Origin of the sequence: Neptunicella marina (genome assembly GCF_014270035.1) — a bacterium.
GTDB lineage: Bacteria > Pseudomonadota > Gammaproteobacteria > Enterobacterales > Alteromonadaceae > Neptunicella > Neptunicella marina.
In genome coordinates this window covers 461,372-512,424 of record NZ_JACNEP010000001.1, presented here as the reverse complement: position 1 = coordinate 512,424, position 51,053 = coordinate 461,372, and the positions used below count along the sequence as shown (strand labels likewise).

Genomic DNA, 51,053 nt, shown 5'->3' with positions numbered 1-51,053 from the left:
CTTATCCAAGATGGGTAAAACCGAAAACAAATCGATATCCCCATAAAAAGAAAAATGCCAGTCAGCTTAACTGACTGGCATTAGACTAGTGTCTCCCTTTTTAACTTGTTTTATCAGGCTTAATTATTGGCGAATGCCTTCCAAGACTAGGTTAAAATCAACGGTACCGAAATCCATCTTGGTGCCAAAGTCACCCATTTGAATACTGGTCGTGCCTTCAAAACCTGCACGGTAACCACCCCAGGGATCATCACCTTCACCAATTTTACTCACATCAATCTGAATTTCCTTGGTTACACCCAATAATGTCAGATTACCGGTGACAGTTAATTCACCATCACCCACTTCTTCAACTTTGGTGCTGACAAATTTTGCTGTGGCAAATTTATCCACATTCAAAAAGTCCGGACTGCTGATGTGTTTGTCACGTTTGGCGTGGTTACTATCGACACTGGTGGTATCGATATTAACGGTAATTTTTGACGCTTCAGGTTTGTCTGCATCCCAGCTGAACTGGCCATCAAATTTATTAAAACGACCCATTACATAGGAATAACCTAAGTGGCTGACTTTGAACTGGATAAATGCGTGAGCACCATCCGTATCGATTTTGTAATCAGCAGCAGTGGCTACTTGAGAGGCTGCCAACAACGCACTTGCTAATAAAAGTTTTTTCATTTTCCATCTCCGTTAGTTTCTTTGGCAGGTTTAAGCATTCTGCGCAAGGTTGTGTCTTTGTTTATAAAATGGTGTTTGAGGGCGGCCAGCGCATGTATCACGACCAATCCCATCAGTATATAGGCAGCCCAACGGTGAAAGTCACCACTGGTTGTGCCTTGATGATCAATTAATTCACCCATGGATGGCACAACAAACCAGTTGAAAACCTCAATGCCTCTGCCATCGGCAGTGGGAATAAGGTAACCACTAAAAAATATGCCAAACAACAACAGGTACATTGCTATATGTGCAATCACTGCAGATATTGTTTCCCATTTGGCGCCTGTTGCCGCTGGGGAAGGGTTTAGCTTACGCCAGACTAACCGTGCCACGGTAAGTATCACCAGTAAAATACCTATGCTGGTATGCCACAAGGGGGCGGTTTGGTAATACGGACTGTAATAGGTTAAGTCCACCATCCACCAGCCCAGAATAAACAGGCCAATAATCGCCACTGCACTGACCCAGTGGATTGAAATACTGATCCAACCAAAACTGGATTGAGAGTTACGTAGCATTTTATTTTCCTTATATTCAATCAGGACAAGTTTGTCCGCTAAACCTTGTTGGTAAGAATAAGGGGTTAATTGATTAAATAAAATGGCTATTTTTCGATAATAACAATCTAAATTCTCGACCAATTAATTGGATATTCCGGTTTATCCGGCATAGCAGCTGGGCACTCTAGGACAAACTGCGCCTCGAGAGCAAATCAGGCGTGCCTCTTTTTCAATGCCGCGCTCAATCCAGTTTATGTTTAAAATTTTGGCAACGCGCACAAAATCTTTTTTTAGTGAGGTTGGGATAGCTGCCTGACCTCCGCCCTGAATACACACTGCCTTTAACTCGTTGGCAATTTCTAATGCGGGTTTGCCCTGTGCTTCAAACGCTGGGTTGAGGTCAATGCCTGCACATAACACATGCGACTCACCGGTGGTGTCTTGCACATTAATGGATTCGCAGCAGTAAAGTCTGGCTTCGCCATTGACGTTCATAATCGAAATTTGCGATGAGCTGCCTTTAGCCGGGTTATCAATCATGCGAAACACGGCCCAGTGCTGACAGGGGTCATCCACATTACGCATATTGCCCCAGGGCAGCGGAATACCATTGCCACGGTACACCGCTTTTAATTTGCCTGGCGCATAGGCATCAAAATAGTGCCAGTGAGCATAAGGTGATACTGCCGTCATACGCCGCATGGCCACCGATTCAGACACATCCACCAGTTTATTGACGTTAATTTCATAACCGTTACGATCGAGAATCTGGCGAAATGGCACTTTGGGGCACAGCAGTGCGCCGGCAAAAAAACTGCACTCAAAATCACGCCATGCCTGCAAAATGTCCTGCGATTCCACTACCGAATTATGATGTCGTTCATTTGGCGCGTTATTACGTCCGGCAACCAGAATATTTTTTAAGCCGTCCTTGTCGTGCAACATGCAGTGACCAATATGCACCGCTAAATTGTATTTCAGGCGGGTAGGGTGCTGCTTCATGCATTCGTTAATATACAAATTATTCGGCGGCATAAAAAACGAAGTCACCAGCTGATTGGGTGTGATGTTGGCCTCCAGCAAAATCTCGTCAGGCGTTTTGCGGAACCATTTTATTTGCAACCCTAGCTGGCGGGTAATATCAATAATGTCATCTAACGATAGAGGCAAACGTTTAAGGCCGACTTCTTCGGCAGCCCGTTCCAAATCAGGGAAGTGATTTTGATGATGTTCCTGATGTGCGCGGATCAGTAACTGAGCAAACTGACGGCCACTGGTACCGGTTTGCGAGAGCATTTCCGGGATGGCGATTTGTAAAATTTCATTGGAAAATAAAAAGTTTGGCTCCAGTGCCATGCCACTGATGCCACCACGACTGCCTTTGTCCGGCACAATGTCCGGGCTATCCGGTACATCATCTAAAAACCAGTGAATATCCTTTTGAAACACATCTGCAATCACCTGCAGCATGTCTTCACTTGGCACCCGTTTACCCCGTTCAATCATGGATAAATATGATACAGACGGCGCGTATTCTGCATTGTGTTTAATGCAGCGTGACGACAAATCTTCCATGGTCAGGTTATTACGTTTACGCAAATTACGAATTTTGGTGCCAAGGAAATGGGCTTTGCGCATCAGGCTTTTGTTTATTTTCATTTTGTAAAATTAACATTGTGAAATTTTAATTGTGAAATTCTAGTTAATTTTTCACTAGTATACAAATCGAGCGATGAAAAAATGCTCAATGGAAGAATAAACAACCCAAAGCAGGTATCGATATGACCATTGCCCTACAACAAAAAAGTCTGATTAATGAAAACTTTTACCAGTTTATTAATCAGCAGGTCTTACCCCTGACCTCACTTAATCCGTCGGTATTCTGGGCTGGTCTGCATAATTTGGTGGAAGAGCTGGCACCGCAAAATCGTGCCCTGTTGCATCGACGCGATCAGCTGCAACAGCAAATTGACGACTGGCATCAAAGCCATCGTGATAATAAATGGAACGCCGAGGCCTACAAAGCGTTTTTACAACAGATTGGCTATTTGGTGGAGCAGGGTGAGGATTTTCAGATTGAAACCACCAACGTGGACGATGAAATTGCGCGTTTAAGTGGTCCTCAATTAGTGGTACCACTCAAAAATGCACGTTTTACCCTGAATGCTGCCAATGCACGCTGGGGCAGTTTGTACGATGCATTGTATGCCAGCGATGTTATCCCGCATCAGGATGGATTAAAACCCGGACGTCAGCATAATCCCGCACGGGCACGCCATGTCATTGCTTACGCAAAAACCTTTTTGGATAGCCATTTTGCCCTTGAACATGGTTCGCATCAGGATGTGGTCAGTTATGTGGTGTATTTCCAGCATCTGATGGCATTTTTCGCCGATGGTAGTCACAGCGGACTCAAATCGCCGCAACAGTTTGTGGCTTATCAGGGCGCTAAAGCACAACCTGAAACCTTGTTACTTAAGCATCACGGGCTGCATGTTGAGCTGCAAATAAACCCACAAGGTGACATAGGTAAAACCGATTTAGCCGGCATTGATGATATTCAGTTAGAGGCAGCACTGACCACCATTGCCGATGGAGAAGATTCGGTGGCTGCGATTGATGCCGAAGACAAAATTGAGGTTTATCAAAACTGGCTGGGTTTAATGCAGGGCACGCTAAGTTGTGAGCTGGATAAAAACGGTAAAACCCAGTGGCGCAAACTGAATGCCGACCGCTGTTATACCGCGCAGGATGGCAGTGATTATCGCTTATCTGGCCGCGCCTTACTGTTAGTGCGCAATGTTGGTCATTTGATGGACTGCGATTTAATGCAGGACCAAGCTGGCAATTTTGTACCCGAGGGCATTATGGATGCAGTAGTCACTGCATTGATTGGCTCACTGGATATCAACACGCCTTCCGATAAAGCCAACAGCCGCAGTGGCAGTATTTACATCGTTAAGCCCAAAATGCACGGACCGGAAGAAGTCGCCTTTACCGACCTGTTATTCAGTCGTACCGAAGATTTACTCGAACTGCCACGCAACACCCTCAAGCTTGGCATTATGGATGAAGAGCGTCGTACCAGCCTTAATTTAAAAGCCTGTATTCGTGAAGCTAAACAACGGGTGGTGTTTATCAATACCGGCTTTTTAGACCGTACTGGTGATGAAATTCACACCAGCATGCAGGCCGGCGCTTTTTTACCGAAAGCACTGATTAAGCAACAGCCCTGGTTTGCTGCCTATGAAAATAACAATGTTGATGTGGCGCTGGCCTGTGGTTTTGCCGGTAAAGCGCAAATTGGTAAAGGTATGTGGGCGATGCCGGATGAAATGGCGCGTATGCTGGACGAAAAAATCGGACATCCACAAGCCGGTGCATCTACCGCTTGGGTGCCGTCACCCAGCGCCGCGACCTTGCATGCCATGCATTACCACCAAATCGATGTGCAAGCCGTGCAACAACAACTTGCCAGCCGCGGAGAAGGTGATGGGGCTAAAAATCAGCAGGCATTATTAACCATTCCTTTGCTGCCAGCGGACGCAGAGCTTAGTCCCAGCGAAATAGAAAGTGAACTGGAAAACAATATTCAGGGCATTCTTGGTTACGTGGTGCGCTGGATTGAGCTAGGCATTGGTTGTTCCAAAGTGCCGGATATCCAGCAAACCCAGCTGATGGAAGACCGTGCCACGCTGCGTATTTCCAGTCAGCACATTGCCAACTGGCTGGAACATCAGATTTGCACGCCATTACAGGTTGAGCTGATTTTACAACGCATGGCGCAGGTGGTGGATGAGCAGAATCGTCATACCGCTGGTTATCAGCCAATGAGCACTAATCTGGAGCAAAGTCAGGCGTATCAGGCGGCCAAAGCGCTGATATTTGCTGGTGCCGCGCAGCCCAGTGGTTATACCGAACCCTTATTACACCATTACCGACATCTGGCTAAACAAGCCGACCCTATTTTTTAAAAACAGATTATTAATATAAGAGGACTACCCTATGCAAACTTACAATTCCACTATCGATGACGCCCAGCGCTGTCTGGACAAACAACATAACTGGACTGGCATCAGTGCTGAGTACATCGCACGTATGCGTCTGCAAAACCGCTTTAATACCGGACTGGATATTGCCCGTTATACCGCCGGCATTATGCGCCGTGATATGGCGGCCTATGATAACGACCCGGCTAATTACACCCAGTCGTTAGGCGTATGGCATGGTTTTATCGGCCAGCAAAAAATGATCTCGGTCAAAAAACACTTTGGTGAAACCAAAGGCCGTTATTTGTATTTATCCGGCTGGATGGTGGCAGCAATGCGTTCCGACTTTGGGCCGCTGCCAGATCAATCTATGCACGAGAAAACCTCAGTGCCAGCATTAATTGAAGAGCTATATACCTTCTTAAAACAGGCTGATGCACGTGAATTGCAGCAACTGTTCCGTGATATGGACGCAGCACGCGACAGCGGTGATCAGGTACGTGCCATGGCAATTCAAAACCAGATTGATCAGTTCCAGACCCACGTGGTACCCATTATTGCCGATATCGATGCCGGTTTTGGCAACGAGGAAGCCACCTATTTACTGGCGAAAAAGATGATCGAAGCCGGGGCTTGTTGTATTCAGATTGAAAACCAGGTATCCGATGCCAAACAGTGTGGCCATCAGGACGGTAAAGTGACCGTGCCACACGAAGACTTTTTAGCCAAAATTAAAGCCGTTCGTTACGCCTTTATGGAGCTGGGGGTAGAAGAGGGCGTTATCGTTGCGCGCACCGATTCTCTGGGTGCTGGTTTAACCCAAAAAATCCCGGTATCCATGCAGGCCGGTGATTTAGCCGAGCAATATAATGCCTTTATCGATGGCGAGAAAATTAGCAATCTGTCTGAGCTAAACAGCGGCGATATGTTGATTAAGCAAGGCGACGACTATATTCGTCCTACCCGTTTACCCAATGGTCTGGTGCGCTTTAAAGCCAATACCGGTGAAGATCGTGTGGTGCTGGATTGTATTACGTCCTTGCAACAAGGTGCTGATTTATTGTGGATTGAAACCGAAAAACCGCATATTGGCCAGATTGCCGGCATGGTTAACCGAATCCGTGAAGTGGTGCCGGATGCCAAGCTGGTTTACAACAACAGCCCGTCATTTAACTGGACATTGAACTTCCGTCAGCAGGTGTTTGATAGCTGGCAGGAACAAGGTAAAGATACCAGCGGCTATCAGCGCGATAACCTGATGCAGGCGCAATATGACGAAACCGAACTGGCATTAGAAGCTGACCAAAAGATCCAGCGCTTCCAGCGTGACGCGGCCAAAGAAGCGGGTATTTTCCATCACCTGATTACGTTGCCAACCTACCATACAGCGGCATTATCCACCGATAATCTGGCAAAAGATTATTTTGGTGATATGGGCATGCTGGCTTATGTGGATAAGGTTCAGCGTCAGGAAATTCGCCAGCAACTGGCCTGTGTAAAACACCAGAATATGTCCGGCTCGGATATTGGTGATGAACACAAAGAGTATTTCTCTGGTACCCAGGCACTTAAAGCGGGTGGTAAAGATAACACTATGAACCAGTTTGCTTAAACTGGCACTTGAGGAGAGTAAAAAGGCGCATTAAGCGCCTTTTTTATTGCTGATTTGAGCGAGTATTTTAATTAGGCTCATGTTCATTCTTTATTCAGTAAGGTCGTTGTAATAAGGTAGTGTGTATCATCACTAATCAACTAAAGGACTTCACAATGAAAAAAACAATGACGTTATTTTTACTGATGTTAAGCGCATTGAGTCTGCATGCCAATGCAACACAATGCCCAGAGGGTAAACACAGTATCCAGCAATCTGCGTTGAAAGACTTGCCGCTGGCGCAAAGGTTAATAAATAGTGATGCCTGCTTTGTTAATAGCAATCAAGGTGAATTGGTACCATCCGTGGATGCGGTGAATGATGTGATGAAAGCATATTTTAATGCCGATCATCAGCGTAAACTGACGCCGCAGGCAGCTATGGCGATGTTAGCTACCTTAACTCAGCAATATGATATTGCACTTAGCAACAACTGTTCTGTACCGGGCTACGAGAAAGCTTTTCCTGCTTGTGCTCAACAATTGGCGCTAACGTTTAAATTGCCAAGCGCTATATCCATTGATGGTATATCATATGTTCATATGTCACTGGAGCAGTTTATCCAATTGTAACTCTGCAGTATGAATTAAAACTAAAAAGGCGCGTTAAGCGCCTTTTTTGCTGATGGAAATGAGCAAGCCTTATTGCTTTTTACCCACTATGTCGATAGCCGGTAAGTCTTCGGTCAGCGGCAAGCCTAACACCTGAGAGTAAAAATAAAGCTCAGCGTTAAGCGCGGTGATGATGTTTTCCGATTTTCTGAAACCATGGCCTTCGCCTTCAAACGGAATATAAGCAGTCGGAATGCCTTTGGCTTTTAGCGCATCAAATATCATTTGTGACTGATTAGGTGGCACCACTTTGTCATCCAAACCTTGCAGCAATAACAGCGGCGCGTTAAAGCCATCCAGATGATGAATGGGCGAGCGGTCGATGTATAAATCTTTGCGCTCAGGATAGGGGCCAATTAATTGATCGAGATAACGCGATTCAAATTTATGCGTATCACCCGCCAGCGCTTCGATATCACTGATGCCGTAATAACTGGCACCGGCTTTAAATACATCGCTGGTGGCAAGTGCTGCAAGGGTGGTGTAGCCGCCTGCACTGCCGCCGCGGATGATCAGTTTATCCGGATCTGCTAAGTGCTGTTCGCCCAGCCATTTGGCGCCCGCAATGGCGTCCTGTACATCGGCAATGCCCCATTCACCATATAGAGCCTTACGGTATTCGCGGCCATAACCTGTGCTACCGCGATAATTCACATCCAAAATAGCAAAGCCGCGACTGGTCCAGTAGTATTTGCTCACCGAATAAGTGGGAGATGAGTTGCCCGTTGGGCCACCGTGGATCATCACAATCAGTGGTGGCGCTGAATTTTTAGGTGCTGCTACATCAGGATTAGTGGGTGGGAAATAAGTACCGTAGGCAGTCGCGTTATCATTAACCGGAAAGCTCACCTCGCGGGTAGCGGGGATCCAGCTTGGATCCAGGCTCTTGTCTTTGGTTTTTCTCAGCACACTGATTTTGCGGTTAGCAATATCGGTTACTGCCACCAGTTCGGCCGGACGGGTTTTGGGATCCTGAATAATAAACAGGTCGTTATCGCTATCAACAAAACCACCCAGAGAGGCGCTATCCGGTGTTATGGATTGCATCTTCTTGCTTGTAGGGTTTAGCAAATACAACTGGCTAACTGCACCCTGGGTGATCTCAGCGATAATCGAACCATCATCACGCACATGATAATAATGTTTACCTACCGACCATTCTGGCCCACCCAATTCAGTGTTGTCTGGCTGAGTCACGGCCAAAGTAAAGTCGGAACCGCTAACCTGATACAAAGACCACCAGTTATTGCGATCGCTAATCGCATACAAGTTACCCTGTGCATCCCATTGCGGATCCATGACTGATTCCTGAGTATTCGGATTATGCTCAGTTAACTGGCTAAGCTTGCCATCAGCATCAAAATTAGCAGACCACAGCGTGGTATTGTCCCACGGCATATTCGGATGATTCCAGCTAACAAAAGCAACGGATTTACCATCGGGCGACAATCCGGCTGCTGAGACAAAACTGCTGCCTTCAAATAAGACTTCACCTTCCGACATACTATTGGCAGGCACACTCACTAGGGTATTTTTCGGCTCTTTTAAGGCGCGGTGATCTTCACGAATACAAATCAGGCGATCTCTTGGTACATCCAGTTCACAGGCGCCAAAACGAATTTTATCGTCCGGGGTAATCGCTTTAGGTTCTTCACCAATTGGCATGCGATACAGGCGTTGGTCTTTAAAGTTGGTAAACCAGATCACATCGTTATGCACCAGCATTGAACGCCCGCCATATTCATGTACGCGGGTTCTGGCATTCCATGGTGCGGCTAATACTTCCTCTGCTTTGGAACCTTCCTTCCAACGCATTATGGTATTGCGGCCTTGTTCTTCAGGGCGCGATTCCACCCAATATACATAGCCATTATCATAAGTCAGCGTGGATAAACCACGGCTGCCTTCTACGATGGAAGCGGCAGAAATAGGTGACGGCCAACCGCCGTATTCGATGGTTTTGGTCATAGTTTTGGTGTCCGGGGTTTGTGGCTGGCATGCCGTTATTAGCACAACCAGCGGAATCAACAGATAGCGCATGGAAATATCCCTTTATAATCAATAAATGGAAAGTGAGAATTCAGCTACTGTAGCGCGAATATATGTTGATGGCTATGTATAGCCAAACAGGTAAGGTGACTTATGGTTTGCTTGTTAAATTAACCAGCCTGATGCTGCTGAATACGCTGGATCAAACTTTGGGTATTTTTTCTTATATTGTGCAGATATTCATTCTGCACGCTGGTTATCCAGATGGAATTTTTAAGCATACCTTGTAGCTGCGGCGTGTTGGCAATCAGGCTATCCAGTTGTTGCCATGAGATTTGATCAAGCATGCCAATGCCATATTGGCTATAGGTGTCTATCAGTTTGCTGTACAGGGGATCATGAAACCTGGTTTCGGTCTCCATCCATTGCTGGGCAAGGTTATAGTGTTTTCTGAGCAATTCGGGGAGTTCGGGATCCTGAGTTAAAGTGAAATCACCACCGAAGGTCAATTTTGAGTAGGTGCGTTTTTCCATATCAAAACCGGACACGCGCATCGAAAAATACAGGGCATCAGACGCTACTTTCGGCTCAATCAGCTTAGGTTTGTTGTAGTCAGCATGCTTTTCAAAGTCATCCGGGTATTGGTCAGGTATTTGCCAGTTTATCGCGCGCTTAAGCATCGTGGCATCAGCAGAGTAGCGCATTCTGGTAAAATACAGCACGCTGTCAATTTCTAGCAGGTCGGCGTTTAAATCTTCCACCAGCTCTTGCAGTAACTTTTCTTCGCGTTGCTGTTCCAGTCTGTTTTGGTTCCAGTTTGATACCTGCAAACCAATAAACACACCAATTACTACAATTAAAAAATCCAGAAAAACCGCCAGCCAGTTTTGCTGTTTTATATGGTGAGTAATCCTGAGCAGTCGCATGGGTAAATCCTTTTGCCAATGAGCATAGTGATGATGGGGTGCTAACTGCAAAACAGCATTCCTGTGTTGAACCTACAATGATCATTTTAAACAAGCAAACTTTTTAAAAATTAACCAGATAACACTTAAAGTCATAAAACATTGCGCGTATTCTGAGCAATAATGCGAATACAGCAACATTGAATGAGTGCGATATTCGCTCTGTATGCTGCAAGGATAAGGAATTCATCATGATACTTAGGCGACTTAGCCATCATCTAAAACAACAAAACTGGTTTGCAGTGTTGCTCGACTTCATCATTGTTGTAGCCGGTGTGTTTATTGGTGTGCAAGTATCCCATTGGCAGGAAGTCGATAATCAAAAAGCCCTGTATGAAGATGCCTTTAAACGCGCTACCGCAGAGTTAGTCAGCAATATTGAGCACATTCAAAAAGTGCAAAATTATTACCGTGAACGTCTGCCAAAAGTGCAAACGGCTATTTCAGCATTACGCAGTTGTGGCCAGGAGGGAGGTGATCACACCACGGTGGAAGCAACCTTTCCACTCATCATGAATTACAGCCGAATTTTTCTCTCAGCAAGAGATGTGGATCTTTTGCTAAACAACGACGATTTTCTTGCCTTTCAGCCCAGTGAATTGCGTAAAGGCTTGTTGGATATATCCATGTATCTGCATTTTTATGACAACGAACTGGCGCAAAAAATGGAAGAAGGTTACTCGACTGACTTTTTAAAGGTGCTAAAAACGGGCCCATTGGTAGGTTCGCCTGATGACAATATACAAGCGATAAAAAACGGCACGCCCGGTAGCCCGGAACTTGTCAGAAAACACACCTTAGGGGTGCCAATAACCGAAGCCTGCAAAATGGATGTACTGCTGCGAAAGTATTATTCATGGGAAGAAGCGGTGTATTTTCAAATTGTGGTTAGTCAGCGGGTGGTGGAGTATTTGCGGGAAAGATTGGCGTTTTTGAAAACCTATTCTGAAAAAGGGTAAGTGCAACGTAACGTGTTTCCCAGCTGATTCAAAAACAAACATCCCCGCACATCGTTATTACAAGTGTAATGCGCGGGGAAGATAAAACTATTAGGTAGCTAACTATGCTTCTACCATGCAGAAGGCATTAAGTTTGTTGCCATCCAGATCTCTAAAGTAGCCGGCATAAAAGCCTGAGGTTGCGTTTTCGGGCCTGAATCCGGGTTTACCTTCACAGGTGCCACCCAGCTCAAGGGCTTTGTTATAGAACGCATTCACCTGCTCGGGAGTCTCGAGCGCGATCGCCACCATGGTACCATTACCCACGCTGGCTGGTTTTTTATCAAAGGGAAGGGTGACACCAAAAGAGCATTCGCCAGGGGACTTTGCCCACGCAATAAAATAGTCAGCTTCTTCCATAAATCGGGTAACACCTATAGTGCCAAGCAGTGCATCGTAGAATTCTCCTGAACGGTTTAAGTCAGCGGTACCCACTAATACATATCCAATCATTTTTAGTCTCCTGTTGGTTGATAATGATGGCGTTTTTGATCTTAGTGATTGACTCCTGACAATAGGTGTCAGTAGTGTTTGCATAGACTCAAAATATCACGCTTAAGACAGGTCAAAATCCTTATGCGCAAAGCCGACAGACTCAATGATATTGTGCATTACTTGCGCAGAATGCACCGCGCAGTCACGGCCGACGTATTGGCACAAACCTACGAAGTCAGCGAGAGAACGATTTACCGCGATATACAGGACTTGAAAGACTCGGGCGTACCAATCGTCGGCGAGGCCGGTGTGGGTTATCTCATAGATAAAACCTACCATCTGCCACCAATTATGTTCGACGCCGACGAGATAGAAGCAATTGCCCTGGGCATTGGCATGGTCAGCAACTGGACCGATGAAAAATTTGCCGAAAAAGCGCAAAGTGCCTATCGAAAAATTCAGGCGACTTTATCCGCTCCCATGATTCAGGAACTGGAGCAGATCAGTCTGTTCTCAGCGCCGAGTCGCTATAAAATTCCCTGGCAGGTCAACTTCACCGAAGTGCGGGAATGTATTCGGCGCAAGCAGTTTGTAGACATAGCCTACCTGGATTTGAACGAGCAATTGACCGAACGTACGATAAGGCCACTGGCTCTGATTTCCTTTAGCCCAATCTGGTTGTTAGCCGGATGGTGCGAGTTAAGAGGGGCGTTTAGAAACTTTCGTTTAGATAGAATTTCTAGTTTTACCCCCAGAAATGAGCGTTTCAGACATGAAAAAGACAAAAGTCTGGCGACTTATCTGGAAATGGTTAAGGAAGAGGAAAAAGAATCTCAGTCCAGTCAGTAATGCGATGGCGATAACTGGCTACAATTGATGCGATTCGCGCAGAAGCTGCATCCTGTTACTGCAGCCATAGAAGTACTTTGGGTGAATGTTCTGTAATTGGGGGGGAAGACAGGTTTGTTGCTCAGTGTTTTGCGCCGCTGATCCATTGAGTCTGACCTCTATTTTGGAAAGTGGACGACTGCAAACAATGAACGATTTATATAAGTATCAAAAGAATGCGATTTGGATTAAGGAGTATCCTATTCGCTACGCTGGTACAAAATTTAATTCCAGAATGACGATAGTGCGCCTGACAAATAGCAATCTGATGATTCATTCACCTTGCGACATAGATGAGCCCACAAAAGCTTCGATCAATAAGCTGGGCAAAGTTGAATTCATTATTGCTCCCAGTAATTTTCATTATTTCTATATTAGTTCAGCGCAGGAAGCGTTTCCTGATGCCGAAACACTTATCTGTCCAGGAGTAGAAATCAAAATCCCGAACATAAAATTTAACTGGTTTCTGGGGGACCAGCCAGATCCACGCTTGATACAAGACTTTGAGCAGGTTCTGGTTCGTGGCAGCAAATATATGTGGGAAATTGCTTTTTTTCATAAAAAGACCCGAACACTCATTTTGGTGGATTTAATAGAGAATTTTACCGATAAAACAGCAGGCGTGAGCTGGTCGTTAAAATTCTGGTGGAAGGCCATTTTCCATATGTGGGCAAATCCAAAACCTGCTCCAGAATATCAGTTTGGGTGGAAAGATAAAAAATCTGCTTGTGGTTCTCTAAACAGAATTCTTCAATGGGATTTTGATAAAATTATTGTTTCTCACGGTGATTTGATTGAAGAGAACGCAAAGAAAGTCGCATCACTATCGTGGCGACGGATTTTGAAATGCCATAGAAAAGCATAATAAGGCCAAAAGCACATTGCACAGGATGCCCTACACTAAGTTTTGCCCGCGGGTATTGGGAGCGTTACTGACAGTCCCATAACGTCGGGTAGCTGGCGATTAATTCTGTAAAAAGTTAATGAGGTTGTTAAAGGTTACTTAATATTTTCCCCATCGACTTTTTTGCTTAATTTGCTCTGCAAAACGTAACAAATATTTTACATCTGGCTTTGTATAAAAAATATTCGAAATTTCTACTTCCATAATTATTATTTTAGTATTAACTTAATTAAATTAAATCTTAATTAAAGTTTTTCTTAATTATCTGCCAGTCGTTGTTTTTTCTTGTTAAAGGGCTTGTAGATACTTGATATGCAGAGGCTGTTATGAAAAGAACGGTAGTAGTAGGAGCAGGTTTAGGTGGTATGTCGGTAGTATATGAGCTGAGAGAAAAATTACCTAAAGACCATGAAGTATTATTAATAGGTGAAAGTAACGAGTTTCATTTTATCCCGTCTAACCCCTGGGTGGCGTTGGGAGAGCGAACACGTGAGCAGGTGATTCTTGATTTAACGCCTTATGCTAAAAAATACAAAATCCCGTTTAACCCATCGGGTGTGACCGCGATTGATGCCAAAGCACAGCAATTAACTACAGGTGATGGTCAAACCATTGATTATGATTATCTGGTACTTAGCACGGGACCGAGACTGGCCTTTGAAACCGTACCGGGGGCCGGGCCAGAAAATGGCTTCACTCAGTCTATTTGCACCGTTGATCACGCAGTTAAAGCGTATGAAACCTATCAGCAACTGCTGGAAAACCCAGGTCCGGTATTGGTGGGCGCCATGCAGGGCGCCAGTTGTTTTGGTCCAGCGTATGAATATGTATTAACCCTTGAGCATTTATTACGTAAGAAAAAAATTCGCGACCGTGTCCCGATTACGTTTGTTACCTCTGAACCTTATGTTGGCCATATGGGGCTGGGGGGAGTCGGAGACTCCAAAGCATTGATGGAACATGAGTTTCGTGATCGCGGTATTAAATGGATTTGCAATGCCAGAGTTACCGAATTTACTGATGGTAATGCCAGTATTGAGGAGCTGGATCGCAAAGGAGAAGTGGAGTTTAGCCATCAGTTACCTTTTTCACTGGCAATGTTTTTACCTTCATTTAAAGGCTCAGAAGCAGTGGCAGCCGTGCCGGATTTATGCAATCCCAAAGGGTTTGTTATTACCAATGAGTTTCAACAGAATCCTACTTATCCGTCTGTTTTTGCCGCCGGTGTCTGCGTGGCACTGGCGCCGCTTGAGCAAACACCTGTTCCGGTGGGCGTGCCAAAAACCGGTTTTATGATTGAATCAATGACAACGGCCATTGTGGAAAATATTCTCAGCCTGGAAAAAGGCGAGGAGATGAAAACCAGGCCAACACTCAATGCTATTTGTCTGGCCGATATGGGCGATAAGGGCGCGGCATTTGTGGCGTTACCGCAGAACCCGCCACGCAATACCAACTGGACATCAATGGGCAAATGGGTGCATATCGCTAAAATCGCGTTTGAAAAATACTTTATGTACAAGGTTAAACATGGCACCAGCGAGCCAATTTACGAGAAGTATGTATTAGGGGCAGTGGGGATCCACCGAACTAAGGAATAATATTGTTTTTTGATAAAAAACGAAACTGGTGGTGGTAAGTTAAAGCCACCACCGGATGGCCGTATGATCAATTAGAGACTAATCATCTCTGATGTTTTCACGCCCTTCCCGGGGGCGCGACCCTGTTTGGATTTGAAAGCTATCCATGGCTTTTTTCGTGCGACATCCATGTCGCCCAAGCCCCTTTTGGAGACACCCAAAAGGGGCGAAAAAGTGTTTTGCTCCACTTACTTTTTTAACGTCAAAACCCAACTGTCTTTAATTCGAAACGGCCAAAGGCAGCTATCCCTGCAAAGCGTTGGCCTTGGCCGAACGTCCTGTTCGGCCATTCGAAAGCCAGCTTGGTTTTGCCTAAAAGTCAGAGTCGCGATTAGCCAAACTCTGTTTGGCTGCTGTCGCGGTGATGGCTGACAGTGTTGGTTTTCCTAGTCAGCCAGCGGCTGACTTCATTCCCCATTCACTGTGTCCAATTTTACATTCAGATAGCAAGCGCCAGACGAGGCAGGGATGCCGAGTCAGTCGCAACAGAAGGGATGTGGATTTGCGACGCTGGCGGTTTGCCTGAATTGAAAATTGAACAGGCACAGTGCGGGGTGCCGTGGGGTTCTTAGGGGGCTGCGGCAGCACAGCCCCCTGAGTTGCAGTCGCCAATGCGACGCCATATTATAAGTTTTGGATTAAGTTTCAGATTTAACGTTACACTGACTCCAGCTATTCCCTAATACAGTATTGTTTTTAATTTTTATCAAGGTCTTTGCATGGATATACAGACATTGCGCTCAAACCTAAAATTTTCAGTCCAAATGTCATGGCGAAGATACAAACTTTATGGTGTTTTGGCGGCTGTGGTTATTATTCATCAGTGCTATTTATCGCTGCCTTGTTATGTATCTTATTTTGGGGTTAGTTGTTGGTCGAATGATACATTTGAACAGGGATATGCGATTTTTCTCAGTCTTTTAGGCTTTATACTGATTACATTCTCTATTAACGGGGCTCTTCGCATAACTCATGACATGAATTTAGGTGAATATTTTAAAAGTAAAACTCCACCAAACCCTTTTCGTGAAATTAAACCATGGGCTGTCATTGATAATGCCGCAATTACAGTTTCTAAGCCTCGGTTTGATGCAGTTGCTACAACCAATAAAGAGCCTGAAACTGTAGAAGACCTCCATAACATACTGAAACAGCATAACAGAGTATTTAAGAATATGGTTGAGGTAAGTGAAAAGCGGATAAACGAGCGAATAGAAAGTTTGAGGAAAGAGTTGTCGCCAAAGACTAGTGCTGCTCTAAATGATATTCAGAAACTTAAAACGGTCGTAATCACTTCAATAGATGGACAGTTAGTCGGCTCTATCCTAGTTTTGTACTCTGCATTTATAAATATGTAGTGCCCTATTTCGGTTCCATGCGTATTTCCCAATTCATTTAAAAAAATGACGGCCTTAAAAAAGGCCGTCACTCAAATTACTTGTGCCTCTCCTTCAATACCCCAACCACATCCTTTAGGGATAAATCACTGGCTTGTAGCAATACAATCAGGTGATACAGCAAATCGGCAGATTCGTTTTTTAACTCTTCCAAATCTTTAACCGTGGCAGCCAGGGCGGTTTCTACCCCTTCCTCACCAACTTTCTGCGCAATGCGTTTAATGCCTTTGGCATACAGGCTGGCGGTGTAGCTGCTGCTGGCGTCGGCGCCTTTGCGACTGGCGATCACTTGCTCAAGCCCGGCAATAAAACTCAGCTCTGGGGTAATCGCATCGGGCCAGCAGGTCGGCGTGCCTTTATGGCAAGTAGGGCCGTGGGGGATGGCCATAGCTAAAATCGCGTCTTTATCGCAATCGGCGCTGATTTGAACCAGCTCCAGCACGTTGCCCGATTCTTCGCCCTTGGTCCATAAACGCTGTTTGGAGCGGCTGTAAAAGGTCACGTTGCCAGTGGCTAAGGTTTTTTCCAGTGCTGCCACATTCATATAACCCTGCATTTGCAGTGCGCCGCTGGTGGCGTGTTGAACCATGCAGGGGATCAGCCCGTCCATTTTATCCCAGGCTAATTCGGCGATATTGTCTTTGTTAATGATCATAAGGTTCCTTTTTAGCTACGAGTCGCGAGCGGCGAGTTTCGGGCTAAGTGCCACTGTGCCTGTATGCGAGTCACTAGCTAGTTAGTATTTAGTTTTCTCATTAGTGCGCCAAGCATTTTGGCGATCTCTTCTATTTCTATAATTAATGCTTTGGCATCCACTACGGGTAAATAACCTATGTCGCGTGCTAGCATTAATTGGGTTTTTAGTTCACCTGCCGAACCTTTGGCGATAGATAAAAACCTGAATTTTTCTTTATCAGTAAAACGTTCCCAGCCTTCGGCAATATTGCTTGGTACTGATAACGCACTGCGGGTAATTTGATCTTTAAATCCAAAGTCGCGGTTGTCCCGAAACGCCAGATAAATTGTTTTAGTTAAAGCGTAACTGCGTTGCCATACATCCAGATTTTCATATTGCATAAAAACTCGAGTGTCGATCTGTGAGCACGAAGTATAGCTTCGGCTCACAGCGGCTTTTTCTCGTAACTCGAAACTCGCGGCGCGTTGCTGATTTCTTTTGCTCGCAACTCGCAACTCGCTACTCGTAGCTCATCACTATCAAGCCCGTATTGCCACGCCTTCACTGCGCAGGTATGCCTTCAATTCCTGCATATCAATAATGCCTTTATGGAATACCGAGGCGGCCAGTGCGCCGTCTACGTCGGCTTGTTGAAAAACTTCACTGAAATCAGCCATTTTTCCGGCGCCGCCGGAGGCAATCAGTGGCACATTGCAGGCTGCGCGTACTTTGGCTAACTGTTCAATATCGTAACCCTGACGCACGCCGTCCTGATTCATGCAGTTAAGTACAATCTCGCCTGCGCCGCGTTGTTGCACTTCTTTTACCCAGTCCAGCGTTTGCCATTTGGTCACTACCGTGCGGCTTTCATCGCCGGTAAACTGATTGACCTGATACTGGCCGGTTTGCTCGTTAAAATAACTGTCGATGCCCACCACCACACACTGCTGGCCGTATTGGTCGTGCAATTGAGTAATCAGCTCGGGATTAGTTAATGCTGGGGAATTGACCGAGATTTTATCCGCGCCCATTTCCAGAATGCGCCCGGCATCTTCCACCGATTTAATGCCGCCTGCCACACAAAAGGGGATATCAATCACCTCGGCAATACGGCTGACCCAGCTTTTATCCACCACCCGCGCATCGCTGGAGGCGGTGATATCGTAAAACACCAGCTCATCGGCGCCGGCTTTGGCGTATTGCGCCGCCAGCGGCACTATGTCGCCAATAATTTCATGGTTACGGAATTTTACCCCTTTCACCACTTTGCCATCTTTTACATCCAGACAAGGGATGATACGTCGTGCCAGCATTAGCGCGCCTCCCAGTTTTGAATGGCTTGTTCGAGGGTGAATTTACCTTCGAGCAAGGCGCGACCTAAAATTACGCCCGCGACCTTAGTCGGTTTAAGTGCGTTAATATCCTCCAGCGAGCCAATGCCGCCGGATGCCTGCCAACCGACCGACGGGAATTGTTCAGTCATTTGTGCATACAGCTCGGCGTTGGCGCCTTTTAGCGTGCCGTCACGGCTGATATCGGTACACAGCACGTGTCTGGCACCCACCTCTAAAAAGTCGCTTAACAGCGCTTCCAAGCCTACACCGCTATCCTGCTGCCAGCCGTGGGTGGCAATCATTTTATTGCCGTTGGCATCTATGTTGACATCCAGTGCCAGCACAATTTTGTCGGCGCCGTATTGGGTAAACCAGCTTTTTACCAGTTCGGGTTGTTTAACCGCTACCGAACCAATTACCACGCGGCTGACGCCGGTTTCGAGCAATTGCTCAACGTCGGCCTGACTGCGAATACCGCCGCCGGCCTGAAACTGCATTTTGCCGGTGGCGACCATCTCGCCAATCAGTTTAAGCTGGCGTTTGTCGGTATCTTTAGCGCCGGTTAAATCTACGATATGTAACCAGCTGGCGCCCGCTGCGGCGTATTGGTTTACCACCTCAACCGGGTCGAGCTGGTATTCGGTTTTTTGGCCGTAGTCGCCCTGATACAGGCGTACTACTTTGCCTTCAATTAAATCTATTGCAGGTATGATCATGCTAATGCGCTGCCTCAGGTATTTTGAATAAAGTTAGCCAGCAATCTGGCACCCGCTTCGCTGGAACGCTCGGGGTGAAACTGCACGCCGTAATAATTGCCTTGGCCAATACTGGCGGAAAACGGCTGGCCGTATTCACAACTGGCCAGTGTCACCTCACTTACCGGCGCGGCAAAGCCGTGCACAAAATAGAAGTAACTACCTGCGGCTATGCCTTCAAATAGTGAATTATTGTTTACTGGCGTGATTTGGTTCCAACCCATATGTGGTAGGCGCAGGCCATCGGCCAGCATTTTATTGACCTTGGTGGGAATAACACCCAAGCAGTCGGTATTGCCTTCATCGGAGAATTTGGTCATCAGCTGCATGCCCAAACAAATACCCAGCGTTGGCTGAGTGAGTTTTGCCACCACCTCAACCAAGCCTTTTTGTTTGATTTGGCTCATGGCCGCATTGGCCGAACCGACGCCGGGTAAAAATACCTTGTCGGCGGCCTGAATTTGCGCGGCGTTATCCGATACCGCCACTTGGTAGCCTAGGCGTTCAATGGCAAAACGCACCGAGGAAATATTGGCGCAGCCGGTATTAACTATCACCAGCTCCATCACAGCGCTCCCTTGCTGGAGGGCAGTTCATCACCTTGTTTGCTAATGGCCTGACGCAGTGCGCGGCCAAACACTTTAAACAGGCTTTCTACCTGATGGTGGGCGTTGCCCTCGGTGGTGGATAAGTGCAGCGAAATGCCCATGCTGTCGGATAAGCTGCGGAAAAAGTGCGGCACCATTTGTACCGACATTTCACCCACGCGCTCCTGAGTAAATTCGGCATCGAATTTCAGCCATGGGCGAGCAGAAATATCCAGCACACATTCAGCCTTGCATTCATCCATCGGCAGCGCAAAACCAAAACGGCCAATACCGCGTTTGTTGCCCAGTGCCTGACGCAGTGCATCGCCCAGTGCCAGTGCGGTATCTTCCACGCTGTGGTGATCGTCGATGTGCAGATCACCATCGACGTTCACCGTCATATTAAACCCGCCGTGGGTGGCGATTTGGTCAAGCATATGGTCAAAAAAGCCCAGGCCGGTGCTGATGCTGGATTTAGCGTTATTGTCCAAATCCACTTTTACCAGAATATCGGTTTCCGAAGTTTTACGGTGCACGCTGGCGGTGCGGTTTTGTCCGGTTAATTGTTTTTTAATCGCTGGCCAGTTAAAGCCATCGCGGCTGTATAAAATGCCCTGAATGCCCATATTCTCAGCCAGTTGCATATCGGTCTGGCGATCGCCAATCACAAACGAGCGCGCAAAATCCACCTTGCCTTGTTGCAGGTAATCTTTGACTAATCCGAGCTTGGGCTTGCGGCAACTACAGTTGTCGCTGTCAAAGTGCGGGCAAATCAGCACATCGTCAAACACAATGCCCTGACTTTGGAACAGCTGCATCATTTTGTTGTGCGGCGCATCAAAATCCGCCTGCGGGAAGCTGTCGGTACCCAGACCATCCTGATTCGATACCATCACCAAACGAAAACCCGCTTGTTGCAGTTTAAGCAGTACCGGGATCACGGCTGGTTCAAACACCAGTTTTTCCAGTGAGTCGAGTTGTTTGTCGATGGCGGGCTCTTCGACTAAGGTGCCGTCGCGGTCGATAAATAAAATGGCTTGCTGGCTCATGATGCGGTTTGCTCCGGGGTAAAAAATTGTTGAATGAGTTCAATTAAACGCTGGTTTTGTGAGGGATTACCAATGCTGATGCGCAGGCAGTTATCCAGCGCCAGTTGTCTGGACTGGTCACGAATAATCAGGCCGTTTTTAACCAGATAATCCATCAGCGCTTGTTTGGCTGGCGTACGGAATAAAATAAAGTTGGCGGCAGTATCACCCACCAGTTCAATCTGACTGATTTTACCAAGCTCAATACTCAGCGCGGTTTTCTCATCATTCAGCACACTGACTTGTTGCTGCATCTGGCTAATGCCAGCGCTGCTTAGTGCCTGTTTGGCGATTTGCGCCACCGGGTCGGGCACCGGATAGGGGGCGATAACTTTTAGTAGCGCTTGAATTACCGCGTTATCAGCCAGGGTAAAACCACAGCGAATACCGGCTAATGCAAAGGCTTTGGATAAGGTGCGCAGCACCACTAAATTGGGGTATTGCGCCAGTTTGCCTGCCCAGCTGGCCTGCTGGCTAAATTCAAAATAGGCTTCATCCACCACCACCAGTGCGTTACCGGCAAAAGTGTCCAGTACCTGAGTGAGCTGCTGCCCGGCCACATCGGTGCCGGTGGGGTTGTTCGGCGAGCAGATAAACACCAGCTTCACCTTATCTTTAAAGCTGTTGATGGCGCTGATATCCAGTGAGAAATCGGCTTTTAGCGGGGCTTTTTCCACGCCCACATTAAAGGTTTCAGCGCTGATGGCGTACATGCCGTAAGTCGGCGGGCAGATTAAAATCTTGTCTTGCCCCGGTGTGCAAAAGGCACGGATTAACAGCTCGATGCCTTCATCGGCGCCGCGTGAGCAAATCACCTGATCCTTGTTGACGCCAGCATAACTGGCGTAGGCGTTGATTACCGATGCTGGCTGGCAATCCGGGTAGCGGTTTAAACGCTCGCAATTAAGGTTGTACTCATTGGCAAAGGGCGATTCATTGGCGTTTAACCAGCCCGGTTGTTCGGCCAAATCGTCACTTTTAAATAAACGCCGCGCCGATTGATAGGGCTGTAGCGCTTTAAGGTTTTCAATTAATAATTTATCGACTAACTGCTGGGCGCTCATTTAAGGCTCTCCAATCGAATACTAACGGCGTTGGCGTGGGCATCCAGACCTTCCGCGTTGGCCAGTGACACAATCGCCGGGCCAATAGTTTGAATACCGGTGACAGATAATTCCTGCACAGTGTAACGGCGCACAAAATCCATCACCCCTAACGAGGAATAATTACGCGCATAACCATAAGTGGGTAGCACGTGGTTGGTGCCACTGGCGTAATCACCAGCGGATTCGGGCGACCAGGGGCCAACAAATACCGAACCGGCATTGGTCACGTTATCCAGCGTGGCGCGCGCATTCTCGGTTTGAATAATCAAATGTTCCGGCGCATAACGGTTAGAAACTGCAACCGATTGCTCAAGGGAGTCGGTTAAAATATAACGGCTATTGGCCATGGCTTGGGCTGCGATGTCGCGGCGATTTAGCTTAGCCAGTTGGCGTTCCACAGCCTGTTTCACCAGCTCGATGTTAGCTGCACTGTTACACACCAAAATCGCCTGTGAATCGCTGCCGTGTTCGGCTTGTGACAATAAATCTGAGGCGACAAATTCCGCATTGGCGTTGCCATCGGCAATCACTAATACCTCAGATGGTCCTGCCGGCATATCAATGGCTGCGCCCTGGGCAGACTGGCTAACCTGCTGTTTGGCCTCGGTCACATAGCTGTTTCCCGGGCCAAAAATTTTATCGACCCTGGCAATCGACTGGGTACCAAAGGCCATGGCGGCAATCGCTTGTGCACCACCGACCAGATAAATCTCGTTAATGCCACACAGTTTGGCGGCGTAACGAATTTCTGCGGCGATTTGGCCGTTTTTGCCACAAGGCGTGCATAGCACTTTGCGCTGACATCCTGCAACTTGTGCCGATACACCCAGCATTAACACAGTTGAGGGCAGCGGTGCGGTGCCACCGGGAATATATAAACCCACCGCCGCAATGGGCGCGTGTTTAAGTTCACACACTACACCGGACGCGGTTTCAATGCGGGTATCGCTAGGCTTTTGCGCTTCATGAAAACGGCGAATATTGGCATAGGCCAGTTCAATCGCGGCTTTTACCTCGCCGGTTAATTGCTGTTCGGCGTTATCCAGTTCGCTTTGTGCCAGTGCCAGCGAATCGAGTGTCACGCCATCAAACCTGGCGCTAAATTCAAGCAGGGCGCTGTCGCCATCGTTTCTGACTTTAGAGATGATCTCCGTCACCGTCTGACTTAACTGGCGGTTATCTTTTAACGCCGGTCGTGCCAGCAGGGTTTGTTGCTCATCGCTGCTTAGTTGTGACCAGATTTGCATGCTGAATATCTCCGCCTCAGCCCATCATCTTTTCAATCGGCATCACCAGAATCGAGCTGCAACCCAGTGCTTTGAGTTTTTCCATGGTTTCCCAGAACAGGGTTTCGGTGCAGACCACGTGAATGGCCACTGTATTGTCGTTATTCGCCAGCGGTAAAAGGGTTGGGTTTTCCGCCCCCGGTAACAGTGCCTGTACTTCTTTAAGTTTGTCTTTTGGCGCGTGCAGCATAATGTATTTGCTTTCTTTGGCCTGCATTACGCCAGCGATGCGTGGCATCAGTTTATCCACTAATGCTTGTTTGGCCGCCGGTAATTCGCCTGAACGTTGAATCAATACCGCAGTGGAGCGGAAAATTTCCTGTACTTCACGCAGACCATTGGCTTCGAGCGTAGCACCGGTAGAGACTAAATCGCAGATGGCGTCGGCTAATCCGGCACGTGGTGCTACTTCCACCGAGCCGTTTAACATCACCGCGCTGGCATCAACATTGTTTTGTTTAAAATAACGCTCCAGCAAATAAGGGTAGGTGGTGGCAATCGATTTACCGTTAAAATCCTGCACTGACTGGTAGTTAAATTCGTTAGGCACGGCGATGGATAAACGACAGCCACCAAAATCGAGTTTGGTTAGCTCTTTGTAGCTGGCGTTGCGGTTGGTCGCCTGGCGTTCGAGCATTTTTTCTTCCAGTTCGTTTTCGCCAATAAAACCCAGATCAACCACGCCATCCATCACCAAACCGGGAATGTCGTCATCACGTACACGCAATAAATCAATTGGCAGGTTGGTCGAATGAGCAATCAACAAACGGTCACGGATAGATAATTTAACGCCTATGGCTTTTAACAACTCCATGCTGCCATCGCATAAACGCCCGGATTTTTGTACCGCTATTCTGAGTCTGGTTGTATCTGTCATTGCTGTATGTCGCCTTTGTTGAAATCTAAAAAGTATAAACCTGAAATAAAAAACCCCCGGTAGTCACCTACCGGGGGTTTAGTTATAAAACTGTTCCTCTGGAAGGTGGCTACAGACCTTCCAGCACGAACCTGAAAGGTTATGCTATATGATGGTGATGATGTACTGCTTTCAGGTTAGTTAAAATCATTTGACTGCTCTTCGTTCAATCGAGGCTCTAAACTAACCAAAGTTGTAATTTAATGCAACGCATAAATATTGAAAACGTAAGAATTTCTAACCAAATCACTATGCTGTTTGATTTTAACTTATATTTTTGTTGGATAGTAATATTCCAGTGTGATTGAATTTTGAGCGATTTGGCTTGTCTTATGCATAGATGATTAATATATATGAAGGCAAACTAAGCAGCTTTTTTTGATTAACATTATGCTTAGGTCTGATTAAAGTGTGACTATAAACTGGCCGATAGCCAGTTAGCAAAACGGGAAGCAAATAACATGGTCAGTGATTTAATCTTTTCGGTACTGCCGCGTGAGGGAAAAGCCAGTATTGAAAAAGAACAATTTAAAGTACAGCAGGTGGATAAAGAAGCCAAAATCCGCGAGCTATCGGATGAAGAAAAAGGCTTAAATGCTGAAGAGCGTGATGCCCGTGAAAAACATGAAGGGCAACCGGGTGCTAAAGCCAGGGCTAAAACAACCACCAGTGAAGAAGACGACGGCAAAGATGCCGATGGTCATCTGGATATTTATGTGTGACAGCGCTTATTCCACCACCACTTGCATACCCACCGACTTTGCCGCATGACTGATTTTATCTAAGTAAGCATCAGCGTTTTCGCCGCTGTTTGATTCGTTGCTTATTGCTAAATTACACCAGCTTGGGGCGCAGGCGTCGTCCATGCCTTTGAACTGGCAGCGAAATTTTTGTGTGGGTTCAAATACCATTTGCACTGCCCACATAGCACCGAGTTTACGCATTTTAAGCTGAATCGCACCGGGATTACTGCTGCTACTGATTATTTCGCCATCTTTCCACGGGGGCAGGTCACCATCCATAAAGGATTTACCCTGCTCAAAATAAAAATCGCTAACCTGATTATGAGCGTCAATATGACACAGGCGGTAGGCTGGCACTTCTGTGGGGCGTTCCTGTTCTACTTGTTTTAATACACTCCAGCCGTTGTCGTTTAGTGCAGCCACCGCCGCCGTTTTATTCGAACTCTTGCCGGGTTCAGGCTTAGTATCAGCCTTGGTTTGTGCAATGGCCGTATCTGATGATTGTTGTGCTGTAGAGGATGTTGTGTCACTGTCAGTTGCAGTATTGTTGCTAAGTGAATGTGGAGTAAGCGATTGATCTTCGGGCATATCCGGAACCGTGCTACAGGCGCCAAGTATGAGTAATAGTCCTGCCCCAACCGTTTTTTTCACTTACTTCACCTTCTTGATTAATTTTGATTGGTTTATTTAACCCGAATTAAAGCGGAATATCTACGCCGATGAGTTTGACTCTATGTTTTTGAATTATCAGGTTTTCACCGATGAAAAATAACCTATTGTGGCTGTTGTTGTGTCTGTCTCTGGCCATGAATATTTGGCAATACAAGCTGGCGCAGGACGCTGAGCAGCAAGGATATACAGCAATCAATTCCAGTGAAGTGTCTCAACAACAGGACAGGCAAACTAACAGTTCTAACGGGCAAGCCATTGCAGCTGCTGGTTTGATTAGTGCAGATATTAAACGTCAACAAATGCTTAAACGGGCACAAAATCTTTTGCGCCAGCAACAATATGCCGGACTAAATACCTTGCTAACAGAATATTTGTCGGCACACCCACAGGATTTTGCTTTTTTGCTATTGGAAGCCGATTTGCACAGTAAAACGCAGTTACTGAGCGAAGCACTGCTGGGGTATTATGATTTGCTGGATAAAGTAACAACTGATGAGCAACGTAAACAGGTGTTAAAACGGATTAATGAATTAAGCCAAAATGCAATTCAAAGTTTAACCCAAACGCAATCCTGGGATGTGTTGGCAAGGTTTGTTGAGCCTTTATATCAGGTTGATTCTAACAACGTATTTTATAGTCTGGCATTAGCAAGAGCCTATGCGATGCTGGATCAGTTTAATCTGATGGAAAGTGTGCTGACTGGTATAGACAGCAATTTAGCCGCAGTACGTGAAATCCGTGAACTCGCAAAAAGCGATGAAGCAAACGCAACATCACCCAATCAAAATTCTGATGATTACATTGCCAGTATACCTTTAACGCAAATTGGCCAACAGTATGTGGTGGATGTTGGATTGGATGGGCAACAAAGCCGATTGTTAATTGATACCGGCGCATCGGTGACGGCATTATCCCAGCGTTTTTTCCAACGTTACTTCCAAGCCTCCCAATATCAATTTTTGGGGCAATTCAATTTGCATACTGCTGCCGGGGACATTGAAGCACCTATTTACACATTTGATGAAATTGTTTTGGGCAATACACGGTTACATCACATTAATGTGGCAGTATTGCCAATGTCGGAACAGCGGGTCGATGGTTTACTGGGAATGAATGTGCTGAGTGCCTTTCACTTTTCAATAGATCAACCAAGGCAGTTATTGTTGCTAAAAGAGATATGAAAAAAGGGCATTAAGCCCTTTATTCATAACTTACTGCGTTATACCAATGGGTTTAAGCATTGGGTGCGTATACCTCGGCTATTTCCTTCGGTGTAGAGGTGCACTTTTAAGGTAATATTCTGTAATTGTTGCCAGAGCAATTTTTTGTCTGCACCAGGGCAGATTGAGGTTTGCAAATAGCTTTTCAGAAGTGCCTTGTCCATTGAAACTTCAGCTGGAATTTCGATATACGCATTGATGGTGCCGTTAAACGCACGGGCGCCCTTATAATACCAATTGCCGCGGGTCAGGGAGGTATAAAAGACCCCGTTGACAATTTTAAGTGTATTAGCAGGAACTAATGTTGAGGGAACATCGCCATGTGCAGCGGCATGTGACTGACTTTGCATACAACCAGTCTGGGTTAGCAAGGTAACAAGTAACAACATAATTGCCATGCCTGTTTTACGGACTGAAAATAATGTGTTCATGTTATACCTCTTGCCAAACTCACATTGGCTATCGGCTGGTGTAAAATAAACTAAAGGAAAAATTAACGCAGGCGAGGCATAATCTGCGTTAATCAAATAAAATCTTTTAATAATCAGTAACATTCAAAAACAAACTATGTGGAAATTTTTAAGCTTTTTATTGATGGCGAAAGTAAAGTTGCTGTCGCATGTGTTTTACCGTGGTAAAAAAAACTGGTTGAGTGAAGAGCGGGAAGAAAGCTTTGATCAGGTTAAATTGATTGTTTTCCTGAATCATACCAGTTTATTTGAGCCATTATTTATTCGTTTTGCCACCTGGCGATTGGTGTGGGATGTGGCGCATAAAGTTGTGCTGCCGGGTGCGGATATTACTATGCAGCGCCCTTTTGCCGGGAAAATGCTTAAAGCATTATTACCGGGTGCGATCCCGATTACCCGTAAGAAAGATGAGTCGTGGCAGCATTTTTTATCCCATGTCAGTCATGATGTGATCACAGCCATATTACCTGAAGGGCGTATGAAACGTCGTAACGGACTGGATAAGCACGGTAAACCCATGAGTGCGCGCGGTGGTGTGGCAGAAATTTTACAGCGGCTGGAAAAAGGCAAAATGTTGTTTGTCTACAGCGGTGGACTGCATCATATTCAGAGCCCGGGTGATAAATTACCGCGTTTGTTTAAAACCATTACCGCTAATCTGGAGCTGGTAGATATCGCCAAATACAAAACCCTCATCGCGGATATCAAAGCAAAAGATTTCAAAGCCAGGGTCATGGCAGATATGGACAGACGTTTACTGGATTACGTGCCATAGATTTTGTAGCCGGCTCACCGCCAGAAAGATATTTAAAACTGCACCTTTTGGCGCATTTGTTTTTTCTGGCCCGCTTTGGTTTTGCTGTCCATGCGTTTAACTTTTGATGCCCGGGTAGGTTTAGTGGCTTTGCGGGCTTTTTGCACTTTTCCCGCTTCCAGTATCAGTTCAATTAATCGTTGCTGGGCTTGTTCGCGATTTTGTTCCTGGGTTCTGGCTGATTGGGCTTTTAGTATGATGACCCCATCACGGGTAATGCGGGAATCACGCATCGCCAGCAATTTATTTTTATAAAATTCCGGCAGGGATGATTTGGCAATATCAAAGCGTAAGTGGATGGCAGAAGAGACTTTATTAACATTCTGACCGCCCGCACCTTGCGCGCGAATGGCGGTCATTTCAATTTCATCATCGTTTAACACGATAAATTCATTGACTCTCAACATCGGTTACGGAAGAACCTTTTTATAGGGTTTGACTGTGACTTTGGCGTAAACGCCTGCTGCAAAGTACGGGTCGGCATCGGCCCAGTCTTTTGCTTCCTGCAAGCTGGCAAATTCAGCGACCACTAACGAACCACTAAAACCTGCTTCACCCGGATCAGGATTATCAATCGCTGGGGTTGGTCCGGCAATTAATAAGCGTCCCTGTTCTTTTAAACTGGTTAAACGTTCTAAGTGGGCTGGACGTGCCTGCAGTCTCTTTTCCAGACTGTTAGCCACATCTTCAGCGTAAATCATGTACCACATCATTATTGTTCGTCCTGTTGTTCGGATTCACCTGGTAAATATCGCACTAAGTACAGTACTGTTAAAACCGTAAATACCAGGCTCGCACCTGTCATCCAGAATACTTTAAAGTTAACCCATTGCTCCTGGGTATATTGGTAAGCGACCAACAGATTTACCGCAGCAGCGGCGATAAAAAACAGCCCCCACGCCAGATTAATTCTGTTCCAGATTTTATCTGGCACGCTAATAGCCGATTCCATCATTTGCTTAAGTGCAGGTTTTTTGAGTATTTGTGACCCAAGTAACACGGCTGCAAAGATCAGATAAACAATGGTGGGTTTCCACATGATAAAGGTTTCATCACGCAGCAGTAAGGTAAAGCTACCAAATACCACTACGATGGCGAACATGATCCATTGCTGTTTGGTGATTTGTTTTTTTATCGCGTAGGTGACAATCAATTGTAGTGCAAAGGCAATCATTAAAGCGCCTGTTGCCCAGAATATGTCGTGCGTTTTGTAAAAAATAAAGAAAATCAGCAGGGGAAGGAATTCAATTAAAGCCTGCATTGTTGCCCTCGGGTTGAATTAATGCCTGCGGATACTAACACGATTTTTTGTTGTGCAGCTATCCGCAAGTTTTACAGATTGTTACCAAAGCTGATGGTTAATCATCAGCTTTTGGGGCTGGCTTATAAAGTCGCGGCTTTCATTGCCTGAGTAAAGTCAGCCAGTTTTTGCAGCATTAACTGCTTGTCGCCTAAATTGTCATGGATCAAATTAACCGTGGCTGAACCTGCAATCGCTCCCGCTGCGCCGGCCTTAATTGCCGCGCTAACATGTTCAGGTTTTGAAATACCAAACCCAATTACCGCTGGCGCACCTTTATGCTGATTTAACTTGGCTGCCAGTTCTGCCACTGGTGTGGTAGCGGTGGATTCAGTACCGGTTACACCAGCACGGCCGAGCAAATAGATATAACCGTCACTGGCGGCCGCGATATCAGCCAAGGCGTCATCGCTGGCATTTGGCGGTGCAATCAGGATCTGTTTAATGTTGTACTTAACAGCGGCATCTCTGAATGGCGCGCTTTCACGCAAAGGCACATCGGCCAATAAGATAGAATCTACGCCAACCTGAGCAGCCTTAGCATAAAAAGCCTCGATGCCGGGTTTCATCACCAGATTGCTGTACAGCAACAAACCAATAGGAATATCGGCGTGTTTTTCACGCACGGCGGCGATAATCTCAAAACAATCGTCTGGGCGAATACCTTGATCCAAAGCACGGATGGCCGCCTTTTGAATGGTTGGGCCATCGGCAATCGGATCTGAGAAAGGGAAACCCAGCTCGAGCGCATCGGCACCGTTTTCAACCAGAGTAAGGATAATCTCGATACTGGTTTGTTTATCCGGATCTCCTAACATCACAAAAGGAACAAATGCGCCTTGTTGTTTGGTTTTAAGGTCATCAAATAATTGTGCGTAACGGTCGGTAGAAGACGTCTGCATCTTAGTTATCTCCCTTTAAAATCTTTTGTACATGGTCGATATCTTTATCACCGCGACCAGACAGGTTAACCACAATCAGGGTTTCTTTGTCGGCAGCTTCGGCCATTTTCAGTGCATGGGCCAGCGCGTGTGACGATTCAAGCGCAGGAATAATGCCTTCTTTTTTGGCTAATAACTGAAAGGCTTCAAGCGCCTCATCATCCGTCACTGAGCTGTAAGTCGCACGGCCGATATCGTTGAGGTGTGCATGTTGTGGGCCTACAGCAGGGTAATCTAAGCCGGCAGACACCGAGTAGGATTCTTCAATCTGGCCGTCTTTGTCTTGCATAATGTAGCTATAAGCGCCGTGCAAAATACCTGAGCTGCCGGTCGCAATAGCAGCGCCGTGCATATGGGTATCGATGCCTTTACCCGCTGGCTCTACGCCAACTAAACCCACTTCCGGGGAATCGATAAAATCAGCGAAAATACCGATGGCATTCGAGCCACCGCCTACACAAGCCACCACTGAATCCGGTAAACGACCTTCTTTTTGCATAATTTGTTCACGCACTTCCTCGCCTATCATACGGTGGAATTCACGTACGATAGTCGGGAAGGGGTGCGGGCCAGCAGCAGTGCCTAACAGGTAATGCGCGGTTTCATAACTGGCAGACCAGTCGCGCAATGCTTCATTCACCGCATCTTTTAAAGTGCCAGAGCCTGCATCCACAGGGATAACTTCTGCGCCCATTAAACGCATACGAAATACGTTTGGCGCCTGACGTTCAACATCCTTGGCACCCATGTAAATACGCGCTTTTAAGCCAAGTAATGCACAGGCTAGTGCGGTGGCGGTACCGTGCTGACCGGCACCAGTTTCGGCAATTACATGGGTTTTACCCATACGTTTGGTTAACAGCGCCTGACCTAATACCTGATTGGTTTTATGGGCGCCGCCATGTAATAAGTCTTCACGCTTGAGATACATGGTGACCAACGGGTTGCTCACCAGATTTCTGACTTTGGTCAGCGGGGTAGGACGTCCGGCATAATCTTTTAGCAGACCAATAAATTCCGCTTGAAACTCCGGATCATTTTGCGCATCAATAAACGCCTGTTCCAGTTGGTCAAGGGCAGGGATCAGCAATTCAGGTACATACATACCACCATACTGACCAAATTTTGATTCGAGTTTATTGCTCATGATGTCCTCAGTACTGTCTTAAATTTTCAAAAAGTTGTGAGATTTTTTGTGCATTCTTTTGCCCCGGTGCGTCCTCGACGCCTGAATTCACATCAAGTAATGCAACTCCTGTGGCAACCGCTTGTTGGATGTTGTCGGGGCTAAGTCCACCGGCCAGCGCCAGGTTTGACTTATTTTTAATTGTTGAAAGTAATTCCCAGTTAAATGCCTGACCGGTGCCGCCGCTTTGATTGCCGATTTTGCAATCGAGCAAAATACAATCGGCACTGATGTCTGATATCTCAGGCAACTGATCTGTTACGCCAACAGCGCGCCAAATCTGGCAATCTGCGGGCAGTTTGGCTGTTAATTGCTGAATATAATGTGCATCCTCATTGCCGTGTAATTGCACTGCGGCGAGGGAAAGTTGTGCAGCTGTACTGACAACGTCTTCCACATCAGCGTCAACAAACACACCCACATAATTAAAAGGCACTGAGTTTGTTATCTCACTCGCCTGCTCAATGGTGACCCTGCGTTTTGATTGTTTGGCAAAGATTAATCCGGCAAAACTGGCCGGAGATTCTGCAACAAGTTTAGCGTCTGTAACATTAGTGATGCCGCAAATTTTGACCTTGCCATATAACAGCTGCTCTACTGCTTTTTTGACATTTTTTTGTGACATTAAGCTGCTGCCAACCAAAAATCCATCTACCAGTGGTGCTAAACGTTGCACATCCTGATGGGTGTAAATGCCGGACTCACTGATAATGACCGCGTCTTTAGGTAACAAAGGTACCAGCAGTTCGGTGGTAGCCAAATCGGTTGACAGGTCGCGTAAATTACGGTTGTTAATGCCTATGATCTTTGCCCCCAGTTCACAGGCACGTTTTGCTTCTTCCTGATTGCTGACCTCGGTCAGAATATCCAGTTGCAGGCTATCGGCTATGACCGCCAGCTCGCGATACTGGTTATCGTCTAATACCGATAACATTAACAAAATCGCATCGGCATTATGATAACGCGCCAGATACACCTGATAGGGGTCAATAAAAAAGTCTTTGTTTAAAACCGGTTGCGTGACGTGTTCACGTACGTATCTTAAGTAAGCAAAATCACCGGAGAAATATTTTTTATCAGTCAGCACCGAAATACCTGCCGCATAAGGCGCGTAAGCATCGATGATTTCATCCAGATTAAAATCTTCGCGGATCAAACCTTTAGATGGCGAAGCTTTTTTGCACTCAAGAATAAATCCCGCATTGGGTCGACTTAGGTTTTGATACAGGCTTCGCTCTGAAGGCTGCAATGAATCTTTAAATTGCTCTAGTGGCAGTGCCAGTTTGAGCTGTTCGATTTCAATTTTTTTATCGGCGCAGATTTTTTCTAATACATTAGCCACGACTGATCTCCGCTGCCTGTTGAATCGTTTGTAATGCCTTACCGGATTTAATGGTGTCCATGGCCAATTCGGCACCTTGTTTGAAGGTTTCTACTTTGCCGTTGAGTTTTAGCAGGGTGGCGACATTGGCTGCCACAGCGGCCTCGTGCGCTGCTGCACCTTTACCTGCTAAAACGGCTTCAATCAGCATTTTATTGTGCTCAGGCTCACCACCTTCTATCGCACTTAGCTCAAAGTGCGGCAAACCAAAATCACTGTGATCAACTGTAATAGCGTTAAAGTCACCATCTTTTAACGTCACAATTTCGCTACTGCCATGTAAGGCGATTTCATCCAGTCCATTACCATGCACCACCATGGCATCGGTATAACCGAGTAACTGCAGTGTTTTAGCAAAGGGCATTAATAAATCGGCGTGATACACGCCTATCATCATATGGCTGGGACGCGCTGGATTGGCCAGTGGTCCCAGTAAATTGAAAATGGTGCGCGATTTTAGCTGGGTACGCACTGGCATCGCGTGTTTAATGCCCGCGTGATAACAGGGCGCAAACAAAAAACAAAAATTGGCCTGATCCAGACAAGCACGTGCAGTATCTGGCGCCATCATGAGATCCAAACCAAAAGCATTAAATAAATCTGCAGAGCCCGATTTACTCGATACACTGCGATTACCGTGTTTGGCGACTTTTAACCCACAGGCGGCGGCTACTATGGCGGAGGCCGATGAAATATTAATCGTATTGTGACCATCACCACCGGTGCCGACGATATCGGTGAACTGATAATCGGGGCGAGGAAATGCTGTGGCATTGTCAATTAACGCTGCGGCGGCTCCGGCGATTTCAGCGGGTGTTTCGCCACGAAATTTCAACGCAGTTAACATGGCGGCCAGTGAAATATCATCCACTTCGCCTTTAACGACCTGATTAAAAAATTGCTGGCTTTGCGGCTGAGTAAGGGACTTGCCCTGATAAAGTTGCTCGTACAATGCTTGCATTGGTTTAGTCCTTAGCGAGAAACGCAATACTTTGAGTCAGTAAGCGGCTGCCCTGACTGGTTAATATTGATTCGGGGTGGAATTGAAAACCCAGCATGTTGTCCGCCTGATGATAAACCGCCATGGGCACATCCTGATACTGGGCTAATACTTCTAAAGCGCTGGGGAGCTGAGTGGCCATCAGTGAATGATAACGCGCAACGGGCAACGGGTGTTGCAACCCGCTGAACATTTTATCCTGACAATGATTCATGTTAGACGATTTGCCGTGCAGCACTTCAGATGCCCTGTCCACCACACCACCATAATGTTCCACAATCGCCTGATGGCCTAAACAAATGCCCAGTACCGGGTACAAACCCGCTACCTTTTTGAGTAACTCTGGCACACAACCCGCTTCAGAGGGCGCGCCGGGGCCGGGTGATAAAATTAAAATCGCTCTGCCGGCGGTTTGCTGCATTTTTTGCAGGATCAAATCTGCACTTATATTGTTGCGATAAACCTGCATGGCAAAACCGAGCTTGCGCATTTCATCCACCAAGTTGTAACTGAATGAATCGAAGTTATCGATTAAAAACAAAGTCGTAGACGCATTATTCGACATCCTGATTCTCCTTATAATGCCGCTGAATGGGCTGCAACGATGGCGTGAATAACAGCCTGCGCTTTAGCGCGGGTTTCATCGGCTTCCGATTGCGGGTCGGAGTCATACACCACACCTGCTCCAGCCTGAATGTGCGCCATGCCGTTTTTAACAAACGCAGAGCGGATAACGATGCAGGTATCCATATCGCCCTGACCATTTATATAACCAACCGCGCCTCCATAACTGCCGCGACGTTGCTGCTCGACTTCGCGTATTAATTTGGCAGCACTGACTTTCGGTGCACCCACTAAGGTGCCCATGTTCATGCAGGCCTGATAGGCATGTAATGCATCCAGATCATTGCGCAGCTGACCGACCACTCTTGACACTAAATGCATCACCTGTGAATAACGATCAACCTGCAATAAGTCAGCAACATAACGGCTGCCCGGTTCGCTAACGCGTGCCACATCATTACGGGCTAAATCCACCAACATAATGTGTTCGGCTTTTTCTTTTTCGTCCTGACGCAGTTCCAGTTCAATGCGGCTGTCCAGATCGCGGTCAATGCTGCCATCAGGATTAAGTCCGCGCGGGCGGGTACCGGCAATCGGATAAATTTCTACCTGATTGCTCTCTTGCTGATATTTCAGGGCAGATTCTGGCGATGCACCAAACAGGCAAAAATCACTGTCCTGCAGATAAAACATGTAAGGGCTGGGATTTTGTTGTTTAAGTTGCTGATAGGCATTAAAAGGATGTGGGCAGGGCAGACTGAAGGTACGTGACGGTACTACCTGGAATATATCGCCGCACAATATGTGTTCCTTTAACTGATTCACATCCTGTTTAAATTCATCATCTGACTTATCCATGCTTAATTGTTCAATGCTGACCTGTTGTAAGTTGCTGTTAGCAATGGGTTGTGGATTGGCGATCTGCTGTTCCAGTAATTCTAAACGCTGACTGACTGCAAAGTATTGATTAGCCACATCGGCGCCACTAAATACACTGCCAATCAGTTCAGATGTTTGTTGTTGATGATCGATTAAAAGCAGGGTTTCGGCCACATAAAAAACAAAATCGGGGCAGCTGTTAATGCCCTCTTGTACATCAGGTAGTTGTTCAAAATTGGCCAGCATATCGTAGGCAAAGACACCGCCGATGAATAAAGCATCGGGATGCTGACGCAGTGGTGTGATGGTTAAAATAATCTGGCGCAACGCATCAAATACCGAATGCGCTTTTAAACGGCTATCTTCATCAAGTGCATCTTGCGCTGTGGTAAATGTTAGCGTGAGTTGATTTTCACTTAGCTCAGATTCGGCATCGCAGGCCTGTGCCAGTAACGGCAATATGGCAGCCCCGTTGGAGGTTAAGGCCTGACAGTTTACCTTATGGTTATTGCATTCCAGACGCAGCGCAGCATCAATTAACATCAGACTTTTTAAATCGTCTTTTGAATCAATTTCTGCTGATTCAAGCAGTAAATTGTGTGCACGTCCTTCACATAAAGAACGGTAGAGCGCGAGAGGCTCTGCGACATATTGTACCGGTTTTATAATGCTTTCTACTTTACCCGGTTGCTGGCTAAGTTCAGATAAACTCATGTTTTCTTACCTGTTTTATTTTTTTACTGCCAAAAAAAAGGCCCGCATAGTGCGAGCCCTGATACCTTTTTTAAACACAAAAGCACACCGCCCGCTAATCCAGGAAGTGCCACCACCAAACAGTTTTTTGAGAGTTAATTGTGTTTAAGTTCATAATCTGTTTTCTAATTGCCGTATAATGTGCAAATTCAATGCCCTATAGAAGAATGCATTCTGTGTTTAAAGTCAACCCAAACTTTAAACTGGTTGAGCAAAAGCCCAGTTAAATTTGTTATAAGGTATGTTCAACAATTTATGTTTTGACTTAACACCTTGAGTTAAAAGTATAAAAATTCGGAAAATTTAGCGTTCAATACAAGTAGAGAGGCGTGTTTCATTGTCGAAAATTGATTTACATTGCCATAGCCATTTTTCAGATGGACGATTGAGCATCGAAGAGTTAATTGACCGCGCGCACAACATGCAAGTGGATGTGTTGGCGATTACCGATCATGACACAGTGGCGGGCATTCAATCTGCAATGAATTATCAGTCAGGTCAGAAGCGGGCTATGACACTTATCCCGGGCGTCGAGATTTCTACCGGCTGGCATAACTTTGATATTCATATTCTGGGTTTGAATCTGGATTATCGGGATGCAAGATTAATTGAACGTCTTGAATTGCAAGGACAATCCCGAGATGAGCGTGCACGCAAAATTGCTGAAAAGTTAGAAAAAGCGGGCGTGGCGGGTTGTTACGAACGAGCCAGAGAAATTGCCGGGGTAGGGCAAATCACCCGAGCGCATTTTGCAAGGGTATTACTGGAAAAAGGTGTTGTCGATTCGCTGGAAAAAGCCTTTAAAAAGTACCTGGGCAAAGGTGAGCGGGCGCATGTAAAACCGCAGTGGATTGATATTCCAACCGCGATTAAATGGATCCATGATGCCGGCGGTAAAGCTGTGCTGGCACATCCAGGCCACTATGATTTATCGGCCAAATGGTTACGCCGCCTTATCGTTGAATTTAAACAAAGCGGTGGTGATGGCATCGAAGTGATCCATTCGCATTTATCGCCGCAGCGCAAACAGCAAATGGTAGACTATGCTACAGAATACCAACTGGAAGCGTCAGCTGGCTCAGATTTTCACTTCCCCAATCGCTGGACTGAGCTGGGTAAAAATCTTTCGCTTCCCGAACAGGTTGTGCCAATATGGCATAACTGGATATTTAAACCTCTAAGTAAAAGAGAAAGCGCGTGAGTCAGTTTTTTTATATTCATCCGGACAATCCTCAGCAGCGACTATTGCGCCAGGCCTGTGAAATCATTCATCAGGGTGGAGTGGTGGTTTATCCCACTGATTCAGGTTATGCCATTGGTTGCCATATGGACGACAAAAGTGCATTGGAACGTTTATGCCGCATTCGGGATATCGCAAAAGAGCATAAATTTACTCTAATGTGTAAAGATATGTCTGAGTTATCCAAATACGCCAAAGTGGATAATCAGGCCTTTCGACAAATCAAAAATAATACGCCGGGGCCTTATACGTTTGTCCTTAAAGCTACCCGGGAAGTGCCAAATCGTTTGCAAAATCCTAAACGTAAAACCATTGGTATTCGTGTGCCGGATAACGCGATTGCTCTGGCATTACTGGAAGAGTTGGGTGAGCCGTTAATGTCGACGTCTCTGATTTTACCAGGTAACAGTATGGCTGAATCTGATCCTGATGAAATTCGCGACAAGCTGGAAAAACAAGTGGATTTGATTATTCACGGGGGGTATTTAGGTGAACACCTGACCACTGTGATAGATATGTCGGAAGGTTATGCTGAGGTTATCCGTGAAGGCAGCGGTGACCCGGGTATATTTGAGTAATCCACTGACTACATTCGCTGATGTCTGACATTAAATCCAGTATCCAAATCCAGCAACCTTTACCGCTTGCCTTTATCAATGGCGAAGCGGTGATGGAAAAACCGGAAGATCTCTATATTCCACCCGATGCACTGGAAGTCATTCTGGAAGCCTTTGAAGGTCCGCTTGACCTGCTTTTGTATCTTATTCGCAAACAAAAATTCGATATTATGAATTTGCCTGTGTACCAGATTACCTGTCAGTACATGGAGTACGTGGAATTGATGAAAGACATTAAACTGGAACTGGCGGGCGAATATTTGTTAATGGCGGCCATACTGGCAGAAATTAAATCACGTTTGTTATTACCTAAACGTCAGGATGATGAAGACGAAGAAGTGGACCCACGCGCTGAACTTATTCGGCGTTTGCGAGAATACGAAGCCGTTAAAGAAGCGGCAGCCGAATTAGACTTATTGCCGCGTGAAGAACGCGATATTTATCGTGCCAGTGCTCAAACAGCAGAAAGCTGTGAACCGGTTAAAGTTTTGCCTCAGGTGGCATTAAAAGAACTGGTTTTTGCGATGCAAGCTGCAATGGTGCGTGCCAGTGCTTTTGAGCATCACCAAATTGCGCCGGAGGCTTTGTCTACAAGAGAACGTATGTCGGCTATTTTGGATCAAGTCAGTCAGCAGCAATTTTGTAGTTTTAGTGTGTTTTTTACCGCGGAAGAAGGCAAAGCCGGAGTGGTGGTGACGTTTTTAGCCATACTGGAACTGGTGAAAGAATCGATGATTGAGCTGGTTCAAAACGAGCCTTTTTCGGATATTCACGTTAGAATGGCGGCATAAATGGCAAAGTTATCAGATACTCAGTTAAAACAATTGGTTGAGGCTGCTATTTTTGTGGCAGAACAACCGGTTAATGAAGAAAAACTGCAAACTACTGTGCTGGATGGACTTCAGGTCAGCAAAAAGCGCTTAAACGACACATTAAAAGAACTGGCCGAGGAATATCAGTCACGTGGCATAGTGTTAGTCAAAGTCGCCAGTGGGTATCGTTTTCAGTCGCAGGATAGTTTAAGTCCGTGGTTGGCAAAAATGTGGCAGGAGCAGGCACCACGCTATTCGCGCGCTTTACTGGAAACTCTGGCCCTGATTGCCTATCGTCAGCCGGTAACACGCGGCGATATTGAAGCCATTCGTGGCGTGTCGGTCAGTAGCCATATTATGAAAACCCTGATGGAAAGAGGATGGATTAAAGTTGTCGGTCATAAAGAAGTGCCGGGGCGTCCATCATTATATGCAACAACAAAAGCGTTTCTGGACTATTTCTCACTGTCCGAATTATCTGAACTTCCGCAAATAGATGCTTTCGAGCAAGTGGAGCAAGGCGAAGAGCTACAGGATAATCAGCCACAGTTAGTGTTAACCCCGGATACGGAACAGCAAGTACATTAATAATGAGTGAAAAATTACAAAAAGTACTGGCCACCGCCGGTATTGGTTCCAGACGTCAGATGGAAGAATGGATCCAGCATGGCCGGGTATCAGTTAATGGCGATATTGCCACGCTCGGTGCCCGGGTTGAACCAGGTGACCAGATACGTGTCGATGGCCAATTAATTGAAAAATCGCAGCAAAAAGATGTGTGTCGGGTGATTATGTACAATAAGCCAGAAGGTGAAATGTGTACTCGTCACGACCCGGAAGGTCGTCCCACCGTATTTGATCGCATTCCGCGTATCCGCAACGGTCGCTGGATTGCAGTCGGTCGTCTGGATATTAATACCAGCGGATTACTGTTGTTTACCAATGACGGTGAACTGGCAAACCGCTTGATGCATCCACGCCATGAAGTTGAGCGTGAATACGCAGTACGTGTTTTTGGTGAAGTAACACCTGAAACACTAAATACACTGAAAAACGGCGTTCAACTGGAAGATGGTCTGGCCAAATTCTTAACCATCCGTCCACGGGTTGGAGACGATGAAAGTATTAACCAGTGGTATAATGTAACCTTAACTGAGGGACGTAACCGCGAAGTTCGTCGTTTGTGGGAATCACAGGATCTTCAGGTGAGTCGCTTAATCCGTGTTCGTTACGGTAATTTGGAACTGCAAAAACGCTTACCTCAGGGTGCCTGGATTGAACTGGAACTTAAACAAGTTAATTACCTGAGAAAGTTGGTGCAATTGCCGGCAGAAACCGAGACCTTACTGGACGAGCGCAAAACTAAACTGGATCACGTGCGTATTAATCGTATGCGTCGTTCTGTGCAAAAACATAAATTGTCACAGAAAAAAGGGGGCTCGGCAGCCAACAGTGAGGCGCAGCAAGCGTCAGCAAAACCTCAGACTAAACGCCCCAACGATAAGAAATTCACTAAAAAGCGTCCTAAGCGTATCCAGAAAACAAGGACACGTGAAGGCAGTTAATGTCATTTAATAAAAAGCCCGCAGTTGCGGGCTTTATTATTATGTCGTTTGGATTATTTAGGTTGAGCTTCCACAAACAGGCCGTTTTGGCCAATGCTGCTATCACTTAATAAATACAGATAAGGTGCAACTACGTCTTCCGGTTTTTTCAGTGAACTAATATTTTCTGCAGGGTAGGCTTTAGTGCGCATGGCGGTATGGGTTGCGCCGGGATTGACTGCGTTAAAGCGCAGGCTTGAGTTTGCATATTCATCAGCCAGCGATTGCATTAATCCATCGCTGGCAAATTTAGATACACTGTAACATCCCCAATAGGCTCGGCCTTTTCTACCTACGCCAGATGAAGCAAATACCACAGAGGCATGTTGTGCTTTTTGCAAAACAGGGATAAGTGTTTTTAACATCAAAAATTGACTGGTGACGTTTACTTGCATCACTTCTGACCATTCATCGAGTGGAATTTGCGCCAGTGGACGTAATGTTCCCAATTGCCCGGCATTAAGTACCAGGCCATCCAGCTTGCCAAACTGCTCTTCTATAGTAGTTGCCAGTCCCTGATAATGGCTTTCGTTAGCACCGTTCAAATCCATTGGCACGATTGCCGGTTGCGGCCAGTTGTTTTGGCAAATTTGGTCGTAAACCTGTTCTAATTTTTCCACCGTCTTACCCAGTAAAATGGTGGTAGCACCGGCTTTGGCGCAATCCAACGCCAGTTGTTTGCCTATGCCATCACCACTGCCTGTAATCAGAATGATTTTGTTTGCCAGCGCATCTGGGGAAATCTCGAACTGCATTTTGTGACCTGTTATAAAGATATTACTAAACTTTTCAATGCGCGCGATTCTATCATTGGCTAGGCTTGTTGTGTGCAAAAAATTCGTTGTATCTCAAAGGGCTTATGTCAGCGTTAATCTTAATTACAAATAATTAACAAACCTTTGCAAATTGCTGATAAAGCCAATAATATTGAACTATCTGTAACTGGTCGTACATGTTGAAACTGTCCGCAACCCTATGGATGACAGCCAACATTGCAGTGTTAGGCTGGTGCGATAAAAAATAAAAAAGATTTTAGGAGTCGTGATGAAAAAACTACTTATTAGTTCCGCGATTGCTGCTGTACTGGGATTGACCGGTTGCGGCGGAGAAACGCTTAAGGATACTCAGGAAGATGTTGCTACCCCAGCAAAGCCTTTCTCCCGGATTGTATTTGATCCTGCTGAGTCAAATCTCAATGTCCCCAATGATTTAACCATGATCCCGGATGGGAATTTATTTGATTTCACCATTAATATTTTGGCGGATAACGAAGTCGATCCGGCAGATCCACAATATGCACTGGGTGCATTGGATGGTTGGTCTACCAATCATCCATTTGTGATTAACATTGATGTGCCGTCAGGTGTGGAAATTGATGAGCTGACGGCTGGTGCTAATGGCAGTGTGCGTATTTTCGAAGCACAGCAGGCTTTAATTGGCGAGTCCGCAACCTGTCAGGCGATGGCTGCTCAGGTTCAGGCACCGACGATCCCGTGTGAAATGGGCGCAGAGCTGGAATTTGGTGTTGATTTTATTACGCAGAAAACGGGGGCGGGTGAAATTACAGTCGTGCCTCTTAAGCCATTAAAACCTGCACAGGGTTATTTAATGGCTGTGACCGATAAATTAAAAGACAGTGATGGTCGCAGTGTAAAAGGGTCCACAACATGGGAGCTGGTTAAACAGGATCCGGTTAGCAAACCATTAGGTTCAGCTGATCAGAAAATGCTTCAGGGTATCGTCGATACCTATTTAGATGCGTTAGATGGCGAAGGTTTATCCCGCGATAGCGTATCTTATGCTGCTTATTTCACCACTCAGTCAGCCGGTGAAGTGCTGGATACAGTAAAACAATTAAGTATTGCGCCATTTGCTAAAGCGTTTGCGCAGGCAATGGCACAAACAAATGGTGATGTTGCAGCGTCACAACAGGCCGCGGCTGTTTATCTACCCGCTATTACTGTGGGTGATGCTGCGGCACCCGATGTTTTCACTGCGTTTTATGCCGGTGGTGTATTTAGTGCAGAGCAAGTGGCTGGCTTAAATCAGTTAGGTATGACTAACTGCGGTGCGGTAGTGGCAGGTTTGCAATCGAGCAATCCTGTTGTATCAGCCACCGCTCAGCAAATGGTCGGTTACTGTGCAGCCAGTATGAAAAAAGGCCAAATTAGCCTGCCTTATTATTTAAGTTCAACTAATCCACTTGCAGACTGGTGGCGTAGTGCCTGTACTAACGGCTTTGCCGCTGGTTCTTTAGGTGCAGAAGTGGTTGGCAACTTAATTCAGGCTGGTGCAGTTGGCCCTAACAACGATTATTGTCAGGTAGCCTCTGAAGGTTTGCTGATGGATTTGGATTTAAGTGCCATCGGTATTGATGACCCGCGCAACTTAACTAAATTTAGCCCAATTCCGCAGGTAAATAGTTATCAGACTCTGGATGTACAGATTACTGTGCCAAACAGCGCCATTACCGGCATGCAAAAACCGGCAACTGGCTGGCCTGTTGTAATTATGCAGCACGGTATTACGTCTAAAAAAGAAGACATGCTGGCCTTAACCGGCGCCTTATCTGCAGCTGGTTATGCCACTGTTGCCATTGATCATCCATTGCATGGTAGCCGTGGCATGATGCAGGACAAAGATGGTGATGGTACTCCGGACATCGTCAATGCCTCAGACGGATTTGGCGGTGATGCGACAGATTACTTAAATCTTAATAGCTTATTAACGGCGCGGGACAATTTACGTCAGTCAGAAGCGGATATTATGGGTTTGCGTTTAGGTCTTAATGCCGTGATTGATACCACGAATCCAACAGAACGCCTGTTAAATGGCAGTGATGTATCCTTTGTTGGTCATTCGCTAGGTGCGATTGCCGGTACTACCGCTGTGGCGCATTTAAACACTACGCTAGACGAAGAGTCAGGACTGAATGCGTTTAATGGCATGTATCACATTAAAGCGGCGACCTTAGCTAATCCGGGCGCAGCAGTGGGAGTCTTCCTGTTTGAATCGCCAACATTTACACCGTTAATTAAAACTGGTCTGGCACAGAGTCAAATTGCAGAGTTTCAGGCCTATCTGGCATCAGCTGAATTTCAGCAGGCCTTATTTGATGCACCGGGACAACCAACGGAAGGTTTTATGGCATTCCTGCAGGCTCAGGGAGCAACTGCACCTACTGAACAGTTAGCGGGGATCTATGGTTGGCTGGTATTCTCTGCAGATCCTGCGAATGCAGCAGCCGTAGCTAAAGCAAACGGGTTGTTCTCACAGTTCCAGTTTGTGGCGCAGACTGTTTTAGATTCAGGTGATCCTGTTAACTTTGCTTCAACAATTGGTGCTAATACCCACGTGCATATGATTGAAGTGGTGGGGGGAAATCCTGACAGTCAAGGTGGAACCTTCCCATCGGATCAGGTTATTCCAAACACCACGAGTTTACCGCTGGCGGGCACTGAACCGTTAGCAGCCTTAATGGGTTTACCTGCGGTTAGTACCACAACTGAAGGCAATGGTTTGGTACGATTCCTGGAAGGTACTCACAGCTCGTTACTGGATCCGGGTCCTAGCATGGCGGCCACGGTTGAAATGCAAAAACAGACGGCAGCATTTGTTGCCAGCGGTGGTGCAGCAATAGTTGTTGAAAATACTGCGGTAGTAAAACAGTAAGTTTTCCAACCTTAAATTAGCCAGACTTCGGTCTGGCTTTTTTATGCCTGATTGTAAAAGGACGGATTAGCCCCATATTGGGTTTGAGCTATTTGCGGATATTTCAATCATTTGCTGAAAAATCACAGCAAATGGGTATAGTAGCGCAAAAAATTTTATTCAATTCTGGAGAACAGCATTTGGAATTTTTATACGAATACGGACTATTTCTGGCTAAAGCGGCAACGTTTGTGGTTGCGCTGTTATTAGCTGTCGGTGGAATTGTTGGCCTGGCCAGCAAACAAAAACAAAAAAAAGGTGAATTGGAAATTACCAGTTTGTCTGAAAAATTGTCAGATACCAAAGAGTTACTTCAACACAGTTTGCTTGAAAAAGATGAATTAAAAAAGCTGGAAAAAGAGCAGAAGAAACAAGCCAAACAGGATAAAAAGAAAGAAACTAAAGACGATCAAAAGTCTCGTTTATTTGTTATTGATTTTGATGGTTCAGTTGATGCTCACGAAGTAGATAGTTTGCGTGAGGAAATTACCGCTATTTTAACCATTGCAGACGAAAAAGATGAGGTTTTGGTCAGACTGGAAAGTGGCGGAGGAGTGGTACATGGTTATGGACTGGCGGCCTCGCAATTACAGCGTATTAAAGACAAAGGTATCAAATTAACCATTGCTGTTGATAAAGTCGCGGCTAGTGGTGGTTATATGATGGCCTGTGTGGCAGATAAAGTTTTATCTGCACGTTTTGCCATTATTGGTTCAATTGGTGTGTTAGCACAGTTACCAAACTTTAATAAGCTGCTTAAAAAGAACAACGTTGAATTTGAGCAACATACTGCAGGCCAGTTTAAGCGTACTTTAACCGTGTTTGGTGAAAACACTGATGAAGGTCGTGAAAAATTCCGTGAAGAGCTGGAAGAAGTGCACGGTATGTTTAAAACATTTGTGCAAACTAACCGTCCTGAACTGGACATTGAAAAAGTGGCGACGGGTGAATACTGGTACGGTAGTAAAGCGTTGGAATTAGGTTTGGTTGATGACATTCAAACCTCTGATGATTATTTATTAACAGCCAACGAAAACCATAAAATTTATTCGGTCAAATATGCTATTCGCAAAAATATTGCTGAAAAATTCGCTTTAGCGAGTGTGAGTACTGTTGAACGCACTTTATTAAAGCTTTGGCAGAAGTCACAGTTACTTGCTAAATAACTGTGAGGTAATCCCATTAAAAAAGGCGCCAATGGCGCCTTTTTAATTGAAGTCACAGATTAGCTGTTACGCTCGAAATGCTCAAAATCAATATTTTCAAGCTTGCCACCGGCATCCGGGTCATTAAAGGTATCTAAATCCATTTCACCCTCACTTTTACCTACGATACATGCCACCATAGAATCACCCGTCACGTTAACCATGGTGCGGGTCATATCCAGTAATCTGTCGACACCAATAATTAAGGCGATGCCTTCCACAGGTAAGTTAACCTGCTGTAAAACCATTGCCAGAGTAATTAAGCCCACTCCTGGTACTCCAGCGGTGCCCACTGAGGCGAGCGTCGCAGTCAGTATTACCATTAAAAAGTCGGTCACAGATAAATCCACGCCATATACCTGCGCAATAAATACAGTAGCTACACCCTGCATAATCGCAGTGCCATCCATATTAATGGTGGCGCCCAGCGGCACAGTAAAAGACGCGACCGAGTTTTTTACCCCCATTTTTTTGGTCACAGTTTCCAGTGTTACTGGCAACGTGGCATTACTACTTGAGGTACTAAAAGCAAAAATACAGGTATCACGCATCTTTTTGAGGAATACCACTGGGTTGAGCCCGGTAAAAGCTTTGAATAACAGTGAGTAACTGAGCAATCCATGAAATATCAGTACAAATGCCACCAGGAAGAAATATTTGAGCAGGCTGGTAAATACAGCAAAGTCGATGGTTGCAGCCAGCTTTGCCATCAAGGCAAAAACACCATATGGAGCCAGACTCATTAAAATGGTGATCAGTCGCATAATGACGGTATTTAAATCTTCAAAAATGTCAGATAAGCGCTCACCGGCTCTGCCGCTCATGGCCATTGCGATACCAAACAAAACCGCAAATACAATGATTTGCAGCATATTGCCTTCAGCCATTGAGTGAATTGGGTTGGTAGGAAACATATTCACAATAATTTGTGCCAATCCTGGTGCTTCCTTGGCTTCAAACGTGCTATTGGTATCTAAGTTGACACCATTGCCTGGATCGACAATAAAAGCGAAAAACATCGCCAGAGAAATCGCGATAGCCGTTGTGCCAATATATAAACCCAGAGATTTACCACCCAGTCTTCCCAATTTTGCCGGGTCACTTAATTTACAGGTACCACATACCAAAGAGACAAAAATTAATGGCACGACCAGCATTTTTAAACTGGCGATAAATATCTGACCAATAACGGTAAATATACCTTCTACTAAAACTTCATACGTAGATATGCTGGCGCCAAATACCTGAACCGCATAATCTCCACTATCATCAAATAGCAGTTTTAATAAGGATCCCACAAGGATACCGGCTAACATGCCGATAAATATTTTAGCCGTTAAGCTATATTTTTTAGATGAAGCGCTCATCAATTTTCCTTTTATAGTTGTTGTGCCGCTAAGCCTAACAAATTTTGGCTTCGAAGCTGAACAATAATATCCGGACCTTATTAACAACTTACAGTGCTCGAACACAATGCAAACAGGCAGGACGTAAAGATGAAGGCAATGCTGACAAAACTGATAGTACTATCGCTAACCAGCTTATTAATGGCGTGTGGTGGCGGTGGCTCATTAAGTCGTGAGGGAGGTAGCAATGGAGGAGGTAATACTGGTGGTGACGAAGTGACCTACACCATTTCACTTAGCATTGTGAATAGTGCAACCAGTGAACCCAGTACCGAATTAACTTCTGCGACGCCATTAACCGTTAATGCGACAGTTACCAGTTCCGATGACTCAAGTACACAGGGTAAAGTCGTATCATTTGCGTTTGATGATGCAACGCTGGCGACATTCAGTGTACAAAATGGCCGCGCTGTTGTAGGTGAAAATGGTGTAGCCAGTATTAATTTGATTGTTGGTGAACAAAGTGGCGCGGGGTTGGTAACCGCAACACTGGACGCAAATACCAGTGCTGAGATTGCGTTTAACTCCTCCGGCTCCTCGCAACAGTCGGCTCAGCCAAGCGATATGGATTTTTACGCCAGCTCGCTGCAACTGCCTTCAAGTGGTCAGGATAAGATTGAGTTAATTGCGTTGGTTAAAAATGCACAAAATGTATTAATGGAAGGTGTGGAAGTGTCGTTTTCTGTATCCAATGGTGCCTCATTATCTGAAGTGCAAAGCCTGACCACTGCAGATGGAACCGCCAGAGCAAAATTATCTACCATTAATCAACCGGAAAATCGCTTTGTTACCGTTACTGCTACTGCCGGTAATACAAATATTCTGGTTCGAACGCTGGATATCGAAGTGGTAGGTACCGAAGTACAAATAGGGGGACCTTCTTCAGTGGTGCTAGGAGATGAAGCGCCAATTACAGTGAAACTGGTTAACTCCGATGGTGTGGGAATTGCCAACCAGTCGGTTACTGTTACTGCGGAAAATGGCAGCATTGTCAGCGCTGACACCATCACTGATATTGATGGAAATTTAAATTTAACCTATCAGGCAACCAGTGCTGGTGATGATAATATTATTGCCACAGCATTAAATGCCAGTGCCAGTTTTCCTATCTCAGTTCAGGAAGATGATTTCCGTTTCACCACTGTGCCTTCAAAAGATATACCTTTGGGGGATACTGCCACACTATCAGTAACCTGGCTAAAAGATAATGCACCTTATCCGGGTGGCGTGGTGACCTTTAAATCTTCGCGGGGACAGGTCACATCTAGCTCTCAGGTTACGACAGACGCCAACGGCATGGCACAAATGACAGTGACTGCCGATAACGCTGGTGTTGCACTGATCTCGGCTGACGGAAAAGAAGCCGGCAGCGATACAGTGACGGTAAGTGCACGCCATACGTTTGAATTTGTAGCGACAGATGCTTACAGCATTATTGTGGATGCAACACCTGATTCCGTTGGGCCAAATGGACAAACCAGTACTGTCACAGCCGTCGTGCGTGATATTAATGATAATCTGGTTAAAGATAAGGTCATTGACTTCAGGGTGGACGATGTAAGTGGTGGTACTATTGCCAGTAACAGTGCCAAAACTGACAGCAAAGGTATTGCAAGTACGGTGTTTACCTCCAACGCGGTTACCAGTAATGAATTTGTACAGGTACATGCAACAGTGAGTGATACTCCCAGCGTAACAGATTTTACGACGCTGACAGTGGCAGACCGTGCCTTTGATATTTCTTTTGGTACAGGTCCGCTGATACAGGTTCCGGATGATGCTAGTTATATTAAAGAGTTTGCGGTATTTGTCAGCGATTCAGACGGTAATCCGGTTGCCAACGCTGAGTTATCAGTATCGGTAAGCCCTGAAAAATTTAATCAGGGGGGCGTATTTAGAAAAGGCAGCTGGACCTGGAGTGATATTGATGAGCAGTATGTAACTTATTTAACTCCTGTCACCAGTTGTTCAAATGAAGATATTAATGATAATGGCATTCTGGACAGTGGAGAAGATACTAACGGCGATGGATTTTTAACCCCGGGTATTGTTGGTATTATTCAGTTTAAAGACAATAACAACATTACCGATGCCAATGGTCAGGCAACCTTGGTCTATCGTTATCCAAGGGCTTATGCTGTGTGGACCGATACTATCATTAAAGTATTTGGCAGTTCACAGGGGAGTGAATCCGCACAGTCACAGCGTTTCACACTGGCAATTGCAGCGGAAGATATTACTGATCTGGGCAAGGCGCCACCAGCCAACCCTTATGGTTCAAGTACCAGTTGTAGTAACGTAAATTAATAAAAAAGCCCGGTTAAACCGGGCTTTTTTATAACTACAGTCAGCAATAAGTTAATCCTGCTGGAAGGGGTAAACGGACCCCAGTTTAAGTATCTGGGTTAACTCATCCAGTGCGGTGCGAGACTCGATTAATAATTGCGGATCGTGTAAGTCTGCCACCAGTAATTGGTCACGATAATGTTTATCTACCCATAAATTTAAACGCTCGAATAATGTGTCGTATAATAAAGTATTAGGGTTAACCGCATCCACTTCCTGATCGTTCATGGCGACGCGCAACCGTAAACAGGCGGGACCACCGCCATTGCGCATACTTTGTTTAACATCAAAATAATGTATTTGCTTAATAGGGGTGTTTTGTGTCACCAAATCGGACAGATAGGAAGAAACTGCCTTACTGTCACGACATTCCGTTGGTGCAATAATTGCCATGTCGCCATTTGTCATGGTTACAATCTGAGTATTAAACAAGTAGGTTTTAACCGCTTCTTCAACGGATACCTGCTGGCTATCGACTTTAATAAAATAGACTTTTTCATCCCCGAACTTTTGCTGGATTTCAGCAAATGCCGCATCGGTATTGTGGAATGCCTGTTCATGGTAGAAAAGTACATTCTGATTACCTACAGATATCACATCGTTGTGAAATACCCCTTGATCAATCACATTCGGATTTTGTTGCACATAAACCACATTTTCATCACTCAACCCGTGTAAGCGTGCAATCGCCTGGCAGGCTTCCAGCGTTTGTCTGGCAGGATATTTTTGCGGTGCCGGTTTGCTGGTATCGAAGGCATAGCGGCCAAAGGTGAATATCTCCACGCCTTCATGGCCATAGTTCTGGCATAAACGAGTATGGTTTGCCGCACCTTCATCGCCAAAAAACTCGTTGTCTGGCAGATGAGTATGATGTTTGAAATATTTATCGTTATTAAAGGTGGCTTGTAAAATGCGCCCCGTAACTTGTGGTTCCAAAGAGCGATGGAATTTATTGGTCAGATTCGCCGGGGTGAAATGCACTTTGCCATCGGCAGTGTCAGCGCTAGGCGAAACCGTAGCAGCATTAGCCGTCCACATACTGGAAGCAGAACAACATGCTAAGAACACCTGTGGAGCTTGCTTAGCGGCTTTTTCCAAAACCTGAGCATCGGTCCCGCTAAACCCTAAACGACGCAATGTGAGTACGTCTGGACGCTCCTGTGGTGCAAGTACACCTTGAGTTAAGCCCATGTCGGCTAAAGCCTTGGCTTTTTGTAAACCTTGTTTGGCTGCCTGTTTAGGGCTGCTGCTGGCATTGGCATTGTTTAAAGAGGCTACATTGCCAAATGACAAACCTGCATAGTTATGCGTAGGACCAACTAAACCATCAAAGTTAACTTCAAAATGCTGCATATTTATTCCTTTTATTTAGCTAAAGCCTTATTTTTAAAGGCTTTTGGCGCCGTTTTGGATTGGCGGCATTATACTTAAGTGATTAAATTTTGCATGCAAATTAGTGATTGTTTGAATTTTATACTAAATAAAAATGCGTAAAAGATTTTCTTGTTTTTGCGAGTATTTATCGATATATCTAAAAAACTGCTAACCTGTCATATCCCCTTCATTTATAGGGAAACTTGTTAAGGTCTTCATCTAATTTTTAATAAATTCAAGGAATTATCATACAGTTATGGGTAAGTCTCTGGTTATTGTCGAGTCACCGGCCAAAGCTAAAACGATCAATAAATACCTCGGCAAAGAGTTCATCGTAAAATCCAGTGTGGGTCACGTGCGTGATCTTCCAACCCGTTCTC

Annotated in this window: 49 protein-coding genes and 1 other annotated feature (1 of these 50 cut by a window edge); of the genes, 20 read left to right on the top strand and 29 right to left on the bottom strand. The window is 45.8% G+C overall.

What is annotated here, in order from left to right:
* Positions 1–123 precede the first annotated feature (123 nt).
* The 3 genes from H8B19_RS02370 to H8B19_RS02360 all read right to left on the bottom strand — a co-directional run bounded on the left by H8B19_RS02370 (position 124) and on the right by H8B19_RS02360 (position 2,879).
* Positions 124–678: a YceI family protein gene (locus tag H8B19_RS02370; RefSeq protein ID WP_186505166.1), complete on the bottom strand. Its 555-nt coding sequence runs from the start codon at positions 676–678 to the stop codon at positions 124–126.
* A complete protein-coding gene (locus H8B19_RS02365) occupies positions 675–1,238 on the bottom strand; it encodes a cytochrome b (RefSeq protein ID WP_186505165.1) in 564 nt (187 codons plus the stop codon). Before H8B19_RS02365 ends, H8B19_RS02370 begins: the two co-directional genes overlap by 4 nt.
* A gap of 141 nt (positions 1,239–1,379) precedes the next feature.
* The gene (locus H8B19_RS02360; RefSeq protein ID WP_186505164.1) at positions 1,380–2,879 is read right to left on the bottom strand and encodes a DUF3612 domain-containing protein; all 1,500 of its coding nucleotides are present in this window, start codon (positions 2,877–2,879) and stop codon (positions 1,380–1,382) included.
* A gap of 122 nt (positions 2,880–3,001) precedes the next feature.
* Between H8B19_RS02360 and H8B19_RS02355 the strand changes: the two genes are divergently transcribed.
* From H8B19_RS02355 to H8B19_RS02345, 3 genes are all read left to right on the top strand, one after another.
* A complete protein-coding gene (locus tag H8B19_RS02355) occupies positions 3,002–5,194 on the top strand; it encodes a malate synthase G (protein ID WP_186505163.1) in 2,193 nt (730 codons plus the stop codon).
* A gap of 31 nt (positions 5,195–5,225) precedes the next feature.
* Positions 5,226–6,821 carry an isocitrate lyase gene (locus tag H8B19_RS02350; protein WP_186505162.1) on the top strand — a complete coding sequence of 532 codons (1,596 nt, stop codon included), beginning with the start codon at positions 5,226–5,228 and terminating at the stop codon, positions 6,819–6,821.
* A 155-nt stretch (positions 6,822–6,976) separates the two neighbouring features.
* Positions 6,977–7,432, top strand: coding sequence for a hypothetical protein (locus tag H8B19_RS02345; protein ID WP_186505161.1), 456 nt, complete (start codon positions 6,977–6,979; stop codon positions 7,430–7,432).
* Positions 7,433–7,501: 69 nt separating this feature from the next.
* Here the strand turns inward: H8B19_RS02345 and H8B19_RS02340 are convergent, their stop codons facing one another.
* The gene (locus H8B19_RS02340) at positions 7,502–9,511 is read right to left on the bottom strand and encodes an alpha/beta hydrolase family protein (protein ID WP_186505160.1); all 2,010 of its coding nucleotides are present in this window, start codon (positions 9,509–9,511) and stop codon (positions 7,502–7,504) included.
* A 119-nt stretch (positions 9,512–9,630) separates the two neighbouring features.
* Positions 9,631–10,386, bottom strand: coding sequence for a DUF6090 family protein (locus H8B19_RS02335; RefSeq protein WP_186505159.1), 756 nt, complete (start codon positions 10,384–10,386; stop codon positions 9,631–9,633).
* Between the two features lie 230 nt (positions 10,387–10,616).
* On the opposite strand from H8B19_RS02335, the gene H8B19_RS02330 reads away from it, so the two are divergent.
* Positions 10,617–11,384: a hypothetical protein gene (locus tag H8B19_RS02330; RefSeq protein WP_186505158.1), complete on the top strand. Its 768-nt coding sequence runs from the start codon at positions 10,617–10,619 to the stop codon at positions 11,382–11,384.
* Between the two features lie 102 nt (positions 11,385–11,486).
* On the opposite strand, the gene H8B19_RS02325 is transcribed toward H8B19_RS02330, so the two are convergent.
* On the bottom strand, positions 11,487–11,876 hold the full coding sequence (locus H8B19_RS02325; RefSeq protein ID WP_186505157.1) for a VOC family protein: 390 nt from the start codon (positions 11,874–11,876) through the stop codon (positions 11,487–11,489).
* Positions 11,877–11,999: 123 nt separating this feature from the next.
* Here H8B19_RS02325 and H8B19_RS02320 point away from each other — a divergent pair, with 123 nt between their 5' ends.
* From H8B19_RS02320 to H8B19_RS02305, 4 genes are all read left to right on the top strand, one after another.
* Positions 12,000–12,707, top strand: a complete 708-nt coding sequence (locus H8B19_RS02320) for a helix-turn-helix transcriptional regulator (RefSeq protein WP_186505156.1) — start codon at positions 12,000–12,002, stop codon at positions 12,705–12,707.
* Between the two features lie 187 nt (positions 12,708–12,894).
* Positions 12,895–13,611 (top strand): DUF4336 domain-containing protein, encoded by a 717-nt coding sequence (locus tag H8B19_RS02315; RefSeq protein ID WP_186505155.1) that lies wholly within the window; start codon positions 12,895–12,897, stop codon positions 13,609–13,611.
* A gap of 365 nt (positions 13,612–13,976) precedes the next feature.
* On the top strand, positions 13,977–15,251 hold the full coding sequence (locus tag H8B19_RS02310; RefSeq protein WP_186505154.1) for an NAD(P)/FAD-dependent oxidoreductase: 1,275 nt from the start codon (positions 13,977–13,979) through the stop codon (positions 15,249–15,251).
* A gap of 758 nt (positions 15,252–16,009) precedes the next feature.
* Complete coding sequence (locus H8B19_RS02305; protein ID WP_186505153.1) at positions 16,010–16,648, top strand: hypothetical protein; 639 nt, start codon at positions 16,010–16,012, stop codon at positions 16,646–16,648.
* A 76-nt stretch (positions 16,649–16,724) separates the two neighbouring features.
* On the opposite strand, the gene hisIE is transcribed toward H8B19_RS02305, so the two are convergent.
* The 9 genes from hisIE to hisG form a co-directional block, all read right to left on the bottom strand.
* A complete protein-coding gene (hisIE, locus tag H8B19_RS02300; RefSeq protein WP_186505152.1) occupies positions 16,725–17,342 on the bottom strand; it encodes a bifunctional phosphoribosyl-AMP cyclohydrolase/phosphoribosyl-ATP diphosphatase HisIE in 618 nt (205 codons plus the stop codon).
* Between the two features lie 77 nt (positions 17,343–17,419).
* Positions 17,420–17,764 (bottom strand): four helix bundle protein, encoded by a 345-nt coding sequence (locus H8B19_RS02295; RefSeq protein WP_186505151.1) that lies wholly within the window; start codon positions 17,762–17,764, stop codon positions 17,420–17,422.
* Positions 17,765–17,902: 138 nt separating this feature from the next.
* A complete protein-coding gene (gene hisF / locus H8B19_RS02290; protein ID WP_186505150.1) occupies positions 17,903–18,676 on the bottom strand; it encodes an imidazole glycerol phosphate synthase subunit HisF in 774 nt (257 codons plus the stop codon).
* Complete coding sequence (gene hisA / locus H8B19_RS02285; RefSeq protein WP_186505149.1) at positions 18,676–19,413, bottom strand: 1-(5-phosphoribosyl)-5-[(5-phosphoribosylamino)methylideneamino]imidazole-4-carboxamide isomerase; 738 nt, start codon at positions 19,411–19,413, stop codon at positions 18,676–18,678. Before hisA ends, hisF begins: the two co-directional genes overlap by 1 nt.
* Positions 19,414–19,427: 14 nt before the next feature.
* Positions 19,428–20,018, bottom strand: coding sequence for an imidazole glycerol phosphate synthase subunit HisH (gene hisH / locus H8B19_RS02280; protein ID WP_186505148.1), 591 nt, complete (start codon positions 20,016–20,018; stop codon positions 19,428–19,430).
* Positions 20,018–21,088 carry a bifunctional histidinol-phosphatase/imidazoleglycerol-phosphate dehydratase HisB gene (gene hisB / locus H8B19_RS02275; RefSeq protein WP_186505147.1) on the bottom strand — a complete coding sequence of 357 codons (1,071 nt, stop codon included), beginning with the start codon at positions 21,086–21,088 and terminating at the stop codon, positions 20,018–20,020. Before hisB ends, hisH begins: the two co-directional genes overlap by 1 nt.
* Positions 21,085–22,191: a histidinol-phosphate transaminase gene (gene hisC / locus H8B19_RS02270; RefSeq protein ID WP_186505146.1), complete on the bottom strand. Its 1,107-nt coding sequence runs from the start codon at positions 22,189–22,191 to the stop codon at positions 21,085–21,087. The genes hisB and hisC overlap by 4 nt, the downstream gene beginning before the upstream one ends.
* Positions 22,188–23,480, bottom strand: coding sequence for a histidinol dehydrogenase (gene hisD / locus H8B19_RS02265; RefSeq protein ID WP_186505145.1), 1,293 nt, complete (start codon positions 23,478–23,480; stop codon positions 22,188–22,190). The genes hisC and hisD overlap by 4 nt, the downstream gene beginning before the upstream one ends.
* Before the next feature lie 16 nt (positions 23,481–23,496).
* Positions 23,497–24,396: an ATP phosphoribosyltransferase gene (hisG, locus tag H8B19_RS02260; RefSeq protein ID WP_186505144.1), complete on the bottom strand. Its 900-nt coding sequence runs from the start codon at positions 24,394–24,396 to the stop codon at positions 23,497–23,499.
* A 44-nt stretch (positions 24,397–24,440) separates the two neighbouring features.
* Positions 24,441–24,560: a sequence feature (His leader region), on the bottom strand.
* A gap of 336 nt (positions 24,561–24,896) precedes the next feature.
* On the opposite strand from hisG, the gene H8B19_RS02255 reads away from it, so the two are divergent.
* The gene (locus H8B19_RS02255; RefSeq protein WP_186505143.1) at positions 24,897–25,157 is read left to right on the top strand and encodes a hypothetical protein; all 261 of its coding nucleotides are present in this window, start codon (positions 24,897–24,899) and stop codon (positions 25,155–25,157) included.
* Between the two features lie 6 nt (positions 25,158–25,163).
* Here the strand turns inward: H8B19_RS02255 and H8B19_RS02250 are convergent, their stop codons facing one another.
* Positions 25,164–25,829, bottom strand: coding sequence for a hypothetical protein (locus H8B19_RS02250; RefSeq protein WP_186505142.1), 666 nt, complete (start codon positions 25,827–25,829; stop codon positions 25,164–25,166).
* 110 nt (positions 25,830–25,939) lie between these two features.
* Between H8B19_RS02250 and H8B19_RS02245 the strand changes: the two genes are divergently transcribed.
* Positions 25,940–27,031, top strand: a complete 1,092-nt coding sequence (locus H8B19_RS02245) for a retropepsin-like aspartic protease family protein (RefSeq protein WP_186505141.1) — start codon at positions 25,940–25,942, stop codon at positions 27,029–27,031.
* A gap of 38 nt (positions 27,032–27,069) precedes the next feature.
* Here H8B19_RS02245 and H8B19_RS02240 read toward each other — a convergent pair whose 3' ends face one another.
* Complete coding sequence (locus tag H8B19_RS02240; RefSeq protein WP_186505140.1) at positions 27,070–27,624, bottom strand: hypothetical protein; 555 nt, start codon at positions 27,622–27,624, stop codon at positions 27,070–27,072.
* 40 nt (positions 27,625–27,664) lie between these two features.
* Here H8B19_RS02240 and H8B19_RS02235 point away from each other — a divergent pair, with 40 nt between their 5' ends.
* On the top strand, positions 27,665–28,315 hold the full coding sequence (locus H8B19_RS02235) for a 1-acyl-sn-glycerol-3-phosphate acyltransferase (protein WP_186505139.1): 651 nt from the start codon (positions 27,665–27,667) through the stop codon (positions 28,313–28,315).
* A 32-nt stretch (positions 28,316–28,347) separates the two neighbouring features.
* Here H8B19_RS02235 and arfB read toward each other — a convergent pair whose 3' ends face one another.
* From arfB to H8B19_RS02190, 9 genes are all read right to left on the bottom strand, one after another.
* Positions 28,348–28,761, bottom strand: a complete 414-nt coding sequence (arfB, locus tag H8B19_RS02230; RefSeq protein WP_186505138.1) for an alternative ribosome rescue aminoacyl-tRNA hydrolase ArfB — start codon at positions 28,759–28,761, stop codon at positions 28,348–28,350.
* Positions 28,762–28,764: 3 nt separating this feature from the next.
* Positions 28,765–29,064, bottom strand: coding sequence for a YciI family protein (locus tag H8B19_RS02225; protein WP_186505189.1), 300 nt, complete (start codon positions 29,062–29,064; stop codon positions 28,765–28,767).
* 2 nt (positions 29,065–29,066) lie between these two features.
* The gene (locus H8B19_RS02220; protein WP_186505137.1) at positions 29,067–29,615 is read right to left on the bottom strand and encodes a septation protein A; all 549 of its coding nucleotides are present in this window, start codon (positions 29,613–29,615) and stop codon (positions 29,067–29,069) included.
* Positions 29,616–29,737: 122 nt separating this feature from the next.
* A complete protein-coding gene (gene trpA, locus H8B19_RS02215; protein ID WP_186505136.1) occupies positions 29,738–30,556 on the bottom strand; it encodes a tryptophan synthase subunit alpha in 819 nt (272 codons plus the stop codon).
* Position 30,557: 1 nt separating this feature from the next.
* The gene (gene trpB, locus H8B19_RS02210) at positions 30,558–31,742 is read right to left on the bottom strand and encodes a tryptophan synthase subunit beta (RefSeq protein WP_186505135.1); all 1,185 of its coding nucleotides are present in this window, start codon (positions 31,740–31,742) and stop codon (positions 30,558–30,560) included.
* A gap of 7 nt (positions 31,743–31,749) precedes the next feature.
* The gene (trpCF, locus tag H8B19_RS02205) at positions 31,750–33,123 is read right to left on the bottom strand and encodes a bifunctional indole-3-glycerol-phosphate synthase TrpC/phosphoribosylanthranilate isomerase TrpF (RefSeq protein ID WP_186505134.1); all 1,374 of its coding nucleotides are present in this window, start codon (positions 33,121–33,123) and stop codon (positions 31,750–31,752) included.
* The gene (trpD, locus tag H8B19_RS02200; protein ID WP_186505133.1) at positions 33,116–34,123 is read right to left on the bottom strand and encodes an anthranilate phosphoribosyltransferase; all 1,008 of its coding nucleotides are present in this window, start codon (positions 34,121–34,123) and stop codon (positions 33,116–33,118) included. The genes trpCF and trpD overlap by 8 nt, the downstream gene beginning before the upstream one ends.
* 4 nt (positions 34,124–34,127) lie before the next feature.
* The gene (locus tag H8B19_RS02195; protein ID WP_186505132.1) at positions 34,128–34,727 is read right to left on the bottom strand and encodes an aminodeoxychorismate/anthranilate synthase component II; all 600 of its coding nucleotides are present in this window, start codon (positions 34,725–34,727) and stop codon (positions 34,128–34,130) included.
* An 11-nt stretch (positions 34,728–34,738) separates the two neighbouring features.
* Complete coding sequence (locus tag H8B19_RS02190) at positions 34,739–36,319, bottom strand: anthranilate synthase component 1 (protein ID WP_186505131.1); 1,581 nt, start codon at positions 36,317–36,319, stop codon at positions 34,739–34,741.
* A gap of 376 nt (positions 36,320–36,695) precedes the next feature.
* On the opposite strand from H8B19_RS02190, the gene H8B19_RS02185 reads away from it, so the two are divergent.
* The 5 genes from H8B19_RS02185 to rluB are packed head-to-tail and all read left to right on the top strand — an operon-like array spanning position 36,696 to position 40,592.
* Complete coding sequence (locus H8B19_RS02185) at positions 36,696–37,559, top strand: PHP domain-containing protein (protein ID WP_194362596.1); 864 nt, start codon at positions 36,696–36,698, stop codon at positions 37,557–37,559.
* Positions 37,556–38,176: an L-threonylcarbamoyladenylate synthase gene (locus H8B19_RS02180; RefSeq protein WP_186505130.1), complete on the top strand. Its 621-nt coding sequence runs from the start codon at positions 37,556–37,558 to the stop codon at positions 38,174–38,176. The genes H8B19_RS02185 and H8B19_RS02180 overlap by 4 nt, the downstream gene beginning before the upstream one ends.
* Before the next feature lie 20 nt (positions 38,177–38,196).
* Positions 38,197–39,006, top strand: a complete 810-nt coding sequence (locus H8B19_RS02175; RefSeq protein WP_186505129.1) for a segregation and condensation protein A — start codon at positions 38,197–38,199, stop codon at positions 39,004–39,006.
* Positions 39,007–39,615, top strand: a complete 609-nt coding sequence (gene scpB / locus H8B19_RS02170) for an SMC-Scp complex subunit ScpB (protein ID WP_186505128.1) — start codon at positions 39,007–39,009, stop codon at positions 39,613–39,615.
* A 2-nt stretch (positions 39,616–39,617) separates the two neighbouring features.
* Positions 39,618–40,592: a 23S rRNA pseudouridine(2605) synthase RluB gene (gene rluB, locus H8B19_RS02165; protein ID WP_186505127.1), complete on the top strand. Its 975-nt coding sequence runs from the start codon at positions 39,618–39,620 to the stop codon at positions 40,590–40,592.
* A gap of 53 nt (positions 40,593–40,645) precedes the next feature.
* Here the strand turns inward: rluB and H8B19_RS02160 are convergent, their stop codons facing one another.
* Positions 40,646–41,386, bottom strand: a complete 741-nt coding sequence (locus H8B19_RS02160; RefSeq protein ID WP_186505126.1) for a YciK family oxidoreductase — start codon at positions 41,384–41,386, stop codon at positions 40,646–40,648.
* A gap of 289 nt (positions 41,387–41,675) precedes the next feature.
* Here H8B19_RS02160 and H8B19_RS02155 point away from each other — a divergent pair, with 289 nt between their 5' ends.
* The gene (locus H8B19_RS02155) at positions 41,676–44,303 is read left to right on the top strand and encodes a VolA/Pla-1 family phospholipase (protein ID WP_186505125.1); all 2,628 of its coding nucleotides are present in this window, start codon (positions 41,676–41,678) and stop codon (positions 44,301–44,303) included.
* Between the two features lie 179 nt (positions 44,304–44,482).
* Positions 44,483–45,508 (top strand): protease SohB, encoded by a 1,026-nt coding sequence (gene sohB / locus H8B19_RS02150; protein WP_186505124.1) that lies wholly within the window; start codon positions 44,483–44,485, stop codon positions 45,506–45,508.
* Positions 45,509–45,567: 59 nt separating this feature from the next.
* Here sohB and H8B19_RS02145 read toward each other — a convergent pair whose 3' ends face one another.
* Positions 45,568–46,914: a dicarboxylate/amino acid:cation symporter gene (locus H8B19_RS02145; RefSeq protein ID WP_186505123.1), complete on the bottom strand. Its 1,347-nt coding sequence runs from the start codon at positions 46,912–46,914 to the stop codon at positions 45,568–45,570.
* Positions 46,915–47,043: 129 nt separating this feature from the next.
* Here H8B19_RS02145 and H8B19_RS02140 point away from each other — a divergent pair, with 129 nt between their 5' ends.
* The gene (locus H8B19_RS02140) at positions 47,044–49,260 is read left to right on the top strand and encodes an Ig-like domain-containing protein (protein ID WP_186505122.1); all 2,217 of its coding nucleotides are present in this window, start codon (positions 47,044–47,046) and stop codon (positions 49,258–49,260) included.
* A 51-nt stretch (positions 49,261–49,311) separates the two neighbouring features.
* On the opposite strand, the gene astB is transcribed toward H8B19_RS02140, so the two are convergent.
* Positions 49,312–50,652: an N-succinylarginine dihydrolase gene (gene astB, locus H8B19_RS02135; protein ID WP_186505121.1), complete on the bottom strand. Its 1,341-nt coding sequence runs from the start codon at positions 50,650–50,652 to the stop codon at positions 49,312–49,314.
* Between the two features lie 277 nt (positions 50,653–50,929).
* Here astB and topA point away from each other — a divergent pair, with 277 nt between their 5' ends.
* Positions 50,930–51,053 carry the start of a type I DNA topoisomerase gene (gene topA, locus H8B19_RS02130; RefSeq protein ID WP_186505120.1) on the top strand. The gene runs 2,519 nt beyond the window's last position, so the window shows 124 of its 2,643 coding nt (coding positions 1–124); the start codon lies at positions 50,930–50,932; the stop codon falls past the right edge of the window.

What these genes read in the sequence shown, in the direction of transcription:
- H8B19_RS02315 (WP_186505155.1), top strand. Translation starts at nt 12,895, where the DNA reads ATGAACGATTTATATAAGTATCAAAAGAATGCGATTTGGATTAAGGAG.
- H8B19_RS02235 (WP_186505139.1), top strand. Translation starts at nt 27,665, where the DNA reads ATGGCGAAAGTAAAGTTGCTGTCGCATGTGTTTTACCGTGGTAAAAAA.
- H8B19_RS02245 (WP_186505141.1), top strand. Translation starts at nt 25,940, where the DNA reads ATGAAAAATAACCTATTGTGGCTGTTGTTGTGTCTGTCTCTGGCCATG.
- H8B19_RS02140 (WP_186505122.1), top strand. Translation starts at nt 47,044, where the DNA reads ATGAAGGCAATGCTGACAAAACTGATAGTACTATCGCTAACCAGCTTA.
- hisC (WP_186505146.1), bottom strand. Translation starts at nt 22,191, where the DNA reads ATGAGCGCCCAGCAGTTAGTCGATAAATTATTAATTGAAAACCTTAAA.
- H8B19_RS02335 (WP_186505159.1), bottom strand. Translation starts at nt 10,386, where the DNA reads ATGCGACTGCTCAGGATTACTCACCATATAAAACAGCAAAACTGGCTG.
- H8B19_RS02145 (WP_186505123.1), bottom strand. Translation starts at nt 46,914, where the DNA reads ATGAGCGCTTCATCTAAAAAATATAGCTTAACGGCTAAAATATTTATC.
- H8B19_RS02175 (WP_186505129.1), top strand. Translation starts at nt 38,197, where the DNA reads ATGTCTGACATTAAATCCAGTATCCAAATCCAGCAACCTTTACCGCTT.
- H8B19_RS02255 (WP_186505143.1), top strand. Translation starts at nt 24,897, where the DNA reads ATGGTCAGTGATTTAATCTTTTCGGTACTGCCGCGTGAGGGAAAAGCC.
- H8B19_RS02365 (WP_186505165.1), bottom strand. Translation starts at nt 1,238, where the DNA reads ATGCTACGTAACTCTCAATCCAGTTTTGGTTGGATCAGTATTTCAATC.
- H8B19_RS02225 (WP_186505189.1), bottom strand. Translation starts at nt 29,064, where the DNA reads ATGTGGTACATGATTTACGCTGAAGATGTGGCTAACAGTCTGGAAAAG.
- scpB (WP_186505128.1), top strand. Translation starts at nt 39,007, where the DNA reads ATGGCAAAGTTATCAGATACTCAGTTAAAACAATTGGTTGAGGCTGCT.
- H8B19_RS02355 (WP_186505163.1), top strand. Translation starts at nt 3,002, where the DNA reads ATGACCATTGCCCTACAACAAAAAAGTCTGATTAATGAAAACTTTTAC.
- H8B19_RS02305 (WP_186505153.1), top strand. Translation starts at nt 16,010, where the DNA reads ATGGATATACAGACATTGCGCTCAAACCTAAAATTTTCAGTCCAAATG.
- H8B19_RS02310 (WP_186505154.1), top strand. Translation starts at nt 13,977, where the DNA reads ATGAAAAGAACGGTAGTAGTAGGAGCAGGTTTAGGTGGTATGTCGGTA.
- H8B19_RS02320 (WP_186505156.1), top strand. Translation starts at nt 12,000, where the DNA reads ATGCGCAAAGCCGACAGACTCAATGATATTGTGCATTACTTGCGCAGA.
- H8B19_RS02240 (WP_186505140.1), bottom strand. Translation starts at nt 27,624, where the DNA reads ATGTTACTGATTATTAAAAGATTTTATTTGATTAACGCAGATTATGCC.
- H8B19_RS02195 (WP_186505132.1), bottom strand. Translation starts at nt 34,727, where the DNA reads ATGTCGAATAATGCGTCTACGACTTTGTTTTTAATCGATAACTTCGAT.
- hisG (WP_186505144.1), bottom strand. Translation starts at nt 24,396, where the DNA reads ATGACAGATACAACCAGACTCAGAATAGCGGTACAAAAATCCGGGCGT.
- H8B19_RS02190 (WP_186505131.1), bottom strand. Translation starts at nt 36,319, where the DNA reads ATGAGTTTATCTGAACTTAGCCAGCAACCGGGTAAAGTAGAAAGCATT.
- rluB (WP_186505127.1), top strand. Translation starts at nt 39,618, where the DNA reads ATGAGTGAAAAATTACAAAAAGTACTGGCCACCGCCGGTATTGGTTCC.
- hisB (WP_186505147.1), bottom strand. Translation starts at nt 21,088, where the DNA reads ATGAGCCAGCAAGCCATTTTATTTATCGACCGCGACGGCACCTTAGTC.
- hisA (WP_186505149.1), bottom strand. Translation starts at nt 19,413, where the DNA reads ATGATCATACCTGCAATAGATTTAATTGAAGGCAAAGTAGTACGCCTG.
- H8B19_RS02360 (WP_186505164.1), bottom strand. Translation starts at nt 2,879, where the DNA reads ATGAAAATAAACAAAAGCCTGATGCGCAAAGCCCATTTCCTTGGCACC.
- astB (WP_186505121.1), bottom strand. Translation starts at nt 50,652, where the DNA reads ATGCAGCATTTTGAAGTTAACTTTGATGGTTTAGTTGGTCCTACGCAT.
- H8B19_RS02295 (WP_186505151.1), bottom strand. Translation starts at nt 17,764, where the DNA reads ATGCAATATGAAAATCTGGATGTATGGCAACGCAGTTACGCTTTAACT.
- trpA (WP_186505136.1), bottom strand. Translation starts at nt 30,556, where the DNA reads ATGCAGACGTCTTCTACCGACCGTTACGCACAATTATTTGATGACCTT.
- H8B19_RS02325 (WP_186505157.1), bottom strand. Translation starts at nt 11,876, where the DNA reads ATGATTGGATATGTATTAGTGGGTACCGCTGACTTAAACCGTTCAGGA.
- hisH (WP_186505148.1), bottom strand. Translation starts at nt 20,018, where the DNA reads ATGGAGCTGGTGATAGTTAATACCGGCTGCGCCAATATTTCCTCGGTG.
- trpB (WP_186505135.1), bottom strand. Translation starts at nt 31,742, where the DNA reads ATGAGCAATAAACTCGAATCAAAATTTGGTCAGTATGGTGGTATGTAT.
- H8B19_RS02220 (WP_186505137.1), bottom strand. Translation starts at nt 29,615, where the DNA reads ATGCAGGCTTTAATTGAATTCCTTCCCCTGCTGATTTTCTTTATTTTT.
- hisF (WP_186505150.1), bottom strand. Translation starts at nt 18,676, where the DNA reads ATGCTGGCACGACGTATCATCCCTTGTCTGGATGTAAAAGATGGCAAA.
- H8B19_RS02330 (WP_186505158.1), top strand. Translation starts at nt 10,617, where the DNA reads ATGATACTTAGGCGACTTAGCCATCATCTAAAACAACAAAACTGGTTT.
- H8B19_RS02155 (WP_186505125.1), top strand. Translation starts at nt 41,676, where the DNA reads ATGAAAAAACTACTTATTAGTTCCGCGATTGCTGCTGTACTGGGATTG.
- hisD (WP_186505145.1), bottom strand. Translation starts at nt 23,480, where the DNA reads ATGCAAATCTGGTCACAACTAAGCAGCGATGAGCAACAAACCCTGCTG.
- trpD (WP_186505133.1), bottom strand. Translation starts at nt 34,123, where the DNA reads ATGCAAGCATTGTACGAGCAACTTTATCAGGGCAAGTCCCTTACTCAG.
- H8B19_RS02370 (WP_186505166.1), bottom strand. Translation starts at nt 678, where the DNA reads ATGAAAAAACTTTTATTAGCAAGTGCGTTGTTGGCAGCCTCTCAAGTA.
- H8B19_RS02345 (WP_186505161.1), top strand. Translation starts at nt 6,977, where the DNA reads ATGAAAAAAACAATGACGTTATTTTTACTGATGTTAAGCGCATTGAGT.
- H8B19_RS02350 (WP_186505162.1), top strand. Translation starts at nt 5,226, where the DNA reads ATGCAAACTTACAATTCCACTATCGATGACGCCCAGCGCTGTCTGGAC.
- H8B19_RS02340 (WP_186505160.1), bottom strand. Translation starts at nt 9,511, where the DNA reads ATGCGCTATCTGTTGATTCCGCTGGTTGTGCTAATAACGGCATGCCAG.
- hisIE (WP_186505152.1), bottom strand. Translation starts at nt 17,342, where the DNA reads ATGATCATTAACAAAGACAATATCGCCGAATTAGCCTGGGATAAAATG.
- H8B19_RS02160 (WP_186505126.1), bottom strand. Translation starts at nt 41,386, where the DNA reads ATGCAGTTCGAGATTTCCCCAGATGCGCTGGCAAACAAAATCATTCTG.
- arfB (WP_186505138.1), bottom strand. Translation starts at nt 28,761, where the DNA reads ATGTTGAGAGTCAATGAATTTATCGTGTTAAACGATGATGAAATTGAA.